This is a genomic window from Streptomyces sp. NPDC039424, assembly GCF_055639495.1.
Map to the genome: position 1 here is coordinate 599158 of NZ_JBVKAI010000003.1, position 55740 is coordinate 654897.

Genomic DNA, 55740 nt, shown 5'->3' on the forward strand with positions numbered 1-55740 from the left:
GGGTCGATGTAGTCGGGCCCGACCTTGTGCGGGGAGACGGCGAGCCCCCGCCCGGTCAGCGCGGCCATCAGCCCCGTGGCGACGGTGGTCTTGCCGCTGCCGGACGACGGCGCGGCGATGACCAGCCGGGGCACGGACGAGGACATCACCACTCGATGCCCCTCTGCCCCTTCTGCCCGGCGTCCATGGGGTGCTTGACCTTGGACATGTCGGTGACGAGGTCGGCGAGGTCGACGAGCTTCCCGGGCGCGTTACGCCCGGTGATCACGACATGCTGGGTCCCGGGCCGGTCCCGCAGCACCTCCACGACCTCGTCCGTGTCGACCCACCCCCAGTGCATGGGGTAGGCGAACTCGTCGAGCACGTACAGCTTGTACGTCTCCGCGGCCAGGTCCCGCTTGACCTGCTCCCAGCCCTCGCGGGCCTTCTCCTCGTTGTCCATCTGGTCGTCGCGCTGGACCCAGGACCAGCCCTCGCCCATCTTGTGCCAGTCGACGCTCCCGCCCTCCCCGGAGGCACCGAGCACGCGCAGCGCGTTCTCCTCGCCGACCTTCCACTTCGCCGACTTGACGAACTGGAACACCCCGATCGGCCACCCCTGGTTCCAGGCGCGCAGCGCGAGCCCGAAGGCGGCGGTCGACTTGCCCTTGCCGATCCCGGTGTGCACGACGACCAGCGGCCGGTTGCGCCGCTGACGGGTCGTCAGTCCGTCGTCCGGTACGACACTCGGCTGTCCCTGCGGCATTACGCGGCCCTCCTCGAAGTCCCCTGCACATCCCTGACCAGCCCGGCGATCGAGTCCGCCCGCAACTCGTCGAGCGTCACCGCCGTACCGCCGAGCTCACCCGCGAGCTGTCCGGCGAGCCCCAGCCGCACGGGCCCCGACTCGCAGTCCACGACCACGCAGGCGGTCCCCTCGGCGGCGAACAGCCGGGCCGCACGCCCGGCCAGCGCGACCGGCTCCGGGCCACCGGTGGCCCGCCCGTCCGTCACCACCACGACCAGCGCCCGCCGCGCCGGATCCCTGAGCCGCTCCACGCGCAGCACCTCGTGCGCCTTCAGCAGCCCCGCGGCCAGCGGCGTCCGGCCGCCGGTCGGCAGCGACTCCAGCCGGGCCGCCGCCGCGTCCACGGAGGAGGTCGGCGGCAGGGCGACCTGCGCGTCCTTCCCCCGGAAGGTCACCAGTCCCACCTTGTCCCGCCGCTGGTAGGCGTCGAGGAGCAGCGACAGCACCGCCCCCTTCACGGCGCTCATCCGCTGCCGGGCCGCCATCGACCCGGAGGCGTCCACCACGAACAGCACGAGGTTCCCCTCGCGGCCCTCCCGGGTGGCCTGCCGCAGATCGTCCCGCCGCACCACCAGCCCCGGCCCCGACCGACCGCGCGCCCGCTGGTGCGGGGCGGCGGCCTGTACGGTCGCCGCCAGATGCAGCTTGGTCAGCGTGCCCCTCGGGCGGCGGGCGCCGGTCGTCCGCCCGTGCTCGGTCCGCGCCCGGGAGCGCCGGCCGGCGGCGCCCTCGCCGAGGCCGGGGACGCTCAGCACCTTGGCGCGGAAGGGCTCGGCGGCCCGCACGGGCGCCTGCTCACCCGCCCCGGCACCGGAAGCCTGCGGCTCCCCGCCCTCACCGGCCTCCGGGCGCGCGCCGGTGTCACCGCCCTGCGGGTCGCCGTCACCCTGCGGGGGCTGCCCGCCGCCACCGCCACCGGGGCCGTCCGGGTCCGGGTCCGGGTCCTCGTCGTCGGGGGAGTCGCCGAACTGCTCCAGCGTCTCGTCGAGTCTGTCCTCGTCGAGACCGGGCGCGTCGAAGGGATTGCGCCGCCTGCGGTGCGGCAGCGCGAGCAGCGCCGCCTGCCGGACGTCCTCGGCGAGCACATCGGTCCGCCCGGCCCAGGCGGCCAGCGCGGTCGCGGTACGGGCCATCACGATGTCGGCGCGCATGCCGTCCACCTCGAAGGCCGCGCAGGTCGCCGCGATCTGCCGCAGCGCCCCGTCGCCCAGCCGCACCGACGGCAGCAGCTCCCGCGCCGCCACGATCCGCGCCCGTACGGCGGCCTCCTCGTCCGCCCACCGGGCGGCGAAGGCGGCCGGATCGTCGTCGTACGCCAGCCGCCGCCGCACGACCTCCACCCGCTGCTCCGGCTCCCGCGAGGCCGCGACCTCCACGGTCAGCCCGAACCGGTCGAGAAGCTGGGGCCTGAGCTCGCCCTCTTCGGGGTTCATGGTGCCGACGAGCAGGAACTTCGCCGCGTGCCGGACGGAGACGCCCTCGCGCTCGACGTAGGAGGCGCCCATCGCGGCAGCGTCCAGCAGCAGGTCGACCAGGTGGTCGTGCAGCAGGTTGACCTCGTCGACGTACAGGATCCCCCGGTGCGCGTCGGCGAGCAGCCCGGGCTCGAAGGCCTTCACGCCCTCCGCCAGAGCCCGCTCGATGTCGAGCGCGCCGACCAGCCGGTCCTCGGAGGCGCCGACGGGCAGCTCGACCATCCGCGCCGGACGCGACCCGGACGCCCCCGGCTCGTGCGGCCCGTCCGGGCAGGCGGGGTCGGGTGAGCCGGGGTCGCAGGAGAACCGGCACCCGGAGACGACGTCCACCTCGGGCATGAGCGCCGACAGCGCGCGCACCGCCGTCGACTTGGCCGTGCCCTTCTCGCCGCGCACCAGCACACCGCCCACCGCCGGGGACACGGCGTTCAGCAGCAGCGCGAGCCGCAGGTCGTCCTGGCCGACGACGGCCGTGAACGGAAACGGGGTAGTCACTTCTCGTCGCCCTCCAAGTCGCCTTCCAGCTCCAGGTAGGTGGCCCGCAGCCGCTCCAGCGTGTCCGCGTCCGGCTCCGCCCACAGCCCCCGGTCGGCGGCCTCCAGGAGCCGTTCCGTGATCCCGCGCAGCGCCCACGGGTTGGACTTCTTCATGAAGTCCCGGTTCTCGGCGTCGAAGACGTACTCCGCGCTGAGCTTCTCGTACATCCAGTCGTCGACCACGCCGGCCGTGGCGTCGTAGCCGAAGAGGTAGTCGACGGTCGCCGCCATCTCGAAGGCGCCCTTGTAGCCGTGCCGGCGCATCGCCGCCATCCAGCGCGGGTTGACCACGCGGGCGCGGAAGACGCGATGGGTCTCCTCGCCGAGCGTGCGGGTCTTCACCTGGTCCGGCACGGCGGAGTCGCCCACGTACGCCTCGGGGGAGGCCCCCGTCAGATGCCGCACCATGGCGACCATGCCGCCGTGGTACTGGAAGTAGTCGTCGGCGTCGACGAGGTCGTGCTCGCGGGTGTCGACGTTCTTCGCGGCGACGGCGATCCGCTTGAACGCCGTCTCCATGTCCCCGCGCGCCGCCCGCCCGTCCAGCCCCCGCCCGTAGGCGTAGCCGCCCCACACCGCGTACACCTCGGCGAGGTCGGCGTCCGAGCGCCAGTTGCGGGCGTCGATCAGCGGCAGCAGACCGGCGCCGTACGCCCCCGGCTTCGAGCCGAAGATACGGGCGGTCGCGCGCCGCCGGTCGCCGTGCTCGGCGGTGTCCTCGTCGGCGTGCGCCCGTACGTAGTTGGACTCGGCCGGTTCGTCCAGTTCGGCCACCGCCCGTACCGCGTCGTCGATCAGCCCGACGACGTGCGGGAACGCGTCCCGGAAGAAGCCGGAGATGCGGACCGTGACGTCGACGCGGGGACGGCCCAGCTCGGCGAGCGGCACGATCTCGAAGCCGGTCACCCGGCGCGAGGCGTCGTCCCAGACGGGACGGCAGCCCAGCAGGGCGAGGATCTCCGCGATGTCGTCGCCCTGGGTGCGCATGGCGGAGGTGCCCCAGACCGTCAGGCCGACGGACTTGGGGTACTCGCCGGTGTCCTGGAGGTACCGCTGGACGAGGGAGTCCGCCAGCGACTGACCGACCTCCCAGCTCAGCCTCGACGGAATGGCCTTGGGATCCACCGAGTAGAAGTTCCGGCCGGTCGGCAGCACGTTGACCAGCCCGCGCGTCGGCGAGCCGGACGGGCCCGCCGGGACGTAACCGCCGTCGAGGGCCCGCAGGATGTGGCCGATCTCGTCGGTGGTCTTCGCGAGCCGCGGCACGACCTCGGTGCAGGCGAACTCCAGCACGGCCACCGCGTCCGGGAGTTCGGTGCCCAGGACGTCACGGACGAGAGGCGCGGCGGCCGTCACGTCCCACGCCCGGGACTCCATGCCCTCCGCGACCTGGCGGCACAGCTGCTCCAGCAGGTCGATCGCGTCGGCCGCGGTCCGCGCCGGGCCCTCCACCAGCTCCGTCAGCTCCACCGGCAGCTTCACCGGCGCACCCGGTTCGGCCAGCAGCTCCTTCTCCACCAGCCCGAAGTGCGCGGCGAGCGAGGCCCGCAGGCCCGGCAGCGCGTTCGCCTTGCCGCCCCACACCTGCGAGGCGCGCAACACGGCGAGCACCAGGTTCACCCGCGGCTCGCCGACCGGGCCGCCGCCCAGGATGTGCAGACCGTCGCGGATCTGCACGTCCTTGATCTCGCACAGATAGCCGTCGATGTGCATGACGAACTCGTCGAAGTCGTCGTCGCCGGGCTGTTCGTCGACGTGCAGGTCGTGGTGGAGCTCGGCCGCCTTCACCAGCGTCCAGATCTGCGCGCGTACGGCCGGCGCCTTGGTCGGGTCCAGGTCGGAGACGAGCGCGTACTCGTCGAGCAGCTGCTCCAGCTTGGCCAGGTCGCCGTAGGTGTCGGCACGGGCCATCGGCGGCACGAGGTGGTCGACGACCGTGGCGTGCCCGCGCCGCTTGGCCTGGGTGCCCTCGCCGGGGTCGTTGACGATGAAGGGGTAGATCAGGGGGAGGTCGCCCAGGACGGCGTCCGGGGCGCAGCCCCCGCTCAGTCCGAGGCCCTTGCCCGGCAGCCACTCCATGGTGCCGTGCTTGCCCATGTGCACGATCGCGTCGGCGCCGAAACTGTTCTCCAGCCAGCGGTAGGCGGCCATGTAGTGGTGCGACGGGGGCATGTCGGGGTCGTGGTAGATCGCGATCGGGTTCTCCCCGAAGCCGCGCGGCGGCTGGATCATCACCACGACGTTCCCGAACCGGAGGGAGGCGAGCACGATGTCGTCGCCGTCCACGTACAGGCTGCCCGGCGGCTCGCCCCACGCCTCCAGCATGCCGTCCCGCAGCTCGGGGTCGAGCTTGTCGAACCACGCCCGGTAGTCGGCGAGAGGGACGCGCGCGGGCGCGGCGGCCAGCTGCTCCTCGGTGAGCCACTCCACGTCGTGGCCGCCGGCCGCGATGAGCCGGTGGATCAGCTCGTCGCCGTTGTCCGGGTACCCCTCGACCACGTACCCGGCGGCACGCAGCGCGTCCAGCACCCGCACCGCCGACGCGGGCGTGTCCAGGCCGACCGCGTTGCCGACCCGCGAGTGCTTGGTGGGATAGGCGGTGAAGACCAGCGCGAGCTTCTTCTCGGCGTTCGGCCGGTGCTTCAGACGCGCGTGCCGTACGGCGATCCCGGCGACCCGCGCGGCCCGCTCGGGGTCGGCGACGTACACGGGTACGTCGTCCGGCCCCTGCTCCTTGAACGAGAACGGCACGGTGATGAGGCGGCCGTCGAACTCCGGGATGGCGACCTGCATCGCCGCGTCCATGGGGGAGAGCGCGGCGTCGGACTCGTCCCACGCGCTCTTCGACGAGGTCAGGCACAGGCCCTGCAGCACGGGGACGTCGAGGTCGGCCAGCGCCCCGATGTCCCAGGCCTCCTCGTCACCGCCGGCCGAGGCCTGCGAGGCGTGCGTGCCGCCCGCGGCCAGCACGGTGGCGACGAGTGTGTCGGCCTGCCCGAGGATCTCGTACAGCCCGGCGTCGGCGCCGCGCAGCGAACCGCAGTACACGGGCAGGGCGTTGGCGCCGTGCGCCTCGATGGCGTCGCACAGGGTGTCCACGAAGGCGGTGTTGCCGCTGAGTTCGTGCGCCCGGTAGAAGAGCACGCCGACCGTCGGACGGCCCTCGGCACGGGCACGCTCCCCGTGCACACCGAACTCGGGCATCTTCTGCGGTTCGACGAACCCCTCACCGGTCAGCAGCACGGTGTCGGACAGGAACCGGGCCAGCTCGGTCAGGTTGGCCGGGCCGCCCTCGACGAGATACCGAAGGGCCTCCGCCACGACACCGGCGGGCACGGACGACTCGGCCATCAACTCCGCGTCGGGCACGGCCTCCCCGCCGAGCAGGACGGTGGGGATCCCGGACGCCTTCAGCGCGGCCAGCCCGTCCTCCCAGGCACGCTTGCCGCCGAGCAGTCGTACGACGGCGACGTCGGAGCCGTCGAGAAGTCCGGGAAGCTCCTCCGCGACGTCCACCCGGGTCGGGTTGCCGATCCGGTAGGAGGCGCCGGAGGCCCGCGCCGCCAGCAGATCGGTGTCGGCGGTGGACAACAACAACACTGTGCTCATGCGGGCGCTCCCGGTGGAATGAAGGGCAGTCCTTGCGGCGCGCCCGACTCGATGAGCCGCCGGAGCGCGTCCGTGTCCGCGTGCTGTTCGATCAGGTCGCCGAGCCGGTCGAGCTGCTCCTCGCGCAGCGCGGCGAACGACGTGTCGGGGGCGGGTACGAAGCGGCGGCCCGCGGCGGCCGCCACCTCGCGCAGGAAGGCACGCCGGAAGCCGTCCGACTCCAGCGAGCCGTGCCAGTGCGTGCCCCAGGTCTGGCCGACCCGGCAGCCGTCGAGGCTGTTTCCCTCGTCATCGCAGATGAACGTGTCACCCCCGTCGATCCGGGCGACCCCGTGATGGATCTCGTACCCCTCGACGCGTTCGCCGAGGGCTTCGCCGACGGGCCGGGTGAGGGTCTTCTCGTGGGCGAACCGCACGCGGACGGGAAGGAGTCCGAGTCCTGGCACCTGACCGGCGCGCGACTCGACCTCGTCCTCGATGTGCTCGCCGAGGATCTGGAAGCCGCCGCAGACGCCGAGGGTCGGCCGCCCCTCGGCGGCCCTTCTGACGAGCGCGTCCGCCAGCCCGCGCTTCCGCAGCCACTCCAGCGCCCGGACCGTGCCCCGGGTTCCCGGGATCACCACGAGGTCGGCGTCGGCCAGTTCCTCGGGCCGGTCCACGAACCGCACCACGACGCCCGGTTCGGCGGCCAGCGCGTCCACGTCGGTGAAGTTGGACATCAGCGGAATCGCGCAGACGGCGACCCGCAGGACGTCCTCGCCGACCGGCGGGGCGACGTTCGACTCGCGGACCGTCCCCCGCAGGGACACCCGCAGTCCGTCCTCCTCGTCGATGCCGAGCCCGTGCCGGAACGGCAGGACGCCGTACGTCCGCCGCCCGGTGAGCCCGTGCAGCATGTCGAGCCCCGGCTCCAGCAGCGAGACGTCCCCCCGGAACTTGTTGACGAGGAACCCGGCGACCAGTTCCTGGTCCTCCCGCGACAGCAGGGCGACGGTCCCGAAGAAGGAGGCGAAGACGCCCCCGCGGTCGATGTCGCCCACGACGAGCACGGGAAGCCGGGCGTTGCGCGCGATCCCCATGTTCACGATGTCGGTCCGCCGCAGATTGATCTCGGCGGGCGAACCGGCCCCCTCACAGATCACCGCGTCATACGTGCCCCGCAACTCGGCGAGACAGTCGAGCACGGTTCCCAGCAGCCGCTGCTGCCGCCCGCCGTGGTAGCCGCGCGCGCTCAGCTCGCCCACCGGCTTGCCCAGGAGCACCACCTGGCTGCTCTGCTCACCGCCGGGCTTGAGGAGGACGGGGTTCATCAGCGCGGTCGGCTCCACGCGGCACGCCTGCGCCTGCATGGCCTGCGCCCGCCCGATCTCCGCGCCCTCGCGCGTCACGAACGAGTTGAGCGACATGTTCTGCGCCTTGAAGGGCGCGACCTTGACTCCCTGCCGCACCAGCCAGCGGCAGATCCCGGCCGTCACGACGCTCTTGCCGGCGTCGGAGGTGGTGCCGGCGACGAGCAGCCCGCCGTTCATGACCTACGTCCCTTCGTGACGGTGCGCGCGGCGACGCAGACACCGAGCGCGAGCAGGCCGACACGCCGGGAGAGCCGTACGGCCCGCTCGATGTCGGGAGTGGCGACGGCGCGCCCCGCGCCGCCGTTGAGCACGGGCCGGTGCTCGACCCGCCCCGCGTACGACAGCGTCCCGCCCAGCCGCACTCCCAGTGCGCCCGCGAACGCGGCCTCCACGGGCCCGGCGTTGGGGCTCGGATGCTTGGCCGCGTCGGCCCGCCAGGCCCGTACGGCACCCCGGGGGTCGCCGCCGGCCACGGCGGCCAGCGCCGCGGTCAGCCGGGCTCCCGGCCAGCCCGCGAGGTCGTCGAGCCGGGCCGAGGCCCACCCGTAGCGCCGGTACCTGGGCGACTTGTGGCCGACCATGGCGTCGAGGGTGTTGGCGGCCCGGAACCCGAGCAGTCCGGGCACCCCGGCCACGGCCCCCCACACCAGGGCTCCCACCACCGCGTCGGAGGTGTTCTCGGCGACGGACTCGACGACGGCCCGGGCGATCCCGTCGGCGTCGAGCGCCTGCGGATCCCGTCCGCACAGGTGCGGCAGCCGCGCCCGGGCGGCCTCGACGTCCCCCGCCTCCAGCGCCCGCCCGATGCGCCGGGCCTCCCGCGCGAGGGAGGTCCCGCCCACGACGGCCCAGGTGGCGGCGGCGGTCAGGGCGACGGAGGCGGTACGGGAGGGACGTACGGCGGATGCGGCGAGCGCCCCCAGCGACACGGCGCCGCCCACGCAGACCGCGGTGTGCAGCGCGCCCCATCCCCGGTGGTCCCGCCACAGCACCCGCTCCACGGCGCCCGCGGCCCGCCCGAACACGGCGACCGGATGCCCGTGGCGGGGATCGCCGAGCAGGTGGTCGCCGAGGAGGCCGGTGGCGGCGCCGTACGCGAAGACGCGATCGGCACGCATCGGCTCAGCCGGCCGTGGGGTCGGGCAGCGATCCGGTGCGGTACCTCGAACGGCAGGCGAGCATGGCGATATGTCCTCACTCAGGGTGTCCGCGCCCTGGTTCGACGAGACCGGCGGTGAGAGTTCCTGGCTCCCGGGGCTTCCTACCCCGGTGACAGTGGCGGGACCGCGCCGGATTCGCACCGGCTTCCTCTCCTGCCGCCGTAGATGGCCCCGGCAGTCCACCACGGCCCCGGAAGGGCCGTCAACTCGCTGTTGACCTGCGACGGGACAGTGTGCTGAGGCCCACACCGAACGCCAAAAGGCTCCTCCCCGCAGAGCGGGGAGGAGCCTTGCGGGCCTCGGTCAGGCCTTGGCCATGATCAGGTAGATGCCGTACACCACCGCCGCGGCGCAGGCCGCGAAGCACAGGTACGCGCCGGTGACGGCGAGCGCGGCCGAGTCGCCTTGCGCGGCGGCGCGTTCGCGGCGGGACAGACCCGTGATGCCGAGGGTGAAGAGGGCCACCATGCCGACGGTGACCGCGAGGCTGACACCGAAGACGGAGCCGAGGGCCGCCCAGTCGATCTTCATATCGGAGCTGCTTTCTTGTTGACCGGGTCTCGGTGTCAGACGGCCGCGGCCGGCGGGGTCGCCGGGTCGGCGGTGGCGACGGGCGCCGCGGGGGACGGGATGGTGGCCGTCAGGTCCTCGGTCACGGTGCCCGTGGGGGGAGGGGTGACCACGGCGATCGCGGTGGTCACCACGCCGGGGGGTTCCTCGATCTCGTTGACGTTGCCCGCGTCGACGACCTCGCGGCGGGAGATCTTCCAGATCGCGGCGCTGGAGGCCACCAGGAAGACCGCCACCAGCGCGGTGCCCCAGTCACCGAGGTCCGTCACGCTCTCGGCGAGCGCGCCGACCAGGGCGGCGGCCGGAAGCGTGAGCCCCCAGGCGACGAACATGCGGGTCGCCGTGGACCAGCGGACCACGCCGCCCTTGCGGCCCAGACCGGCGCCCATCACGGAGCCGGAGACCGAGTGCGTGGTGGAGAGGGAGAAGCCCAGGTGGGAGGAGGCCAGGATGACCGTCGCGGCGCTGGTCTGGGCGGCGAAGCCCTGCTGCGGCTGGAGGTCGGTCAGGCCCTTGCCCATGGTGCGGATGATGCGCCAGCCGCCGAGGAAGGTGCCGGCCGCGATGGCCACGCCCGCGGAGAGGATGACCCAGGTGGGAGGGTTGGAGCCCGGGGCTATGGAGCCGCCGGCGATCAGGGCCAGGGTGATGATGCCCATGGTCTTCTGCGCGTCGTTCGTGCCGTGCGCGAGGGAGACCAGGCCGGCCGAGGCGATCTGGCCGGCGCGGTAGCCCTTGCGGGCGGCCTCGCCGTCGGCGTTCTTGCCGATCGCGTAGGAGAACCGGGTGGCGACCATCGCCGCCAGGCCCGCGACCACCGGGGCCGCGACGGCCGGGAGCAGCACCTTGGTGACGAGCGCGTCGCCGTGGACGGCGCCCGTGCCGGCCGAGGCGATGGTGGCGCCGATCAGGCCGCCCATGAGGGCGTGGGAGGAGCTGGAGGGCAGTCCCACCAGCCAGGTCAGCAGGTTCCAGAGGATCGCGCCGACCAGGGCGGCGAAGATGACCTCGGGACGGATGCCGGTCTCGTCGACGAGACCCTTGGAGATCGTGTTGGCGACCTCCACGGAGAGGAAGGCGCCTACAAGGTTCAGCGCGGCGGACATGGCCACCGCGACCTTGGGCTTGAGCGCACCGGTCGAGATGGTGGTGGCCATCGCGTTGGCGGTGTCGTGGAAACCGTTCGTGAAATCGAACGCGAGTGCGGTTACCACCACAATCGCGAGGATCAGCGAGAAGCTTTCCATTTACCCAGGCAATCGTTCGAGCGTCATTGGCTGGTTGAACGTAGGCAACCTGGGTGAACGGAAGGTGAACTGGGATGGGCATCATGGTGTCAGAAGGGGGGAATGGCCGTTCCGTTTCGGCTCGTCGCCGCGGAACGGCCCGGACGCCCCTTGGTCAGCTGCCCCGGGCGAACGACTTCAGCCTGGCGGGGGAGCCGTTGAAGAGATTTTGGTCACCCGGCAGGCCGCCGCTGTTGTCGTACTGCCAGAAGGTCCAGGACGACCATCCGGCGGGCAGCGTCCCCGGATCCCCCGAGTGGCGGGCGATCCACAGCGCGTGGTCGGCGGCGAAGGCGTGGCTGCCGCCGGTGCAGGTGTTCCACCAGTGGGTGGTGGTGTAGATCACCGGACGGCGGCCGGTCTCCCGCCTCACCTCGTCGCTGAAGGCCTGGATCCAGCCCACCATGCTCGGCCGGCTCAGTCCGTAGCACTCGCGCTTCTTGTCGTACGGGTTGTATTCGATGTCCAGCGCGGGCGGCAGGGTCCAGCCGTCCGCGCTCCAGGCGCCGCCGTGGCGCACGAAGTACGCGGCCTGCACGGCGCCCGGCGACTCGTTGGGCAGGGCGAAGTGGTACGCGCCGCGGACCAGGCCGGCGTCGCGCGAGCCTTCGTACTGCTGGGTGAAGTAGGGATTGCGGTAGTCGGTCGACTCGGTCGCCTTGATGTAGACGAACCTGGCGCCCTTCGCCTTCGCGACCTGCCAGTCGACGGTCTTCTGGTGGGACGAGACGTCATGTCCCCTCGGCAGGCTCGCCGCCGAGGCCTGGACCCCGGCGAGGGCCGTCGCTCCGACGGCGAGGACGGCCGCGGCCGCGACGAGCGGGCGGACACGGTGACGGGACGGTGATGTGTGATCACGGGCCATGGATCCCCCGGAATGGCAACGTGCACGACAAAACGTGCAGACGATAACGGAAGATCATTAGATGACAGATGATCTCCGGCCAATCACTGAAAGAGGGGGATTTATGGCGTTATGCGCTCTTTCGGAGGAATGGATTCCGGCCTAACCTGCCCCCACGTGACGCCGTGTCAGGGAACCCGCTGGCAGGATCACCGCCATGGCTGAAGAGAGCAGAGGCGTGCGCGAGCGGGAGTCGCGAGCCTGGGAGGCGCTGGTCGCGACGGCCCGCAGGACGGTGGCCGACCAACTCGTCGTCGGCACCTCGGGCAACGTGTCGGTGCGTGTCGGCGACACCGTGCTGGTCACACCGTCGGGCGTGCCCTACGACCGGCTGACGCCGCACGACGTCACCGGCGTCGACCTCACCGGACGGCAGGTGCTCGGCACGCTGGTCCCCACCAGCGAGCTGCCCATGCACCTCGCCGTGTACCGCACCACCGACGCCCACGCCGTCGTCCACACCCACGCCGTGCACGCCACGGCCGTGTCCACCCTCGTGGCCGAACTGCCGGCGGTCCACTACATGTCCGGCGCGCTCGGCGGTCCCGTCCGGGTCGCCCCCTACGCGACGTACGGCACCGAGGAGTTGGCCGAGAACATGCTCCGCGCCCTCGCCGACCGCTCCGGGTGCCTCCTCCAGAACCACGGCACGATCACCCACGGCGCCACCCTCGACCAGGCCTACGACCGCGCCGCCCAGCTGGAATGGATGTGCCGTCTGTGGCTGACGGCGTCCTCGGTGCCCGGCCTGACGCCGTCCCTGCTGACCCCGGAGCAACTGGCGGCGGCGGGGGAGAAGCTGAGCGGGTACGGACAGCGGAGGTGACGGCCGGCGGCGCGCACACCGTCCCGGCGCCGCCCCGGGGATTGAAAGGCGCCTCCCGCTGGAACCCGGGAGGACATGTCACCTCGATCTCTCCTCCCGCTGGCCGGTGAACGGCTCCGCCGGGACACTGGATCCGTGCGCACCGTCACAGCGGCGGCCTCGGCCGTCACCGCGGTCCTGGCGGCCGGCGTGGCCGGTGTGGCCGCCGGCCGGATCGCCAGCGACGCCACGCTCAAGGCGGCCCCCGGCCGGCCCCTGCCCACCGAGCCCCGGCTCACCGTGCACGCCGCGACCGCGGACCGGATCACCCTCACCCGCGACCTGGCATCGCTGCGCCCCGGCACCTACGGCCTGGCCGGTGAGAACGCGCACGCCGTGGTCGGCCCCGTCCTGGAGGCCGCCGCACCCACCCCCGACGCCGTCGTACGCCGCCTGGAACGCGTCACCCACGGCACGCTCGAACCCGGCGACCGGGTCTGGCTCACCCCCGGCCTGCATGTCGGCGAGCCGGGCACCGCCCTCGGCCTCGACCACACCGACGTCGAAGTCCCCGGCGAACTCGGCCACCTGCCCGCCTGGTTCGTGCCCGGCGCACGGGACACCTGGGTGATCACCGTGCACGGACTGGGCACCACGCGCGAGCACCCGATGAACGTCATGGCGTTCCTGCACGGCAGGCGCCTGCCCGTGCTCGACCTCGCCTACCGCGGCGACCCCGGCGCCCCCCGCCCGCCGGACGGCCTGCACCACCTAGGCGAGACCGAGTGGCGCGACCTGGACGCGGCCATCCGCCACGCCCTCCGCCACGGAGCCCGGCGCGTCGTCCTCCACGGCTGGTCCACCGGCGCCGCCATGGCCCTGCGCGCCGCCGCGCGCTCCGCCGTGCGCGACCGGATCGCCGGTCTCGTACTGGACTCACCGGTGCTCAACTGGGAGGCCACCGTGCGCGCCCTGGCCGCCGCCCGGCGCACGCCGGACTTCCTGCTGCCGCTCGCCGTGCGCGCCGCCCAGGGCCGCGCCGGCCTGCACCCCGACCACCTCGCCGACACCGCCGATCCGGCGGGGCTCACCGTGCCCACCCTCCTGATCCACGGACCCGACGACGCGGTGGCCCCCTGGGAGTTCTCCCGCCGCCTCGCCGCCAGGCGCGCCGACCGGGTCGCCCTGCACACCGTGCCGCAGGCCCCGCACGGGGCGATGTGGAACGCCGACCCGGCAGGATACGAGGAGGTGCTGCGCCGCTTCCTGACGCCGCTGATGTGACCCGACGGCGAGTCGGACGCCCCGGTTCCAGCCGTTCCGTTTAAGGCCGTACCACTGGCCTGAACATCGCTCCCCAGCCCCCGCGGGACCACGTCCGCCCGCCGCCCCCGCGGCCCCCGGTGACATTCCGTTTGGGTTTTCGGACCGTCAACCGGAAGACTGCACCCGTGACGTCCCGTATCCCGCGCGACTCCAGGCTCCGACTCGTCCGACCGCGACCCCTGGCCGCCGCCCCCCGAGCGATGAACCAGCGGCGCTCGCGCCGCCCAGCACCGCGCCCGCCGGAGGGCACGCCCGCCCCCGCCGAGCTGGCGCGAATGGCGCGAATCCGCCTGGCCGACGCGGCCCGCGTCGCCCACTGGGCCGACGCCGCCCTCGGCCCCGGCCGCGACGGCGCCACCACCGACGGCAAGGCCACCCTCTCCGCGTCGACCGCCGAACGGGCCGCCGCCGACCTGGGCCTGACCGCGGCTCAGATCCGTGCCGACTGGGACACCGCCCGCCTCGCCGGGCTCGTCGAGGTGCACGGCGACAGCGCGCGCCCCGGCTGGCGGCTGCGCGCCTGGGACCGCGACGACAGCGCCGTCCTGCGCGGCTGGGTGGCCCTCTTCGACGCCTGGTCGCTCGCCTACCCCGAGCCCGCGGACCCCGAGCCCGCCGCCGTCGCCGAGGTCGTCTCGGCCATGCCCCAGGTGCTCTCCTTCCTCCAGCTGTCCGCCGGCCCCGTCCCGGTCGAGCAGCTCCTCGACCTGCTCCAGCAGCGGGTCACCGAACTGCGCACCGAGCGCTGCGAGGTCACCTACGAGCCCGATCCCGCGGCCCCCACCAGCGCCGCGCCCGCTGCCGGCACCGACCCGGCGGAACCCGCGCCCGACCTCGCCCCCCTGCTCGACTGGGCGCTGCACGCCCTCGCCTCTGTCGGCGCCCTCACCTACGGCGACGGCCAGGCCACGCTCACCCCGCTGGGCAGCTGGGCGGTCTGGGTCAAGCTGGAGCAGATCTGCGTGGCCGCGCAGAGCCCCGCCGGGAACATCGAGCAGGGCGCCGAGGACATGCTGCGCGGCTGCGCCCAACTCCGTCCCAACGCGGCCCGCGCCGAGTACCGCGCCTGGCTCGCCGCCCGCCCCGTCGGCAGCGCCGTCACCCAGCTCATCGACGCCGCCCGAGGCGAGGACGCCCTGCTGCGCGGCCTCGCCTTCGAGGCGCTGCGCGTCGTCGGCGCCCCCGCCGAGCCCGATGTGCACGCCGTCGTCGACGAGCCGACGCTCCGGCCCTACGCCCTGCTGTGGCTCGCCGAGCACGACGGCGCCGACCCGGAGGACGCCCACGAGGTCCTCACCCGGCAGGAGGCCACCTGGCTGTGGGTGGACACCGCCGCCGCCGTCGCCGACCACGGCGAGGCGCCGATGCTGGTACGGCACCTGGAGTCCGCGGTGCAGCCCACCGTCCCCCAGCTGCTGGACGAGGTCCGCGCGGTCGGCCACCCGCGCACCGTGCAGGTCCTGGTCGCGCTCGCCGCCGCGCACCCCGACCCGGCGCTGGCCAAGGCGGTCCGCCGGGCCGCCTTCCAGGTGCACACCGGGGGATAGGGCCCGCCCGGCCCGGTGGGTCAGTTCCCTATCTCGGGGGCGTACGTGCCGAAGCTCCAGATGTTGCCCTCGGTGTCCCGGGCCATGTAGTCCCGCGAGCCGTAGGGCTGGTCGGTCGGGGGCAGCAGGATCTCCGCGCCGTGCTCCACGGCCCGCTGGTGGTGTGCGTCGACGTCGTCCACCACGACGTACACACCCGTCGGGCCCGCTTCGCCCATCGCCTCCGCGAAGACGCCGTCCCGGCCCTTGGAGCCGAGCATCACCGCGCCGTGCCCCTGCACCAGCTCGGCGTGCAGCACCGTGCCGTCCTCGGACTCGTAGACCGACAGCTCGGTGAAGCCGAAGGCCTCCGTGAGCTGTTTGATCGCCGCCTTCGCGTCCGCGTACAGCAGCGTCGGATAGACGCTCGGCCGTGCGCCCGTGCCAGCCATGCCCACCACTCCCTCGTGTGTTCATGCCGATGTGCGTTCGTGCCGGTGTGCGTTCGTGCCGCGGGGTCGGAAAGCCGTGTAATCGGCTTGTCGTTCAGTCTGGCACCCGCCACGCGGCTACGCTCTGCGTCTGATCCATGGGACGCCGGTGCCGAAGGGGTCGTGGTGGCCGTTCTGCCGGACCGGGCGACACCCCGCGCCCGTCTCCTCGCCCCGACCGCCGCCGCCCTCCTCGCGGTCCTCCTCCTCGCCGCGGTCCACCGGATCCGCCCGGCCCCCTACGGGGACCACCTCACCGTCCGCGCGCACGCGGAGCGGGACGCGGCGCCGCGCGCCCGTGGCACGGCCGTGGAGGCCTACGACCCGGTGACCGGCGAGCTCCGCTGGCGCTACGCGCGCGAGGGGCGACGGCCGGTGTCCGTGCTGGCCGCGCGCGGGCACGCGCTGGCGGTCTGGGACGACGGGCTCGTCACGGACACCGACGGCCGCTCCGTGCGCTGGCACCGCGCCCTGCCGGAGGCCGCCGACTGGCTCCCGGCCCAGGGCGGCACCGGCGTCCTGCGCCCCCTCGCCCGGGGCATCCTCGCCGTCGTCACCCCGCGCCGCATCGCCGCGTACCGCACCGCCGACGGCGACCTGCGCTGGGTGCTGCCCGCGCGCGCGGGATGCGCGTTCCGGCCCGAGCGTGCCGTACGTCACGGCCGGGCCCTGCTCGTCGCCCAGCCCTGCGCCGGGGACGACTGGACCGGGCAGCTCGTCGCCGTCGACGACCTGGGCCGGATCGTCCCGCACCGCGTGCCCTTCGGCGACGCGGCCCCCGCCCGACGGCGTCTCGAACGCCCGTACGCAGAAAAAGTGCTTGCATCGCACCGTTAGACTTGGCCCATGGCCATTCTCCTCGCGCATTAGACGGCGGGAACGTCCTCAGCCGCCCACCCGCCTCCCACCTCCGCTCTGGAGTCTGTCCGTGATCTCCGCCTCCGGTATCGAGCTGCGCGCCGGTGCCCGCATCCTCCTCGAGAACGCCAACTTCCGTGTCGCCAAGGGCGACCGCATCGGCCTGGTCGGCCGCAACGGCGCCGGCAAGACCACCCTCACCAAGTGCCTCGCCGGCGAGGGCATCCCCGCCGCCGGCACCATCACCCGCTCCGGGGAGGTCGGCTACCTCCCGCAGGACCCCCGCACCGGCGACCTCGACGTCCTCGCCCGCGACCGCATCCTCTCCGCGCGCGGTCTGGACGTCCTGCTCCGCAAGATGCGCGAGAACGAGCAGCGGATCGCGGGCGGCCAGGGCGCGACCCGCGAGAAGGCCCTGAAGCAGTACGAGCGCCAGGAGACCGAGTTCCTCACCAAGGGCGGGTACGCCGCCGAGGCCGAGGCCGCCACCATCGCCGCCGCGCTCAACCTGCCCGACCGGGTGCTCGGGCAGCCGCTGCACACGCTCTCCGGCGGTCAGCGCCGACGTGTCGAGCTGGCCCGGATCCTGTTCTCCGACGCGGACACCCTGCTGCTCGACGAGCCGACCAACCACCTCGACGCCGACTCGATCACCTGGCTGCGCGACTACCTCAGGACCTACCGCGGCGGCTTCATCGTGATCTCCCACGACGTCGACCTGGTCGAGACGGTCGTCAACAAGGTGTTCTACCTGGACGCCAACCGCTCCCAGATCGACGTCTACAACATGGGCTGGAAGCTCTACCAGCAGCAGCGCGAGGCCGACGAGAAGCGCCGCAAGCGGGAGCGGGCCAACGCCGAGAAGAAGGCCGCCGCACTGCATTCGCAGGCCGACAAGATGCGCGCCAAGGCCACCAAGACGGTCGCCGCGCAGAACATGGCCCGCCGCGCGGACAAGCTGCTGTCCGGCCTGGAGGCGGTCCGGCAGTCCGACAAGGTCGCCAAGCTCCGCTTCCCGGAGCCCGCGCCCTGCGGCAAGACCCCGCTGATGGCGGAGGGCCTGTCGAAGTCGTACGGCTCGCTGGAGATCTTCACCGACGTCGACCTCGCCATCGACAAGGGCTCCCGGGTCGTCATCCTCGGCCTCAACGGCGCGGGCAAGACCACCCTGCTGCGGCTCCTCGGAGGCGTCGAGCAGCCGGACACCGGCGCGGTCGTCCCCGGCCACGGCCTCAAGCTCGGGTACTACGCCCAGGAGCACGAGACCCTGGACGCCGACCGGACGGTCCTGGAGAACATGCGCTCGGCCGCCCCCGACATGGACCTCGTCGAGGTCCGCAAGGTGCTGGGCTCCTTCCTCTTCTCCGGCGACGACGTCGACAAGCCGGCCGGTGTGCTCTCCGGCGGCGAGAAGACCCGGCTGGCCCTCGCGACCCTGGTGGTGTCCTCGGCGAACGTGCTGCTGCTGGACGAGCCGACCAACAACCTCGACCCGGCCAGCCGTGAGGAGATCCTCGGCGCGCTGCGCACCTACAAGGGGGCCGTGGTGCTGGTCACCCACGACGAGGGCGCCGTCGAGGCGCTCCAGCCGGAGCGGATCATCCTGCTGCCGGACGGCGTCGAGGACCTGTGGGGCTCGGACTACGCGGATCTCGTCGCCCTGGCTTGATCGAATGAGTGATCCACTGAGTATGGATCATTCGGCCGATCCGTGATCCATCATCTGTGTGAGATCTCCTCGTATCGGAGTGTGTCCTACATCGATTTCGCGGCCGATCCCTTCGTCATCGAGGGATCGGCCGCTTCGCGTCTCTGACCTGGCACTTCGCGAAACAACCCGTTCGGCCGTACGACCGCGATCGTCTGGAATCGTCGATTCCGCTTGTGGGGATGCACTCCTGTCGTCAAAACCGTGTCTCACGGACCTTGCCGAATGGGTGGCCATCGGGCCCCGGAGGGGTGATCATGAGGAGACCAGAGCGCACTTCCCATGAGGAGGCACGGGTGGCCGAGACTCTGAAGAAGGGCAGCCGGGTGACCGGCGCCGCGCGCGACAAGCTCGCGGCAGACCTGAAGAAGAAGTACGACTCCGGTGCGAGCATCCGGGCGCTGGCCGAGGAGACCGGCCGCTCGTATGGCTTCGTGCACCGGATGCTCAGTGAGTCGGGCGTCACGCTCCGTGGGCGTGGCGGAGCGACCAGGGGCAAAAAAGCCGCATCGTCCTGATCCGGGCGGCCATCGGCTTCGATGGTGGCCACCCGGTCGGTCGGGTGATCGGCCGGGTGGTTACTGTGCAGTCACTTAGCTGACCGCACGCATCGGAGGCTCCCCATGGCTTCGCCCGAGAAGGACCCCGCTCCCCTGCTCGACCAGGACGGCGTACGGCTCACCGTCGACGACGCGCTCGCCACGGTGACGCTGACCAACCCGGCCAAGCGCAACGTGCAGAGCCCCGCTCTGTGGCGGGCGCTGGCCCAGGCCGGGCGGCTGCTGCCGGGCTCCGTCCGGGTGGTCGTGCTGCGCGGTGAGGGCAAGTCCTTCTCCGCGGGGCTGGACCGGCAGATGTTCACGCCCGAGGGGATCGAGGGCGAACCGACCTTCGTCGACCTCGCGCGCCGTGACGACGCCGAGCTCGACGCGACCATCGCCGGCTACCAGGAAGCGTTCACCTGGTGGCGGCGGAACGACATCGTGTCCGTCGCCGCCGTACAGGGGCACGCCATCGGTGCCGGCTTCCAACTGGCCCTCGCCTGTGACCTGCGCGTCGTCGCGCACGACGTGCAGTTCGCCATGCGCGAGGCCGCTCTCGGGATCGTGCCCGACCTGACGGGGACGCACCCACTGGTGGAACTGGTCGGATACGCCCGCGCGTTGGAGATCTGCGTGACCGGGCGGTTCGTGCAGGCCGAGGAGGCGGTGAACTCCGGGCTGGCCAGTATCGCGGTACCGGTCGGGGAACTCGACGGCACGGTCCGCGACTTCACGGCGGCCCTCCTCGCCGCGCCCCGCGACGCCGTCGTCGAGACGAAGGCCCTGCTGCGCGGAGCGGCCGGACGCACCTACGACGAACAGCGTGCCGCGGAGCGCCAGGCCCAGGCTCGGCGCCTCAGGGACCTGGCCGGCGCGGGCGAATGAGCCGTACGGGATCAGCCGACCGCCGTCACCGGGACGGCCACGGCCGGCTGGTCCCGTAGCGCCGGCCTGAAGCCCACCCGCGGATCACCGGGCACCATCAGAACCCGTGCCGCATCCCGCCATCCACCGGCACCATGATCCCCGTCAGATAGGACGCGGCCGGCGACAGCAGAAACGCGGCCACCCGCCCGAACTCCTCGGGCGCCCCGTACCGCCGCAGCGGAATCCGGGACTCGTTGGCGGCCCGAGTGGCCTCCGGATCGGCGGACAAGCCGTCCAGCTCGCGCACGCGATCCGTGTCGATGCGTGACGGAAGCAGCCCCACGACCCGAATCCCGCGCGGCCCCAGCTCGTCCGCGATCGACTTGGCGAACCCGGCGAGCCCGGGCCGCAGCCCGTTCGAAACGGTCAGCCCCGGAATCGGCTCGTGCACCGACGCGGACAGCACGAACCCGATGACCCCGCCCGACTCCAGCTCCGCCGCCGCAGCGCGAGCGACCCGGACCGCACCGAGGAACACCGACTCGAACGCGTCCCGCCACTGCTCGTCGCTGTTGTCGGCGACGAACCCCGGCGCCGGCCCGCCGACGCTGATCAGGACGCCGTCGAAGCCGCCGAAGCGCTCACGGGCGGCCGTGATCAGCCGAGCCGCGGCCTCCGGGTCGGCGTTGTCGACGGCCACCCCGGCGGCGTTCGGGCCCAGCTCGGCCGCCGCGTCGGCGACCCGCCGCTCGTCCCGTCCCGTGACGACCACCTTCGCCCCGTCGGCGACGAGCTCGCGCGCGGCGGCGTTGCCCAGCCCGCGCGTGGCCCCGGTGACGACGTACACCCGGTCCTTCAGTCCAAGATCCATGGCTCCTATCCTGCCCCGTCGGCCCCGAACAGGGCGAGGGCGGTGTTCACCAGGCCGATGTGGCTGAACGCCTGCGGGAAGTTCCCCAGCTGGCGGCCGGCCACCGGGTCGTACTCCTCGGACAGCAGCCCCACGTCGTTGGTGAGGGCCACCAGCCGTTCGAACAGCTCCCGGGCCTCCGTCGTCCGGCCCGTCATGTGCAGGGCGTCCGCGAGCCAGAAGGAGCACGCCAGGAAGGCGCCCTCCCCGCCGGGCATCCCGTCGACGGCCGTGTCATCGGTGTCGTAGCGGCGCACGAAGCCGTCGTGGCCGAGCTCGGCGCGGACGGCGTCGACGGTGCCGACCACCCGTGGATCGTCCGGTGGCAGGAAGCCGACGCGTGGGATGAGCAGCACGGCCGCGTCGAGTTCGCGGGAGCCGTAGGACTGCGTGAAGGTCTTCCGCACGGGGTCGTAGCCGTTCTCGCACACCTCCCGGTGCACCTCGTCGCGCAACGTGCGCCAGCCTTCCAGGTCGCCGTGCAGCTCCGGGTGCTCCTCCAGCGTGCGCACGGCACGGTCGGCGGCCACCCACACCATCACCTTGGAGTGCACGAACTGCCGCCGCCCGCCGCGCACCTCCCACAGGCCCTCGTCCGGCTGCCGCCACGCCGAGCGCAGGAACTCCAGCAGCACGACCTGCAGTGACCACATGTGCGGCAGCGGGGACATGCCCGCACGCCGGGCCAGCGTCAGCGAGTCGATGACCTCGCCGTACACGTCCAGCTGCAGCTGCCTGACCGCCTCGTTGCCGATCCGTACCGGCGCCGAGCCCGCGAAGCCGGACAGCCACGGCAGCTCGAACTCGGGCAGCCGGCGCTCGCCCGCCAGGCCGTACATGATCTGCAGATCCGCCGGGTCGCCCGCGACCGCGCGCACCAGCCAGTCGCGCCAGGCCTCCGCCTCCTTGAGGTAGCCCGCGGCCAGCAGGGCGCCGAGGGTGAGGGTGGAGTCGCGCAGCCAGCAGTAGCGGTAGTCCCAGTTGCGGACGCCGCCCAGTTCCTCGGGGAGCGAGGTGGTGGCCGCGGCGACGATGCCGCCGGTCGGCGCGTAGGTGAGGGCCTTGAGGGTGATCAGGGAGCGCACGACCGCGTCCCGGTACGGCCCGTTGTAGCGGCAGCGGGACGTCCAGCGCCGCCAGTCGGTGACGCTGGCGCGCAGGGAGTCGTAGGGGTCGACGAGCGGGGGGCGCCGGTGGTGCGAGGGGTGCCAGGTGAGCACGAAGGCGACCCGCTCGCCCTCCGCGAGGGTGAACTCCGAGTGCGTGCCGAAGTCCTCGCCCCAGGTGCGCACCGGCGGTTCGCTGCGCAGCCACACCGCGTCCGGACCCGCGACGGCCACCCGGTGACCGCCGGCCCTGCGCATCCACGGCACGACCGAGCCGTAGTCGAAGCGGATACGGAGGGTGCTGCGCACGGTGACCCGGCCGCTGACGCCCTCGACGATGCGGACGACGTCGGGGGCGCGGTCGCGCTGCGGCATCAGGTCGGTGACGCGGATGGACCCCTCCGGGGTGTCCCACTCGGTGTCCAGGACGAGGGTGTCCGGGCGGTAGGCGCGGCGGGTGCAGACGTCGGCGCCCTTGGGCGCGATCCTCCAGTGGCCGTTGTCCTCGTCTCCCAGGAGCTTGGCGAAGCAGGCGGCGGAGTCGAAGCGGGGCAGGCACAGCCAGTCGACGGAGCCGTCCCGGCCGATCAGCGCGGCGGTCTGCTCGTCGCCGATCAGGGCGTAGTCCTCGATGCGCGGGTGCACGGGTTTCCGGATTCCCGGTGGGCCGGTGCCGCAATCAGCCGGCTGGGCCGGGCAGGTGACCGCTCGCGGTCGCCGACCCGGTGCCCGAGAAGATCACGCCCGGGTCCGAGGGGGCCTGGTTCAGCACCCACAGGCCGATCAGCGTGGCCAGGGCGAAGACCACCGCGATCAGCACGGCGAGCACGAGCCGCCGCCGGCGCTCGCGGCGCAGCCACTCGCCGCGGGCCGTGCGATAGGCGTCGGGGGCGGCCCGGACCCCGTCCGCCAGCGCGGCGAGGGCCTCCCGCAGCTCCCGTTCGGTCCGGTTCCCAGTGGTGTCGTTCATCGCCGGGCCTCCATCGCCTGGGTCAGGGCGGCGAGGCCGCGCGCCGTGTGCGTCTTGACGGATCCGCAGGAGATCCCCATCGCCGCGGCGATCTCGCCCTCCTTCAGCCCGAGCCAGTGCCGCAGCACCAGCGCCTCGCGCTGCCGGGCCGGCAGCCGCTGGAGCGCGGTGATCAGCACGCGCTGGTCGTCCTGGAGGAGTGCGGCGCTCTCGGCGGAGGCGACCGCCTCGTCCCGCGGGCTCTCCTCGTGCCGGCGGGCCACCTGGAGGTGGCGTATCCGCATCCGGGTCAGATTGCAGACGGTGGAGCGCAGATAGGCCTCCGCCGCCTCGGTGTCCCTGAGCCGCCGCCACTTCCGGTAGATCTGGTAGTAGGCCTCGGCCACCACGTTCTCCGGGTCGTCGGCGCCGAGCAGCACGGCGAGGCGCAGCATCGAGGCGTAGTGCAGCTCGAACAGCCGGGCCAGGCCGGCCTCGCGGGCCAGGTCCTCCGGGTCGCTCGCCACCGGGGTGAGGGGTTCGGCCGGGGCGGCGGGCCGTGGCACGGGGGCCGGTGTGACGGGGGCCGGTGTGACGGGGGCGTTCTGTCTGCGTCTCACGGGTTGTTCGCTTCCGTCTCGGGGCGCCGCCCGGTGGTCAGGCGCGACGGCAGGTCGGTGAGGTCGGCGCCGCGCGGGACGCCGAGGCGTTCGAGGGCCGCGGTCCCGGCCACGGCGACGATCAGGTTGAGCAGCAGGGCCGCGAGCCCGGCGTAGACCTCCAGCGGTCCGAATCCCAGGGTCACGATGGACGAGAACCCCTCCCGCACCACCAGGAAGGTCCCGGCCGCCATCCCCACGCCCCAGCCGGCGAGCAGCGCCCGTGGATGCAGCCGCCCGGTGTACAGGCCCACGGCCACCGCCGGGAAGACCTGCAAAATCCAGACGCCGCCGAGCAGCTGGAGATTGACGGCGTCCTGGTCGCGCAGCCCGAACACGAAGGCCACCGCGCCGACCTTGGCGGTGAGCGACACCGCCTTGGCGATGCGCACCTGCCGCTTGGGCGTGGCGGTCGGGTGGACGTACTCGACGTAGACGTTCCGTACGAAGCTGGTGGCGGCGGCGATCGACATCACGGCGGCCGGGACCAGCGCCCCGACGGTGATGGCGCCGAACACCAGCCCGGCCAGCGGCCCCGGCATCAGCCGGTCCACCAGCATCGGTACGGCGGCCTCCGCACCGCCCCTGGGCGCCCGCACCCCCGTCGCGAGCGCCGCGATCCCGAGAAAGCCGAAGAGCGCGAGCAGCCCGGTCCAGGCGGGCAGGGCCACGGCCGCCTTGCGCAGGGTGCGCGGGCCGTCGGCGGCGAAACCGGCGGTGAGCACGTGCGGGTACATCAGCAGGGCCAGCGCGGAGCCCAGGGCGAGGGTGGCGTAGGCGGGCTGCTGCGCGGGGGTCAGGAGCAGGGGGGAGTGGGCCGGGTCGGGGCCGCCGAGCCGCCGGGCCGCGCCGTCGAAGACCGGGCCGGGGCCGCCGAGCCGGGCGAGCACCAGCCAGGTGACGGCGGTCAGCGAGACGAACACGGCGACCGCCTTGAGCGCGGAGATCACGGTGGGCGCCCGCAGCCCGTGCCGGTACGTCGCCACCGCGAGCCCCGCGAACAGCGCCACCATCGCCAGGTCGCCGGCCGCGCCCCGCGGGTACACGCCCCCCGCGGTCAGCACCGCGCGGATGCCCAGCAGCTGCAGCGCCAGGTACGGCATCGTGGCCAGGATCCCGGTCAGCGCGACCACCAGCGCCAGGAGCGGCGAACCGTACCGGCCGCGCACGAAGTCCGCGGCGGTGACGTAGCCGTGCCGGCGGGCCACCGTCCACAGGCGGCTGAGCAGTACGAAGGCCAGCGGGCAGACGATCACGGTGTACGGCACCGCGAAGAAGGCGGGTGCGCCGTTGCCGTAGGCGAGGCCCGGGACGGCGGTGAAGGTGTACGCGGTGAAGATCGTGCCGCCCAGCAGGAACCAGGTCCACACGGGGCCGAGGCTCCGGTCGGCCAGCGCCCAGCCCTCCAGGGAGGGCAGCCGGTCGTTCGGGCGCAGCCGGCGCGCGGTCACGGTGAGCAGCGACGCCCCGCCGATCACGGCGAGGAACGTCGCGGTCATGGCTGTCCCGGCCATGGGTCACCGTCCTTGGTGTGCCTGTGCCCTCGCGGGAGAGTTGCGCGAGCGCCCGGAACGGAGGACAGGGAATCGGCGGGAAATCTCCTGGAAATTCGCTGTCAACCCATTCCGGCGGGTGGGCAACTCTTGCACAGACCGATGGCGAGCGGGAGGGCCGCCGTCGCCGGTCGCCGCACTCCTCGTGTCACGGGGTGTGCCACACCATCGCCCAGGTGAGGAGCCGCCATGTCTGTGTCAGCCATGCCCGAAACCGCCTCAGAGGTGCCGGAAAGATCCCGTATGCCCCTGCGTTCGGTCCTGCTGTGGAGCGTCGTCTCCCTGCTGGGCGCCGTCGCCTGGGGCGTCCTCGCGCTGGCCCGCGGGGAGCAGGTCTCCGCGGTCTGGCTGGTGGTGGCCGCGCTCGGCTCGTACGCCATCGCCTACCGCTTCTACTCCCGCTTCATCGCCCGCCGCGTGCTGAAGCCGGACGACCGGCGTGCCACCCCCGCCGAGCGCCTGGAGGACGGCGTCGACTTCCAGCCCACCGACCGCCGGGTGCTCCTCGGCCACCACTTCGCCGCGATCGCCGGTGCCGGCCCGCTGGTGGGACCGGTGCTCGCGGCCCAGATGGGATATCTGCCCGGCACGCTCTGGATCGTCGCCGGAGTGATCTTCGCCGGGGCGGTGCAGGACATGGTGGTGCTGTTCCTGTCCATGCGGCGGGACGGCAAGTCGCTGGGGCAGCTGGCCCGTGACGAGATCGGCCGGGCGGGCGGCGCCGCGGCGCTGGTCGCGGTCTTCGCCATCATGATCATCCTGCTCGGGGTGCTGGCCCTGGTGGTGGTCAATGCCCTCGCCCACTCCCCGTGGGGCACCTTCTCCGTCGCCATGACCATCCCGATCGCCCTCTTCATGGGCTTCTGGCTGCACCGTTTCCGGCCCGGCCGAGTGGTCGAGGCCAGCTTCATCGGGGTCGCGCTGCTGGTGCTCGCCATCGTCGGCGGCAGCTGGGTGCAGGACTCCTCGCTGGCCGGCGCGTTCACGCTGAGCCCGACGACGCTGGTCTTCTGCCTGATCGGCTACGGCTTCGTCGCCTCCGTCCTGCCGGTGTGGATGCTGCTGGCGCCCCGCGACTACCTCTCCACCTTCATGAAGATCGGCACCATCGCGCTGCTCGCGGTCGGTGTCGTGGCCGCCGCGCCCGTGCTGCGCGCGGACGCGGTCAGCGAGTTCGCGGGGTCGGGTGCGGGCCCGGTCTTCGCGGGCTCGCTGTTCCCGTTCCTGTTCATCACCATCGCCTGCGGCGCGCTGTCCGGCTTCCACGCCCTGGTCGCCTCCGGGACGACTCCGAAGCTCATCCAGAAGGAGTCCCAGGTCCGGATGATCGGCTACGGCGCCATGCTGATGGAGTCGTTCGTCGCGATCATGGCGCTGATCGCCGCCGCGACCCTGGAGCCGGGCCTGTACTACGCGATGAACGCGCCCGCCGGCCTGCTCGGGACGACCGCCGAGTCGGCCTCGCACGCGGTGGCGGGCCTCGGCTTCACCATCACCCCCGACCAGCTGACCCATGCCGCCGAAGCCGTCGAGGAGCAGACGCTGATCGCCCGCTCCGGCGGTGCGCCCACCCTCGCGGTCGGCATGTCGGAGATCTTCTCCGGGGTCTTCGGCGGGACCGCGATGAAGGCCTTCTGGTACCACTTCGCGATCATGTTCGAGGCGCTGTTCATCCTGACGACCGTCGACGCGGGCACCCGGGTCGGCCGCTTCATGCTCCAGGACATGCTAGGCAATGTGTGGAAGCCGGTCGGCCGGGTCAACTGGAAGCCCGGCATCTGGCTGTGCAGCGGACTCGTCGTGGCCGCCTGGGGCTACTTCCTCCACTCCGGCGCCACCGACCCGCTCGGCGGGATCAACCAGCTCTTCCCGCTCTTCGGCATCGCCAACCAGCTCCTCGCCGCCATCGCCCTCACCGTCTGCACGACCGTCCTCGTCAAGTCCGGGCGGCTGCGCTGGGCCTGGGTCACCGGCATCCCGCTGGCCTGGGTGGTAGCGGTCACCTTCACCGCCGGCTGGCAGAAGATCTTCTCCGCCGACCCCCGCGTGGGCTTCTTCGCCCAGCGCGCGCGGTACGCCGACGCCATCGACGCCGGGCAGGTCCTGCCGCCCGCCAAGAACCTCGACGAGATGCACACCGTGGTCACCAACTCCACCGTCGACGGCGTCCTGATCGCACTGTTCCTGCTGCTGGTCGCGGTCGTCATCGTCAACGCCGCGGTGGTGTGCGTCCGGGCGGTCCGCGCGCCGGGGGCGCTGCCGACCACCGAGGCGCCGTACGTCGAGTCCCGCATCGACGTGCCCGAGCAGGCCGGTGAGCCCCTGGTCGGAGCCCGCTCGTGAACGTCCGGCGGTGGGCGCGGGCCGTGCGCTGGTACCTGCGCGAGCTGACCGGGGAGGCCGAGTACGACCGCTACCGCGAACGCCACCTGCGCCGGGAGCCGCTCGCGCCGGTACCGACCCGCCGGGAGTACGAGGTGCTGCGCACGCGGCACCGGGAGACACATCCGCAGGGCCGCTGCTGCTGACGCGCGCACCGACGCCGTGGGGCGGGCGCGCCGCCCGTCCCACGCCCTACCCCACCGGGACCGAGATGCTCAGACGCCGCCCCGCCCTGGTGATCCGCCCCGAACTCGACGACCACGCCCTCCACCGGACGCTGGCCGACTCCGTACGGCGCAGCCGTTCCACGGGCTCGGCGTCGGCCGTACCCGGCCCCTCTGGGAGCCGGTCGCCCGGCTGCTGCGGGACACGGGGGAGGACTGGGACCGCCGGGCGCACCGGCTGTCCGTACTGGCGCGGCACCTGCCGCCCGCGGTGTCCGAACGCTGGTCCGCCGACCGGCCCGGGGACGGCGACGCCCTGGTGCTGCGGGCCTGCGCGCTGTCGGCGCGGGCCCCGTCCGCGGGGCGGGACGCCGCCCGGGAGGCCGAGCGGGCGTGTCTGCGCGCCGCCGGGGCGTGCCCCGGGGACCCGGCGCCGTGGCTGGCGCTGCTGGAGCTGATGCAGGGGTTCGCCGTCCCGGTCCGGGACGCGGCGCCCGTGTGGACGGAGGCCGTCGACCGGGCCCCGTGGCAGCGGGCCGCCTACCACCGGATGCTGCGCTATCTGTCCCCGCGCGGGCACGGCACCGTCGCCGGCATGCTGGACTTCGCCCGGCAGGTCGCGGCCCGCGCGCCGTACGGCTCACCGCTCGCCCTGCTCCCCGTCGCGGCCCGTGTGGAACTCGTCGCCCACCGGCAGCGGCGGATGCCGCTGGGGGCCGACGGACACTGGCACGAACCCATGGCCGCCGAGGAGGTGGAGGCGGCCCTGACCGGCTGGTTCCGGGCCGGCACCGCGTCGCACGCCGAGGCCGTCGCCGACCTGAACATCCTCGCCTTCGCCCTGACCCGGACCCACGGCCCGGCCGAGGCCGCACCCGTCTTCAGACGTCTCGGCCGCTACATGACACCCGAGCCCTGGGACCTGCTGCCCGAGCCGGAGCGCACCTTCCGCTACTGGCGTGAGCGGCCGGGCACATGAGGGTTCACACCGCGGCGGTCGCCGGCTCCTCGCTCGGCTGCTCGGCCGCCTTCGCCCGGTCGCGGGCCTCGCGGCGGGCCAGGACGAACCAGCCGTACGGGACGCCCGCGGCGAACAGCCACCACTGGATCATGTACGCGTAGTTCAGCGGGGCGTCTTCCTTGCCGGGGTCGGAGATCTGCTCGGGGGTGTCGCCCTTCGGCTCCGGAGCCGTCTGCTGGATGTAGCCGCCGAGCACCCGGGCGCCGAGCCGCTGGGCCTCCCGCTCGCTGTTGATCAGCATGATCTGCCGGTCCGGCAGCCCCTTGACGTCCTTGATGCCGCTGGCCGCCGTCGTCTCGTCGGCCATCAGCCGGCCGGTGACGGTGATCCGGCCGCCGGGCGGCGCGGGGATCTTGGGGAAGGCGGTCTGCGCTCCGTCGGCGGGGATCCAGCCGCGGTTGACCAGCACCACCTTGCCGTCCGTCAGGACGAACGGGGTGAGGACATGGAAGCCGACCTCGTCGTCGGCGTTGACGCGGCGCCGGACGACGACCTCGTGCGCCGTGTCGAAGGTGCCGGTCGCGGTGACGGTGCGGTACTTGTCGGCGCGGGTGACGGCATGCCCCGGGGAGGTCAGCTTCTCCACCGGCACGGCCTTGGCCGCCAGCGCGTCGGCGACCTGCTGGTTGCGGGCGCTGCGCATCTCGTACCGGTGCTGCTGCCAGAAGCCCAGCCAGATCATCGTGGGGATCAGAAGCAGGGCGATCAGGGTGAGGATCACCCACTGGCGGGTGAGCAGGAAGCGGTAGCTGTGCACCCCACGACCGTACAACTCGGTCGTGGGGCGCATTCGGGCGGGTACCGGTCACACCTTGTCGACGATGCCCACCTTCCCCTCGGCGCGCGCGCAGTGGGCGCCGCAGTACCACTGGCCCTCGACCTCGACGCCCTGGCCGATGATCTGGACCCGGCAGTGTTCGCAGAGGGGCGCCATGCGGTGGATCGCGCAGGAGAAGCAGTCGAAGACGTGCACCGCGCCCTGGGCGTGCACCTCGAAGGTCATGCCGTAGTCATTTCCGCAAACTTCACATCTCGCCATGCGCCACAGGGTGAGCCGTCGCCGTCGCCCGGGCGAGCGGGCGCCGGGCGAGTCGCCCGGCAATCACCCATCCGTACGGTCACTGCTCCGACGCGGGCTCCACGTCCGCGAGGAGCTGCCCGAAGGCGGCCTCGTCGACGACCGGCGTCCCGTACTGCCGCGCCTTGGCCGTTTTCGACGTGCCCGAGTCGGGATCATTGGTGACCAGCAGGCTGGTCAGCCGGGACAGGCTGGTCGCGACGTGCAGCCCCGCCTCGGTCGCCCGGTCCTCCAGCAGCTCGCGGTCGACCGAGGTGTCCCCCGAGAACGCGACCCGCATGCCCTGCTTGAGACGTTTGCCCTCTTCGTACCGCCCCGGGTTGGGATAGGGGCACGCGGGCCGCTTGCGGGACTGGCGCCAGCTGCCGGACGGGTAGCCGCCGTAGCCCCCGCCGCCGCCCGCCTGGCGGCCGATCCGGGGCGCGGGCCGGTCCTGCCACTCCGTCAGCGGCCGGCACTCCAGCAGCGGCAGCCGTACCCCGCCCTCCGCCGCGGCCCGCAGACTCGGCCGGAACGCCTCCGCCAGCACGCGCGCGTCGTCCAGCGCGTGGTGCGCGCGCCGCTGCACGACACCGAAGTGGGCCGCCAGCGACTCCAGCTTGTGGTTGGGCAGCGGCAGGGCCAGCTCCTTGGCGAGCGCGATCGTGCACAGCCGCTGCCGCACCGGGGCCTCGCGCTCCGCGCGCGCGTACTCCCGGGCGATCATCTGCCAGTCGAAGACGGCGTTGTGCGCGACCAGCACCCGCCCCTCCAGCCGGGCCGCGAACTCCTCGGCGATGTCCGCGAAGAGCGGCGCGCCCTCGAGCACCTCGCTCGTCAGACCGTGGATCCACACCGGACCCGGATCGCGCTCCGGATTGACCAGCGTGTACCAGTGGTCCTCGACCTCGCCGCGCGCGTCCAGCCGGTAGACGGCGGCGGAGACTATCCGGTCGTCCCGGGCCAGGCCCGTGGTCTCCACGTCAACGACCGCGTATCCCTGGGGATACGCGGCCGGCCACAGGGTGGGGGAGGACGCCGCCGTCGTGAGGTCTTCGAGCATGGTCACTGAGGATACGGGCCACGACTGACAGTCCCCTCCCGGAGGTTCGGGCCTTGCCGCAAATGTCCACGTGCGCGCCTATGGACCTTTTCACCGGCCGGTGCGACCGTGCCGCCCGTCGGTTGACGGCCCCGAGAAGGGCGGTACGGCGTATGGCACGCGTACGGTACGGCGCGCGGACCGAGGCGGAGGTCACGGCCGCGCGCACCGCGAGCGCGAAACTCCCCGACATCTGGTCCACCGGTGTGGTGGCCCTCTGGGAGACCGATCCGGACGCGGTGGCGGCGGTGCTGCCGCCCCCGCTCAAACCGAGCGGACGCCCCCTGGTCCGGGTCGGCATCAGCAAGGTCGACCTGCCCGGATATCCCCTCGGCGCGGGCTCGTTCGCGGTCGCCGCCGCCCACGACGGTGTCGAGGGCTGGTACCCGCTCGTCATGCCGATGACCCACGAGCGGGCCCTCACCGGCGGCCGCGAGGTCTTCGGCGAGCCCAAGAAACTCGGCGAGGTGACGGTGGAACGGGACGGTCTCGTCGTCCGCGCGTCGATGGCCCGGCACGGCATCGCCTTCGTCGAGGTGCGCGGCGCGGTGAGCGGGCCGCTGCCGCCGCCCGAGCCGTCGCGGAAGACCGACTTCTACTTCAAGTTCCTCCCGGCCGTGGACGGTTCGGGCTTCGACGCCGACCCGGTGCTGGTGCACTGCGTACGCCACGAGAAGGCACGCAGACTGGAGGCGGTCACCGGGGACGTCGTGCTGCGCGAGTCCCTGTACGACCCCGTCGCCGACCTCCCCGTCCACCGCCTGCTGGAGATCACCTTCGGTGAGAAGACCAGCGACCAGCGCGGGCGGGTCGCCGAACGGGTCGACGCGCGGGCGCTGTTGCCGTACATCCACCAGCGTTACGACGACCCCCGGCAGATCCTCGACGCCCCACCCGAAGGGAACACCTGATGGAGCTTCGGGAAGGACAGGTCGCCGTCGTCACCGGCGCCGCGAGCGGGATCGGCCTCGCCATGGCCCGGCGGTTCGCGGCCGAGGGCCTGAAGGTCGTTCTCGCCGACGTCGAGGAGGCCGCCCTGGACAAGGCCGCCGACGACCTGCGCGCGGACGGCGCGGACGTGCACGCGCGCGTGGTGGACGTCGGCGTCCGCGAACAGGTCCTGGACCTCGCCGAGTCGGCGTACGCGACGTACGGCGCCGTGCACGTCCTGTGCAACAACGCCGGGGTCGGCTCGGGCGCCGAGGGACGGATGTGGGAGCACGACCCGAACGACTGGCAGTGGGCCTTCGCGGTCAACGTGTGGGGCGTCTTCCACGGCGTCCAGGCCTTCGTGCCGCGCATGCTCGCCTCGGGCGAGCCCGGACACGTCGTCAACACCTCCTCCGGCGACGGCGGCATCGCCCCGCTGCCCACCGCCTCCGTGTACGCGGTCACCAAGGCGGCCGTGGTCACCATGACCGAGTCCCTGTACGCCCACCTGAAGGCGGAGCACGCGCGCGTGGGCGCCTCGGTGCTCTTCCCCGGACCGCACATGCTGCGCACCGGCCTGTGGGAGTCGCACCGCAACCGGCCCGCCCGGTACGCCAAACAGCGGCCCCGCAGAACCCCGTACCGCAGCCTCGACCAGTGGGAGGCGGCGATGCGCGCGGCGGGCCGCGACGTCCGTTTCACCCCCGTCGAGGAGGTCGCGGACCTCGTCGTGACCGGCATCCGCGCGGACCGCTTCTGGCTGCTGCCGGAGAGCGAGCACAGCGACGCACAGATCCGGGCCCGGGCGCGTTCCATGCTCGACCGGGCGCACCCGTCGTACCTCGAACACTTCATCCTGGACTGACAGGAGGCCGATGTGACCGACCAGGACACGACGACCGACCGGGACCCGTACCTGATCGTCTCCTCCGACTGCCACGCCGGGCTGCCCACCGAGGAGTACCGGCCCTACCTGGAGGCCCGTCACCACCGGGACTTCGACGAGTTCCTCGCGGGACGCGACCGGCGCCGCGAGGAGATGACCCGGCTCGGCATCCGCAACGAGGCGTTCGCGGACAAGTGGTTCCAGGACAACGAGGAGGGCCTGCGCGGCGGCTGGGACACCGCGCAGCGCCTGAAGGAGCTCGACGGGGACGGGGTGGCCGCCGAGGTGGTCTTCCCGGACGCCGACGCCGTCGACAGCCGTACGGCGGCCCCCTTCGGCGTGGGCCTAGGCCTCTCCGGCGACCACGACCCGGAGCTGGGCATGGCGGGCGCGCGGGCGCACAACCGCTGGCTGGCCGACTTCGTCTCCGAGCACCCCGAACGGCACTGCGGGGTCGCCCTGCTGCCGGTCACGGCCCCCACGGAGAAGGTCGTCGCCGAGATCCACCGCGCCAGGGAGTCCGGACTCGGCGCCCTGATGATCCCCTCCATGTGGGTCGACAAGGAGCCCTACCACGACCGCCGCTACGACCCGGTGTGGGCGGCCGCCGCCGAGTGCGGGATGCCGGTCCTCACCCACTCCGGCGCCGCGCCCCGCCACGAGTACGGCGACCACCTGGGGATCTTCGTGAGCGAGGTGACCTGGTGGCCGGCCCGCCCGCTGTGGTTCCTGCTCTGGTCCGGCGTCTTCGAACGCCACCCGGGCCTGCGCTTCGGCGTCGCCGAGTCGGGCTGCTGGTGGCTGCCGAACCTGCTGTGGTTCATGGACCGCCTCTACCTCGGCGCCCACGGCGGCAAGAAGCTCTCCCCCTTCCAGGAACTCAAGCGCCCGCCGCACGAGTACCTCGACCGGCAGGTGTTCGTCTGCGCCACCAACACCAAGCGCCGCGAACTGGCCCAGCGCTACGAGATCGGCGTCGACAACATCCTCTGGGGCAGCGACTTCCCGCACCCCGAGGGCACCTGGCCCGACACGCGCGGGTGGCTCAAGCGCACCTTCCACGACATCCCCGTGACCGAGACGCGCCGCATGCTGGGCCTCGCGGCGGCCGAGGCCTTCGGCTTCGACGTGGCGAGGCTGACCCCGCTGGCCCGCCGTATCGGCCCCACACCCGCCGAACTGGACCAGCCGGACGACCAGGCGGCCGTCGAGGCGAGCTGGGCACGCGCGCGCGAGGTGGGCCGGCACTGGCTGACCGGCCACGACTTCCCGGCCCTGGGGGTGACCCCGTGAACCCTTCGGGTGCGGACCGCTACACCGTCATCTCCGCCGACTGCCACGCGGGCGCCGACCTCCTCGACTACAAGCCGTACCTGGAGCGGCGGTACCACGAGGACTTCGACGCCTGGGCGGCCACGTACGTCAACCCGTACGAGGACCTGCTCGCCGACGCCGCCGACCGGAACTGGGACTCCGAGCGCCGCCTGGCCGAGCTGGAGGCGGACGGGATCGTCGCGGAGGTGGTCTTCCCGAACACCATCCCGCCCTTCTTCCCCTCCGGCTCGCTGAGCGCGCCCACGCCGACCCCGGAGGAGTTCGGCCGCCGCTGGGCCGGACTGCGCGCCCACAACCGCTGGCTGGCGGACTTCTGCGCCGCCGCGCCGGGCCGCCGGGCGGGCGTCTTCCAGATCCTCCTGGGCGATGTCGAGGAGGCCGTGCGGGAGATCCGGTGGGCGGTCGGGGCCGGACTGAAAGGAGGGGTGCTGCTCCCGGGTACGCCCCCGGGCTCCGGTCTGCCCGAGCTGTACTCGGCGTCGTACGACCCGGTCTGGGCCGTCTGCGCCGACCTCGGCGTCCCCGTCAACCACCACGCCGGCTCGGCCTCCCCGCCGCTCGGCGACGAACCGGCCGCCCGCGCGGTCTTCATGGTCGAGACGACCTGGTTCTCCCACCGCGCGCTGTGGCACCTCGTCTTCGGCGGCGCCTTCCGCCGCCACCCGGACCTCAGGCTGGTCCTGACCGAGCAGGGCTCGGGCTGGATCCCCGGGGTCCTCGACATGCTGGACTACTACCACGGCCGCCTGGTCGCCGCCGCGACGCGGGCGTCCACGGCGGAGGCCAAGTTCGGGGCGGGCCTGGCGGCCGGCATGGGCGCGCCCCCTTCCGAGGTCTGGCGCGACAACTGCCACGTCGGCGCCAGCTTCATGCGCCCCCACGAGGTGCCGCTGCGCGACCGCATCGGCGTCGACAAGATCATGTGGGGCAGCGACTACCCCCACGACGAGGGCACCCACCCCTACACCCGCGAGGCCCTGCGCTTCGCCTTCGCGGGCGTGCCCCGGGACGAGCTCACCGCCATGCTCGGCGGCAACGCCGCCCGCCTCTACGGCTTCGACCTGGACCTGCTGGACCCGATCGCGGCGAAGACCGGGCCCACGGTGGCGGAGATCGCCGAGCCCCTCCCCGAACCGCCCGCCGACGCGACCAGCCCGGTGTTCGCGCGAGGAGCGTCGGTACGGGTGTGGTGACGGCCGGGGTGCGATCCTCCGTCCTGTGACGGAACCAACCCATGACGAGGCGCACGGCGGCGCGTTGGGCTCCCGCCTGAACTGGCTGCGGGCGGCCGTCCTCGGCGCGAACGACGGCATCGTCTCCACCGCCGGCCTCGTCGTCGGCGTGGCCGGCGCCACGGGCGACCGCTCGGCCCTGCTGACCGCGGGCCTGGCCGGTCTGCTCGCCGGGTCGATGTCGATGGCGGCGGGCGAGTACGTGTCGGTGTCGACCCAGCGGGACTCGGAACTGGCCGCGCTGGCCCTGGAGCGGCGGGAGCTGCGCGAACAGCCCGAGGCCGAACTGGCGGAGCTGACCGAACTGCTCGCGGAGCGCGGACTGTCCCACGAGGTCGCCCGGGAGGCGGCGGAGCAGCTCACCGCGCGGGACGCGCTCAAGGCCCACGCGCGCGTGGAGCTGGGTATCGACCCGGACGAGCTGACCAACCCCTGGCACGCGGCCTGGGCGAGCTTCCTGGCGTTCACCGTGGGCGCCCTGCTGCCGCTGCTGGCGATCGTCCTGCCGCCCGCGCCGTGGCGGCTCCCGGTGACCGTGGTGTCCGTCCTGGCCGCCCTCGTCCTGACCGGCTTCACCAGCGCCCGCCTGGGCGCCGCGGCCCCCGGCCGGGCGGTGCTGCGCAACGCGGCGGGCGGGGCGCTGGCGATGGGGGTGACGTACGTGGCGGGAACGCTGCTGGGCGCGGCGGGGGTGTAGGCAGCGCGGTGGGCAGGGAGTACACGAGCGGTCCGGGCCTGCGACCGCGTACCGTGAGATGCCCTCGATCGGCCCCCGAGTGCACCGGCACGGTGCACACCGACACATGACAAGGACCCCCGCCATGCGCGCCACCACGATCCACGCCCCGTACGACATGCGCGTGGAGGACGTCCCCGAGCCCGTGGTGCGGCTGACCACCGACGCCGTGGTGCGGGTGCTGCGCGCCTGCATCTGCGGCAGCGACCTGTGGGCCTACCGGGGTGAGGCGGCCCGGCAGCCGGGGCAGCGGATCGGGCACGAGTTCCTCGGCTTCGTCGAGGAGACCGGCTCCGAGGTGAGCACCGTCCGGCGCGGCGACCTGGTGGTGGCGCCCTTCATGTGGTCCGACGGCGTCTGCGACTACTGCCGCGAGGGCCTGACCACCTCCTGCGAGCACGGCGGCTTCTGGGGTTCGGTCGGCTACGACGGCGGCCAGGGCGAGGCCGTGCGGGTGCCCTTCGCCGACGGCACCCTCGTCCGGCTGCCGAAGGAGGCGGCCTCCGACGACCACCTGCTGTCCGCCCTGCTGACCCTGTCCGACGTCATGGGCACCGGCCACCACGCCGCCCTCGGGGCGGGCGCCCGGCCGGGCGCCACGGTCGCCGTCGTGGGGGACGGCGCGGTCGGCCTGTGCGCCGTGCTGGCCGCCAAGCGGCTCGGCGCCGAGCGGATCATCGCGCTCGGCCGGCACCAGGTCCGCACCGACATCGCACGCCGCTTCGGCGCGACCGACGTCGTCGCCGAGCGCGGGGACGCGGCCGTGGAGGCCGTCCGCGAGCTCACCCGTGGCCAGGGCGCGCACGCCGTCGTCGAGGCGGTCGGCACCGAGCAGTCCATGCGGACGGCGGTCGGCATCACCCGCGCCGGCGGCGCCGTCGGCTTCGTGGGCGTGCCCCACGGCAGCGGCACCGGCCTCGACCTCGGTGTCATGTTCGACCGGAACATCGCCCTGCGCGGCGGCGTCGCACCGGTCCGCGCCTACATCCCCGACCTGCTGCCCGACGTCCTGGACGGCACGATCGACCCGTCGCCCGTCTTCGACCTGACCGTCGGCATCGAGGACGTACCCGACGGCTACAAGGCGATGGACGAGCGCACCGCCCTCAAGGTGATGGTGACCAACGGCTGAGCGGCCCGGAACCGGCCCGCTCAGACCCAGCGGGCCGGGTCCGTCCCCCAGGGCACCGGAGGCCGCGCCCAGTCGGCCGGGCCGCCGGTGAAGGACACGGCCGGCCGCGCGTACCGCAGCCGCCCGAGCGGGCTGTCCGTCTCGGCGAGCCAGTTGTCCGGCCCGTCGTACGGGAGGCCGCCGCCGGGGCCCGGCTCCAGTTCGTCCGTCAGCCAGTGCGCGGTCCGGGCGAGTGCCGACCGCACGAAGCGGCTCCCGCCGTCGTACGACTGCTCGGCGAGCGCCCGCAGCACGGCCGCCGCCAGCAGATAGCCGGTGCCGTGGTCCAGCGCCTGCGCGGGCAGGGCGCCGGGCCGGCCGGCCGAGCCCTCGACGGCCGCGATGCCGGTGGCGACCTGCACCAGGCTGTCGAAGCCGCGCCGCCCGCCCCACGGCCCGTACGCGCCCCACGCCGACACCTGTGCCACGACCAGACCGGGCCGCCGCCCGGCCAGCGCCTCGGGGGAGAGGCCGAACCGGTCCAGGGCGCCCGGCCGGTACCCGGTGACCACCACGTCCGCCGCGGCCAGCAGTTCCTCGAAGGCCTTGTGATCCGTGGCGAGGTCCAGTGTCGCCGACCGTTTCCCGAAGCCCGTGTCGGCGTGCTGGTCGGGCAGTTCGGGCAGCCGCGGCGGGTCCACGCGCAGCACGTCCGCCCCCAGCAGGGCGAGTGTGCGGGTGGCGACCGGGCCCGCGAGGACCCGGGTGAGGTCCAGGACGCGCAGCCCGGCGGCGGGCAGCAGGGGAGAGGCGCCGTCCAGAGGGGGCAGTACGCGCGCGCGTGCCGAGTCCAGCCGGCCGTGCTCGATCAGCGGCCGGGCGGCGACCGCGGCGGCCTGCTCGTGCGCGGCCCACTCCGCGGGCGTCCGGAGCGCGACCGCGAGGCCCCCGGCGTCGTACACCGCGTCCTCGGCCTCGCGCGCGGTCCGCTCGGCGAGCCGGGCCGCGACCTTCTCGACCGGGTCCGGGGTGTCCTCCGGCAGCCCCAGCGCGGCGAGCAGCCGGGCCCGGTGGTGGGGGTAGTTGGCGTGGGTGCGCACCCACCCGTCGGCCGTGCGCCAGAACCGCGACAGCGGCGCGAAGAGGACCGGCGGCCGCCCGTCGATCAGGAGGTGCCGCTCGCTGTGGAAGGCGGTCGCGACCGCCGCGTCGTCGACCCGGACCTCCGGCACCCGGGCGAGCCCGGCACGTCGCGCGCCCAGTTCGGCGGCGGCCAGGGCGCACGCGCCCACACAGGAGCGGGCCAGCTCGCGTACGGGAAGACGCGCCTGGAGCGTGCCTTCCCGCACGACTGTGGTGAATCCAGTCATGACTGCACTATGCAGTATTGACTGAATCAACATACGGCGGCATACGGCCCTGGGCGGACCTGGCTGCCCCACTGCCCCACTGCGTCACTGCGTCACTGCGTCACGGCGGCCAGTGCGTCCGCCGTTCCCCAGCCGTAGAAGCCGTTGCGGTTCTTCGGCCCCTCGCACACCGCGTCGACCTTCCCGTCCCCGTTGATGTCGTACGGGTCCGTGCACGGCGTGGCGTCGGCCTCGGCGTACAGCAGCGCCTTCACCAGGGCCGCGGACGCGTGCGGGTGGGTTGACTTGATCAATGCGGCGACACCGGCGACGTGCGGGGTCGCCATCGACGTACCCGCCATGTAGCCCCACTTGCCGCCCGGCAGCGGGCCCAGGATGAGGCCGCTGGTCGCCGGGGGCTCCGGCTTCTGGTACGTCGTCGAGTCGCCGCCCGGGGCGGCTATGTCGATCACGCCCAGACCGTAGTTGGAGAAGGACGACTTGAGGCCCTTCGCGCCGGTCGACGCGACCGTCACGACACCCGGCAGCTGGGTCGGGATGTCGTAGCACCGGTGCGGGTCGATCACCCGGTCCGACGGGGTGGAGTCGTTCGGGGAGACCGGGTCGGTGATCGAGTCGGAGGCCAGGTCGTAGCTCTCGTTGCCCGCCGCCGCGACGTTGACCGCACCCTTGCGCTCCGCGTACCGGGAGGCCCGGGTGATGGCGTCCACCAGGGCCTTCTGGTCCGGGTCGGTGGTGCAGTTGAAGTACCAGGGGTCGGTGTAATAGCTGTTGTTGGTCACGTCGACGCCGTGCTCGGCCGCCCACACGAAACCGCAGACCACGGCCTCCGTGTAGAAGAAGCCGTTCGGGTTTCCGACCTTGATGCCCGCGACCCTGACGCCCGGCGCCACACCCGTGACGCCGACGCCGTTCTTCGCCGCCGCGATCTCACCGGCCACATGCGTGCCGTGCGGGCTCTCGCTCGCGCTGGGCCGCCAGGCGCCGTCGGTGGTGTCCGGCTTGCCCGACACGCAGTTGGCGGAGGCCTGCCGGTCGAAGTTGGGCGCGATGTCGGGGTGGGTGTCGTCGACGCCGGTGTCCAGGACGGCGACGGTGACGTTCCGGCTGCCGAGCGTCTTCTCGTGCGCCTTGTCCGCCTTGATGGCGGGCAGATCCCACTGCAGGGGCTCCAACGGGTCCTGCCCGTCGGCCGCCGGGGCGTCCGCGACCTGGTCGGCGCTCAGCACCTTCGGCGTGCCGACGTCGGTGGTCGACTGGGCGGGCAGCGGCGCGGTGCGCGTGGCACCGGCCGAGTCGACGCCGCGCACCTCGCGGACGGTCTCGGCGAAGCCGGGGTTCGACGAGTGGACGACGAGCACGCCGATCCGGTCGTACGCGACGACGACCGAGCCGCCGGCCTCGGCCACGGCCTTCAGCACACGCGCGGAAGCCGTGTGCCCGGGGCGGACGTTGACGACGTAGCTGAGCGAGGTCGCGTCCGCCCGCGTGGCGGTGGGCGGTGCGGCCGGGGCCGCCGTCGCCGTGACGTTCGGCAGGAACGCCAGAGCCGTGGCCATGGCCATCCCGAGCGGAACGGCGAGGGCGCGGCGGTAGCGCTGGTGAGGCGCTGTCATAGGTCTGTGTCTCCCGTTCGTTGAGGCGTGGGGCTACTTGACGGCGCGCAGCGCGTTGACGATCCCGGACCCGTAGAAGCCGTTGACGCGCTTGCCGCCCACGCAGGTCGCGTCCACGACGCCGTCGCCGTCCCCGTCGTACGGGCCGCTCGGGCAACCGGGGTTGTCCGCCTCGGCCTTGAGCAGCGCCTGCAGCTGGGCCGGGGTGGCGCGGGGGTGGGTGGACTTCAGCAGCGCGGCCACGGCGGCCACGTGCGGGGAGGCCATGGAGGTGCCCTGGAGGAAGCCGTACTGGTTGTTCGGCAGCGTGGACAGGATGCGGCCGTTCTTGGACGGCGTGTCCGGGATCTGGTACTTGTCGCCGCCCGGGCCCGCCACGTCGACGACGCCCTTGCCGTAGCTGGAGTAGTACGACTTGGTGCCCTTGACGCCGGTCGCGCTCACCGTGACCACGCCGGGCAGCTGGGTCGGCACGTCGAAGCACTCGTGCGGGTCGACCGTCCGGGGCGCGGGCGTGGAGTCGTCGGGGCTGGAGTCGTCGACGAGGGCGTCCGAGTCGAGGTCGTCGTTGGAGTTGCCGGCCGAGGCGACGTTGAGCGTGCCCTTGTGCCGGGCGTACAGCTGGGCCCTGTTGACGGCGTCGACGATGGCGCGCTGATCGGGGTCGTCCATGCAGTTGTACATCCACGGATCGACGTAGTAGCTGTTGTTGGTGATCTCGATGCCGTGGTCGGCGGCGAACACGAAGGCGCAGACCACGCTCTCGGGGAAGAACAGCGAGTTCGCGTCCGGCTGGGCCACGGTGATGCTCGCGACCTTCACTCCGGGCGCCACGCCCGCCACGCCGACGCCGTTGCGGGCCGCGGCGATCTCGCCCGCCACATGCGTGCCGTGGTAGTGGTCGGCGTCCACCGGCCGCCAGGAGCCGTACGTCGTGTCCGCCTTGCCGCTCACACAGTTCGCGGACTGGGAGGCGGAGAAGTTGGGCGCGATGTCCGGGTGGGTGTCGTCGACGCCGGTGTCGATGACGCCGACGGTCACCTGCCCGCTGCCCGGATCGATCCGCGCGGCCTTGTCGGCGCCGATCGCCCGCAGGTCCCACTGGTCGGCCTCCAGGGGCTCCTCGCCCGCCGCGGCACCCTGGGCGAGCTTCGCGGCCTCGGCCTTCGACAGGACCTGCGCCGCGCCCTCGTCCGTGGTCCCCGCCGCACTCAGCGGCGCGGTCCGGGTGGCACCCGCCGACTGCACCCCGCGCACCGCGCGGATCTGCCGGCCGAAGTCCGGGTTCGCCGAGTGGACGACGATCACACCGATCCGGTCGTACGTCGCCACGATGCTGCCGCCGGCCGCGGTGATCGCCTTCCGCACCGACGCGATCGTGTGGTGGTCGGTCTTCGTGTTGACGACGTAGGCGAGGTTCGGGCCGTCCACCGCCGGTGCGGCCCGAGCGGTCAGCGGGGCCGCGGAGGCCGCCGAGGGGAGGAAGCCGAGCGACGCGGTCAGCGACAGCACGACCGGTACGGCGAGGGCGAGCCGCCGTCTGGAGCGCAGATGAGGCATGGGATCTCCACTTCATCCGAGGTCATCCGGAAACGAAACCGGCCCGAGAGACGGTGCTACTCGGGCAGGTACATGACGGGTGTGCAGGGCGAAGCTATCTTCCCCGCTCGCTGGCCAGCAATGACTTGGGGAGACGACTTCCGAAAGAAGTCACAGGACTTGAACCGGTCCTCGCGTGGCGCCGTGGACCTTCGACGGGGAGCCCGAGCAGGATCGAGCCCCTCGCCGCAAACCGCCCGCAACACGAGGAGACTTCGTGGCCACCGAGACACCGCCCCCCTCGAAGACCCACCCCCAACTCCCCTCCACCGAGGAGTTCGTCGCGGTGCAGGAGAGCGCGGAGTTCGGGGAACTGCGCCGCTCCCACCGCTCCTTCGCGTTCCCGCTGACCATCGCCTTCATCGCCTGGTACCTGCTGTACGTCCTGCTCTCCAACTACGCGGGCGACTTCATGGGCACCAAGGTCGCGGGCAACGTCAACGTCGCCCTCGTGCTCGGCCTCGCCCAGTTCCTCACCACGTTCCTCATCGCCTGGTGGTACGCCCGGCACGCCGCCGCCAAGCTCGACCCCAAGGCGGAGGCCATCAAGTCCCGGATGGAGGGCGGCGCATGAGCCCCGCGATCACCCTGGCCGCCGGTGAGGCCGGCGAGCACCGGCCGCTGATCATCACCCTGTTCGCGATCTTCGTCGCCGCGACCCTCGTCATCACCGTCTGGGCGGGCCGCCAGACCAAGGACGCCGCCGACTTCTACGCCGGCGGCCGGCAGTTCACCGGCTTCCAGAACGGACTCGCCGTCTCCGGCGACTACATGTCCGCCGCGTCCTTCCTCGGCATCGCCGGCGCCATCGCCCTCTTCGGCTACGACGGATTCCTGTACTCCATCGGCTTCCTGGTCGCCTGGCTGGTCGCCCTGCTCCTGGTCGCCGAGCCGCTGCGCAACTCCGGCCGCTACACCATGGGCGACGTACTGGCGTACCGGATGCGCCAGCGGCCCGTCCGTACCGCGGCCGGCACCTCCACGATCGTGGTGTCGATCTTCTACCTGCTGGCCCAGATGGCGGGCGCGGGCGTCCTGGTCTCGCTGCTCCTCGGCATCACCAGCGACGGCGGCAAGATCGGCATCGTGGCCCTGGTCGGCGTCCTGATGATCGTCTACGTCACCATCGGCGGTATGAAGGGCACCACCTGGGTCCAGATGGTCAAGGCCGTCCTGCTGATCGCGGGCGCGCTGCTGCTGACCTTCCTGGTGCTGCTGAAGTTCCACTTCAACATCTCCGACCTGCTGGGCAAGGCCGCCGACAACAGCGCCAAGGGCTCGGCCTTCCTGGAGCCCGGCCTGAAGTACGGGGCCACGGGGACCACCAAGCTGGACTTCATCTCCCTGGGCATCGCCCTGGTCCTGGGCACCGCCGGCCTGCCCCACATCCTGATCCGCTTCTACACCGTCCCCACGGCCAAGGCCGCCCGCAAGTCGGTGATCTGGGCGATCGGCCTGATCGGCGCCTTCTACCTGATGACCCTCGCCCTCGGCTTCGGCGCCGCCGCGCTGATCAAACCGGACGAGATCATCGCCTCCAACAAGGCGGGCAACACGGCCGCGCCCCTGCTCGCCCTCCACCTCGGTGGAGTGGACTCCAACTGGGGCGCCATCCTGCTCGCCACCATCTCCGCGGTCGCCTTCGCCACGATCCTCGCGGTCGTCGCGGGCCTGACCCTGGCCTCGTCCTCCTCCTTCGCCCACGACATCTACGCCAACGTCATCAAGAAGGGCCAGGCCACCGAGAAGCAGGAGATCAACGCGGCCCGGTACGCCACGGTCGGCATCGGCGCCGTCTCGATCCTGCTGGGCGCGATGGCCCGTGACCTGAACGTGGCGGGCCTGGTCGCGCTGGCCTTCGCCGTCGCCGCCTCCGCCAACCTGCCGACGATCCTCTACAGCCTGTTCTGGAAGCGGTTCACCACCTCCGGCGCCCTGTGGTCGATCTACGGCGGCCTGGTCACCGCGGTCGGCCTGGTGCTGTTCTCGCCGGTGGTCTCCGGCAAGGCGACGTCGATGTTCCCCGACGCCGACTTCCACTGGTTCCCGCTGGAGAACCCGGGCATCATCTCGATCCCGGTCGGCTTCCTGCTCGGGGTCGTCGGCACCCTCCTGTCGAAGGAGGCGCCGGACTCCGGCAAGTTCGCGGAGCTGGAGGTGCGGTCCCTGACCGGGACCGGGGCGCACTGAGCCCTCAAAGAGGCCGCGCCGTGGGGATCGCGGGTCCCCGCGACGCGGCCCCGTCCCACGTCGTGGAATCGGACGGTGTCGCTGTCAGTGGCGTCACGTAGGCTCGCTTGTGACGGCACGCGAGTGACCGCAGTGCTCCACGACGAGGGAGGGGGCCCACGTGCTCATCGACACCTACGGCCGCGTCGCCACCGACCTGAGGGTCTCGCTGACCGACCGGTGCAACTTGCGCTGCACCTACTGCATGCCCGAGGAGGGCCTGCAGTGGCTGGCCAAGACCGACCTGCTCACGGACGACGAGATCGTCCGGCTGGTCGGCATCGCGGTCACCTCCCTCGGTATCACCGAGGTCCGCTTCACCGGCGGCGAGCCCCTGCTGCGCCCCGGTCTGGTCGGCATCGTGGAGCGCGTCGCGGCCCTGGACCCGCGCCCCCAGACCTCCCTGACCACCAACGGCATCGGCCTCAGCCGCACCGCGACCGCGCTGAAGGCGGCGGGCCTGGACCGGGTCAACGTCTCCCTCGACACCCTCCGCCCGGACGTCTTCAAGGCCCTCAGCCGCCGGGACCGCCACAAGGACGTCATCGAGGGCCTCCAGGCAGCTCGCGAGGCCGGCCTGACCCCGGTGAAGGTCAACACGGTCCTGATGCCGGGCCTGAACGAGGACGAGGCCCCCGACCTCCTGGCCTGGGCGATCGAGCACGACTACGAGCTCCGCTTCATCGAGCAGATGCCCCTGGACGCCCAGCACGGCTGGAAGCGCGAGGGCATGGTCACGGCCGGCGACATCCTCGCCTCCCTGCGCACCCGCTTCGACCTCACGCCCGAGGGCGACCAGGAGCGCGGCTCGGCCCCGGCCGAACGCTGGCTGGTCGACGGCGGCCCGCACCGCGTCGGCGTCATCGCCTCCGTCACCCGCCCGTTCTGCGCCGCCTGCGACCGCACCCGCCTGACCGCCGACGGCCAGATACGCACCTGCCTCTTCGCCACCGAGGAGACCGACCTCCGCGCCGCCCTGCGCTCCGGCGCCCCCGACGAGGAGATCGCCCGCATCTGGCGCCAGGCGATGTGGGGCAAGAAGGCGGGCGCGGGCCTGGACGACCCGTCATTCGTCCAGCCGGACCGGCCGATGTCGGCGATCGGGGGTTAAGGGTCAGGCCTGCTCGGTCGACTCCCAGTCGGCGAGCAGGACGACGTCCTTCAGAAAGCCCCGTACACCCAGGAACTGGGACAGGTGCTCGCGGTGTTCCTCGCACGCCAGCCATGTCTTGCGCCGGTCCGGGGTGTGGATCTTCGGGTTGTTCCACGCCAGTACCCACACGGCGTCGGCGCGGCAGCCCTTGGCGGAGCAGATGGGAGTGTCGTCAGTCACGGCTTCGTCTCACACGCACGGTAAACAAGGCGACGCCGAGCAGCCACGGGGGGAGCTGCCCGGCGTCGGTCCGTCGCTCCGACGGGGGATGCGGAGCGCGTACGAAGTATGTCACGGGGAAGCCGTCGCCCGGCACTGGAACTGCATGATTGATCTGAGCTTTTCTTGAGCTTGGTGCGGAGCCTACGTTCGCCCGTCGGGCATCCACGAAGGTCACACGGGGTGGGGTCGCTCACCGCGGACCCCCGTCGAGGGGTCCGCCGACACGTCCTCCGGCTCGGATTCCGTCTGCGTGTCCCGCACCGGCGGCGCGATCATCGGCGGTGTCGGCACGGACACGAAGGTCGACGGCAGACCGGGTGCCCGCTCGCGGCCCGCGTTGGCCACCACCACGGCGATGTAGGGCAGCACCACCCCGAGTACCAACGCCACGATCGCGACGTGCCGTTCGACGTTCCAGAGCGTGGCCGCGAGGATCACCGAGACGGTACGGATCGACATGGAGATGACGTACCGGCGCTGCCGCCCGCGCACGTCCTCCGCCAGGCCCGTCCGGGCTCCGGTGATCCGGAACACCTGGGCGTTGCCGCCACCATGCTGCTTCCGCATCACATTCCACCATCCGCCCGCGTCGGCCTCTCCCCGGCCTTCCACGGTACGCCGCGGCCGGGCCGCCTTCGAGACCGGGTCACCCCCCTGCCTGGGCGAACGTCCTGCGCCGAGCCACGTAGGGCCCTACCTCCCCCGGCCGTACCCGGCGTGCGCCATACAGCGGACACGCCGAGACTGGGCGTAACGCTCACGTCGATCCGGACGAGGAGGCAGCCATGGGCTGGTTGTGGGCGATCATCGTGGGATTCGTGCTGGGCCTGATCGCCAAGGCGGTCATTCCCGGCAAGCAGCACTCCCCGCTCTGGCTGACCACCATCTTCGGCATGCTCGGCGCCATCGTGGGCAACGCTCTCGCCCGCGCGCTCGGCGTCGGCGCCACCCCGGGCATCGACTGGAGCCGGCACCTCTTCCAGCTGATCGCCGCCATCATCATCGTCGCCGTGGGCGACATGGCGTACATGGCGATGTGGGGGAACAAGAAGCGGGAGCAGCGGGTCTGACGCGGGTACGCCGAAGGGCGGCCCCCGCGGGAGCCGCCCTCCGGTGGATCTCAGCCGCCGCTGACCTCGACGGCGGCAAGGTTCTTCTTGCCCCGGCGCAGCACCAGCCAGCGCCCGTGCAGCAGGTCCTCCTTGGCCGGGACGGAGTCCTCCGCGGTGACCTTGGCGTTGTTCACGTAGGCACCGCCCTCCTTGACCGTGCGGCGCGCGGCCGACTTGCTGGCCACCAGGCCGACCTCGGCGAACAGGTCGACCACCGGACCGAGCTCGGCGACCTGGATGTGCGGCACCTCGGACAGGGCCGCGGCCAGCGTCCGATCGTCGAGGTCCGCCAGCTCGCCCTGCCCGAACAGCGCCTTGGACGCGGCGATCACGGCGGCCGTCTGGTCGGCGCCGTGCACCAGCGTCGTCAGCTCCTCGGCCAGCGCGCGCTGCGCCGCCCGCGCCTGCGGACGCTCCTCGGTCTGCCTCTCCAGCTCCTCCAGCTCCTCGCGGGACTTGAAGGACAGGATCCGCAGGTACGTCGAGATGTCCCGGTCGTCCACGTTCAGCCAGAACTGGTAGAACGCGTACGGCGTGGTCATCTCCGGGTCGAGCCAGACGGCGCCGCCCTCGGTCTTGCCGAACTTGGTGCCGTCCGCCTTGGTCATCAGCGGCGTCGCCAGCGCGTGCACGTTGGCGTGCGGCTCCAGCCGGTGGATCAGGTCCAGGCCGGCCGTGAGGTTGCCCCACTGGTCGCTGCCGCCCTGCTGGAGCGTGCAGCCGTACCTCCGGTACAGCTGCAGGAAGTCCATGCCCTGAAGGATCTGGTAGCTGAACTCCGTGTAGCTGATGCCCTGGTCGGACTCCAGGCGCCGGGCCACGGAGTCTTTCGTGAGCATCTTGTTGACGCGGAAGTGCTTGCCGATGTCGCGCAGGAACTCGATCGCGGACAGACCCGCGGTCCAGTCGAGGTTGTTGACCATGACGGCCGCGTTCTCCCCCTCGAAGGAGAGGAACGGCTCGATCTGGGAGCGCAGCTTGCCGACCCAGCCGGCGACCGTCTCCGGGTCGTTCAGCGTGCGCTCCGCGGTCGGGCGCGGGTCGCCGATCAGGCCCGTGGCCCCGCCGACCAGCGCCAGCGGCCGGTGTCCGGCCTGCTGGAGCCGGCGCACGGTCAGCACCTGGACCAGGTGCCCCACGTGCAGGGACGGCGCGGTCGGGTCGAAACCGCAATAGAACGTGACGGGACCGTCCGCGAGCGCCTTGCGCAAAGCGTCCTCGTCGGTGGACAGGGCGAACAGCCCCCGCCACTTCAGCTCGTCGACGATGTCCGTCACGGTTCTCGCGTCTCCTTGATGATCTTCGAGCAGTCGAGTGACTACCGGCTACGAGGTTATACGCCCTGACTGACAGAGCTCATATTGAAGTCGGGCACCCGCAGCGCCGGCATCGCAGCCCTAGTGAACCAGTCGCTCCACTCCCTGGGCAGCGTCTTTTCCGTGCGCCCGGCCTCCGTGGCCCGCCCCAGCAGGTCCACCGGCGACTCGTTGAACCGGAAGTTGTTCACCTCACCGGTCACCTCGCCGTTCTCCACGAGGTAGACGCCGTCCCGGGTCAGGCCGGTCAGCAGCAGCGTCGCCGGGTCGACCTCGCGGATGTACCACAGGCAGGTCAGCAGCAGTCCCCGCTCGGTGGCGGCGACCATCTCCTCCAGGGAGCGGTCCTCGCCGCCGTCCAGGATCAGGTTGCCGATCGCCGGGGCCACCGGCAGCCCGGTCAGGCCCGCGCTGTGCCGGGTGGTGGTCAGGTGGTTCAGCTGACCGTTCCCGATCCAGTCGGTGGCCGGGGCCGGCAGGCCGTTGTCGAACACCGACTGGTCGCCCCCGGAGGAGTGCGCGATCACGAACGGGGGGCACTCCAGGCCCGGCGCGTTCGGGTCGCTGCGCAGGGTCAGCGGCAGCTCGGTCAGCTTCTCGCCGACCCGGGTGCCGCCGCCCGGCTTGGAGAACACCGTCCGCCCCTCGGCCGCGTCCCGGCCGGACGCCGACCACAGCTGGTAGATCAGCAGGTCTGCCACCGCGGTCGGCGGCAGCAGCGTCTCGTAGCGGCCCGCGGGCAGCTCGATGCGCCGCTCGGCCCAGCCCAGGCGCACGGCCAGCTCGGCGTCGAGCGCCCCCGGGTCGACGTCCTTGAAGTCCCGGGTGGAGCGCCCCGCCCACGCCGAGCGCGTACGGTCCGGGGACTTGGCGTTGACCTCGAGCGTGCCGTTGGGCTGGTCGTGCCTGAGGCGCAGCCCCGTGGACGTCCCCAGATACGTCGACACCAGCTCGTGGTTGGCGAAGCCGTACAGCTCCCGGCCCCCCGCACGCGCGCGGGCGAACGCCTCGCCGAGCGCCGGGGCGAAGTCCGCGAACACCGCCGAGGAGGTCTCGGCGGGCGCGTCCGTGAAGTCCGGGGACTCCGGCACGCCCGTGACCAGCGGCTGCGCGTCCTCGGCCGGCCCGGCGCCGCGCGCGGCGGCCTCGGCGGCCCGCACCAGGGGCTCCAGCTCCTCGGCGGTCACCGCGGACCGCGACACCACACCGGAGGCGGTGCCCTCCTGGCCGTCCACGGTGGCGATCACGGTGAGCGTACGGCCGCGCGTGACGCCGTTGGTGGTCAGCGCGTTGCCCGCCCAGCGCAGGTTGGCCGTGGAGTGCTCGTCGGCGATCACCACGCAGCCGTCGGCCCGGGACAGCTCGAGGGCGCGCTCGACGACCTCGTGCGGCTTGTTGGTACGGGCGCTCATCGGCCGGCCTCCTGCGTGGTGTTGAGGATGTTGACGCCCTTGAAGAGGGCGGAGGGGCAGCCGTGCGACACGGCGGCCACCTGACCCGGCTGGGCCTTGCCGCAGTTGAAGGCGCCGCCCAGGACGTACGTCTGCGGGCCGCCGACGGCCGCCATGGAGCCCCAGAAGTCGGTGGTCGTCGCCTGGTAGGCGACGTCCCGCAGCTGACCGGTGATCCGCCCGTTCTCGATCCTGAAGAAGCGCTGGCCGGTGAACTGGAAGTTGTAGCGCTGCATGTCGATGGACCAGGAACGGTCGCCGACGACGTAGATGCCCCGGTCGACGCCCCCGATCAGGTCCTCCGTCGACATCCCGGCCGGATCCGGCTGGAGCGACACGTTGGCCATGCGCTGCACGGGCACATGGCCGGGGGAGTCGGCGTAGGCGCAGCCGTTGGACCGCTCGAACCCGGTGAGCTTCGCGATCCGGCGGTCCAGCTGGTAGCCGACCAGCGTGCCGTCCTTCACAAGTGACCAGCTCTGCCCCTCGACGCCCTCGTCGTCGTACCCGATGGTCGCCAGGCCGTGCTCGGCGGTGCGGTCGCCGGTGACGTTCATCAGCTCCGAGCCGTACTTCAGCTTGCCGAGCTGGTCGAAGGTGGCGAAGGAGGTGCCGGCGTAGGCGGCCTCGTAGCCCAGCGCCCGGTCCAGCTCCGTGGCGTGCCCGATCGACTCGTGGATGGTCAGCCACAGGTTGGACGGGTCGACGACCAGGTCGTACGGTCCCGGCTCGACGCTCGGCGCCCGCATCTTCTCGGCCAGCAGCTCCGGGATCCGCTCCAGCTCGCCGTCCCAGTCCCAGCCGGTCCCGGTCAGGTACTCCCAGCCGCGCCCGACCGGCGGCGCGATGGTCCGCATCGAGTCGAACTCACCGCTGGACTCGTCCACCGACACGGCGGTCAGCTGCGGATGCAGCCGCACCCGCTGCTGTGTGGTCACCGTCCCCGCGGTGTCCGCGTAGAACTTGTTCTCGTGCACGGTCAGCAGCGAGGCGTCGACGTGGTTGACCCCGTTCGCCGCCAGCAGCCGCGCGCTCCAGTCTGCCAGCAGCGCCGACTTCTCCTCGTCGGGCACGGTGAACGGATCGATCTCGTACGACGAGACCCACGTCTTGTCGGCGTGCACCGGCTCGCCGGCGAGCTCCACCCGCTCGTCCGACCCGGCCGCCCTGATCACCTGCGCGGACAGCTTCGCCATCGCCACGGCCTGCGAGGCCACCTTCGCGGCGGCGTCCAGGGTCAGGTCCACCCCCGACGCGAAGCCCCACGTCCCGCCGTGCACGACCCGCACCGCGTACCCGAGGTCGGTGGTGTCCGACGACCCGGCGGGCTTGGCGTCCCTGAGCCGCCAGGACGCGCTGCGCACCCGCTCGAACCGGAAGTCCGCGTGCTCGGCCCCCAGCGCACGCGCGCGTGCGAGCGCGGCGTCGGCCAGCGCGCGTAGGGGAAGCGCCGTGAAGGCTTCGTCGATGGAATGAGGCACGGAGGTCTCCCTGCTGTCGTGGCCTGTCGGCTCCGATCATGTCGCGCGACCCGCCCTGCGGACCACATGTTTCGGCTCCGCCCCGGCACTTTCTGTAGGGTCCCGACAGTCACTTCCGCAAGCCACTGTCGGTGCCCGCTTCTCTCCGAGCGCTGCCGGACCGATAGGTTTTCGAAGAAGCCGCCTGTCATCCAGGTGTTCGGGCGGGTGTTCAGACCGCTATCGAAAGGGTGATCCGTTGAGCCGCTCGGTTCTCGTCACCGGAGGCAACCGGGGCATCGGCCTCGCCATCGCCCGCGCGTTCGCCGAAGCCGGCGACAAGGTCGCGATCACGTACCGCTCGGGTGAGCCGCCGGCCGCCCTGGCGGAATTGGGCTGCCTCGCCGTCAAGTGCGACATCACCGACGCCGAGCAGGTGGAGCAGGCCTACAAGGAGGTCGAGGACCAGCACGGCCCGGTCGAGGTCCTGATCGCCAACGCGGGCATCACCAAGGACCAGCTCCTGATGCGCATGTCCGAAGAGGACTTCACCTCGGTCGTCGACACCAACCTCACCGGCACCTTCCGAGTGGTCAAGCGCGCCAACCGCGGCATGCTGCGGGCCAAGAAGGGCCGGGTCGTCCTGATCTCGTCGGTCGTCGGTCTGTACGGCGCTCCCGGCCAGGCGAATTACGCCGCGTCCAAGGCCGGCCTCGTCGGCTTCGCGCGCTCCCTCGCCCGTGAGCTGGGCTCGCGCAACATCACCTTCAACGTCGTCGCGCCCGGTTTCGTCGACACCGACATGACCAAGGTGCTCACCGACGAGCAGCGCGCCGGCATCGTGTCGCAGGTGCCGCTCGGCCGGTACGCCGAGCCCGAGGAGATCGCCGCGGCGGTGCGGTTCCTGGCCTCGGACGACGCCTCGTACATCACTGGAGCCGTCATCCCTGTTGACGGCGGACTGGGAATGGGTCACTGATCACCATGAGCGGAATTCTCGAGGGCAAGCGCGTCCTGATCACCGGTGTGCTGATGGAGTCCTCCATCGCCTTCCACACCGCGAAGCTGGCCCAGGAGCAGGGTGCCGAGATCATCCTGACCGCGTTCCCGCGGCCCACGCTGACCGAGCGCATCGCCAGGAAGCTGCCCAAGCCCACCAAGGTCATCGAGCTCGACGTGACGAACGACGAGCACCTCGGGCGCCTCGCCGACGTGGTCGGCGAGGAGCTCGGCGGCCTCGACGGCGTCGTGCACTCCATCGGCTTCGCGCCGCAGGACGCCCTAGGCGGCAACTTCCTCAACACGCCGTTCGAGTCCGTGGCCACCGCCATGCACGTCTCGGCGTTCTCCCTGAAGTCGCTGACCATGGCCTGTCTGCCGCTGATGCAGAACGGCGGCTCGGTCGTCGGCCTCACCTTCGACGCCTCCTTCGCCTGGCCGCAGTACGACTGGATGGGCCCGGCCAAGGCCGCCCTGGAGGCCACCAGCCGCTACATGGCGCGCGACCTGGGCAAGCAGAACATCCGCTGCAACCTCGTCTCCGCCGGCCCCATCGGCTCCATGGCCGCCAAGTCCATCCCGGGCTTCGCGGAGCTGGCGTCCGTCTGGGACACCCGCGCGCCCCTGGAGTGGGACCTCAAGGACCCGGAGCCGGCCGGCCGCGGTGTGGTCGCCCTGCTGAGCGACTGGTTCCCGAAGACCACCGGCGAGATCATCCACGTGGACGGCGGTCTGCACGCCGTCGGCGCCTGATCGCCGCCGGGCCGTTCGTGGCCGGGGCCCCGCACCTTCCGGGTGCGGGGCCCCGGCGCGTTCGGGCTTCACCCGTTCGGCTCACCGGCCGGGCGTGGACGTGCGATGACGGCGCACCCTGGAGAGGCGTCCCTCTCGCGAGTCCCTCCCCAGCACGGCCGAGGAGGTCCCGTTGTGCGCCTGTCCCGCAGCCTGGCCTCAGTGACCGTGGCCGTCGCCCTCGTGCTGTCCCTGCCGTACGAGGCGGCGCCGCACCCGCGCGTGAAGGACGGCAAGCCGCCGCTGCCGCGGCTGTTCGGGGCGGCGTGCCGTACGACCGTGCACGGCTCCCATGTGGTGGCCTACTGCCACAACCCCTATGTCGACACCGACCGCGTGCGTCTGCACATCGAGTGCGCCCGCTGGTGGGACCTGGACACCGACGGCGACTCCGTCGACGCCGGGCCCGCGATGACCGTCCGGCTGGCGGGACGGTGCTGGAAGGAGGTCCGCTCGGTGTGGATCAGCCACCAGATGGCGAGCTGAACCGTCCCGGGCGGCACAGGAAGGGATAGCTCGCGGCCTCCGTGGCCGCCGCCTCCGCGTCACCCGCGCGGATCGCGTCCACCAGCCGGCCGTGGTCCATGTGCGTCCCGGGTGTCAGCTCCGCGCCCACGTCCGCCCGCAGCCAGTCCCGCAGCACCTCGCCCAGGTCGGCGTACATCGCCGTCATGACGTCGTTGTGGGAGGCGGCCACCACGGCCAGGTGGAAGGTCGCGTCCGCGGTGACGAAGGCCTCCGTGTCGCCCGACTCCCAGGCCTCCTCGCGCCGCACCAGGAGCGCGTCCAGCTGCTTGAGGTCCTTCTCGGTACGCCGCCCGGCGGCCAGCTTCGCCGCCGCCGACTCCAGGGTGGAGCGCAGTTCGGCGATGTGCCGCGGGTCGGCGTCGGCGAACCGGCGGTGCATCACGCCCGCCAGCTCGCTGGTGGCCACGACGTACGTGCCCGAGCCCTGCCGGATGTCCAGCAGGCCGTTGTGGGCGAGCGCGCGCACGGCCTCGCGGACGGTGTTGCGGGCCACCCCGAGCTGCTCGACCAGCTCGGGCTCCGTGGGGATGCGCGAGCCGACCGGCCACTCGCCCGAGGTGATCTGGTTGCGCAACTCGGCGATGACCTGCTCGGACAGCGCGGAACGGCGGGGGTGGCTCAGGGGCATGGCACACCTTCGCACGGGAGGGCCGACCGCAGAGGGCCCGGAGATGGACAGCCAATCATCCCATGATTCTATGATGGTCCGCATGGCACGCGAGGAAACACGGACGACGGACACACGCAGAAAGGCCCGTACGGCACCCGCCACCGCGAGCGAACCCCGCACACCCCTTCCCGCCACGCGCGCGTGGGCGACCCGTCTCGTCCTCGTCGGCATCATGCTGTCCGCGCTGAACCTCCGCCCCGCCATCACCAGCCTCGGCGCCCTCCTGGAGGAGGTCCGCGACGGCCTGGGCATGAGCGGCGGCGCTGCCGGACTGCTGACCTCCGTGCCCCCGCTGTGCTTCGCCGTCTTCGGTGTCACGGCTCCCCGTCTCGCCCGCCGCTTCGGCCCGGCCGCGGTGGTGTGCGCCGGCATGGTCGCCATCGCCGCGGGCCTGCTGATACGTCCGTACGGCGGGAGCACCGGCGGCTTCCTGGCCGCCAGCGCGCTCGCCCTCATGGGCATCGCGGTCAGCAACGTCCTGATGCCGGTCATCGTCAAGCGCTGGTTCCCCGACCGGGTGGGCTCCATCACCGGCCTGTACTCGATGGCCCTCGCCGCCGGCACCTCGGTCGCCGCCGCGGTGACCGTGCCCCTGACCGACACGCTCGGCGGCGACTGGCGTTCCGGGCTCGCCGTGTGGGCGGCCCTCGCCGCGGCCGCGGTGCTGCCCTGGATCCCCCTGGTACGGGACCGGGGCCCGGCGCCCGCCGACCGGGAACCCGCACGGCGGGAACCGGCGCCGCGCATCACCCGCAGCCGTACGGCCTGGGCGCTGGCGGTCTTCTTCGGGCTCCAGGCGACGGCCGCCTACATCACGATGGGCTGGATGGCACAGATCTTCCGTGACGCGGGCGTCCCCGCGGGCACGGCGGGCCTCCTCCTCGCCGTCACCATGGTGATGGGCGTGCCACTGGCCTTCGTCATCCCGCGCCTGGCCACCCGGCTGCCCCACCAGGGCCCGATCGCACTCGCGCTCGGCGTCTGCGGCCTCGCCGGGTACGCCGGCCTGTACGTCGCGCCGGCCGGCGGCGCCTGGGCCTGGGCCCTGCTGCTCGGCGTCTCCAACTGCGCCTTCCCGCTGGCCCTGACGATGGTCGGTATGCGGGCCAGGACCGGCGCGGGCGTCGCCCAGCTGTCCGCCTTCGCGCAGAGCACCGGCTACCTGATCTCCATCCCCGGGCCGCTCCTGGTCGGCGTGCTCTATCAGCACAGCGGGGGCTGGGGCCTGCCGATCGCGCTCATGGCCGGACTCATGGTGCCGCAGATGGCCGTGGGTGTCCTCGCGGGCCGGGACAGGACGGTGGAGGACGAGGCGGGCCGCTGATCCCCCGCCGGAGGGCGGGTGCGAGACTGGCCCCATGCCAGTGCTCGACCCGAACCCCCAGAACGGCCAGAAGAAGATGCTGATCGTCTTCGGCTCGTTCTTCGCCATCTTCGTGATCATCGCCATCATCGCCACCCTCGCGGCTCCGTGACCCCGCCCCCCTAGGGGATGGTGGGGTTAACCCCCGCATCCCTTAGGGGGTGAGGCAGGGGCAAGTGGGTGGATAACCTGATGGGTTGGCGGGCGCGGATTCCGTACCTTCGAGATGTGGCCGCGAGAGGCGACCACGGACCACTCGAAGACCCGCGGAGGCGATCATGGCGGCCCGTACGCACACCCGGCCCCACCCGGCTACCACGGGCGGCATCGACATCCGGCTGCCCTGGTGGGCCCTCGCCCTGCCCGCCCTCGCCTTCGTCTCCCTGCTCCTGCTGATACTCAACCCGGCCGACGCCCACGCGGCCACCGGCGACCCGGCGCTCACCCACTTCTTCGCACGGGTGCGGGAGCTGGTCGCCCGCTAGCGGTGGGACGCCTTCCGGGGCGAATCCGCATGTCAACTCCCTGCGCCCCATGGCCTGTTTCATGCGAAGCTGGGTGCCATGAGCGTCGCAGAACCCCGCAGGATTGTCCTCTTCCGGCATGCGAAAGCCGACTGGCCACAGGTGAACGACCACGAGCGGCCGCTCGCCGAGCGGGGCCGCATGGACGCCGCAGTCGCCGGCCGCAAGCTGGCCGACACCGGTATCCACCTCGACCTGGCCCTGTGCTCCACCGCGGTCCGGACCCGCGAGACCTGGAAGCTCGCCGTCCACGAACTTCCGCAGCGACCGAAAACCGTCTATGAGGAGCGGGTCTACGAGGCCTCGCCGGGCGAGTTGATCGCTGTGTTCAACGAAATCACCGACGACGCGGGAACCGTGATCCTCATCGGCCACAACCCGGGCGTGCACGGCCTGGCGGA

The 55740-nt window shown here is 72.5% G+C and carries 54 protein-coding genes and 1 riboswitch (2 of these 55 cut by a window edge); of the genes, 27 read left to right on the forward strand and 27 right to left on the reverse strand.

Annotation, left to right across the window (positions count from 1 at the left end; genetic code table 11):
- The 9 genes from ACZ7L0_RS10990 to ACZ7L0_RS11030 form a co-directional block, all read right to left on the reverse strand.
- Nucleotides 1-146, reverse strand: partial view of a cobyrinate a,c-diamide synthase gene (locus ACZ7L0_RS10990; protein WP_471242125.1) — the start only. The gene continues 1252 nt to the left of window position 1, outside the view; 146 of the gene's 1398 nt are visible here — the first part of the coding sequence; the start codon lies at nt 144-146; its stop codon lies off the left edge, out of view.
- Complete coding sequence (gene cobO, locus ACZ7L0_RS10995) at nt 146-745, reverse strand: cob(I)yrinic acid a,c-diamide adenosyltransferase (RefSeq protein WP_471242126.1); 600 nt, start codon at nt 743-745, stop codon at nt 146-148. Before cobO ends, ACZ7L0_RS10990 begins: the two co-directional genes overlap by 1 nt.
- On the reverse strand, nt 745-2757 hold the full coding sequence (locus ACZ7L0_RS11000; protein ID WP_471242127.1) for a putative cobaltochelatase: 2013 nt from the start codon (nt 2755-2757) through the stop codon (nt 745-747). Before ACZ7L0_RS11000 ends, cobO begins: the two co-directional genes overlap by 1 nt.
- A complete protein-coding gene (gene cobN / locus ACZ7L0_RS11005; protein ID WP_471242128.1) occupies nt 2754-6407 on the reverse strand; it encodes a cobaltochelatase subunit CobN in 3654 nt (1217 codons plus the stop codon). Before cobN ends, ACZ7L0_RS11000 begins: the two co-directional genes overlap by 4 nt.
- Nucleotides 6404-7936 carry a cobyric acid synthase gene (locus ACZ7L0_RS11010; protein WP_471242129.1) on the reverse strand — a complete coding sequence of 511 codons (1533 nt, stop codon included), beginning with the start codon at nt 7934-7936 and terminating at the stop codon, nt 6404-6406. Before ACZ7L0_RS11010 ends, cobN begins: the two co-directional genes overlap by 4 nt.
- Nucleotides 7933-8877 (reverse strand): cobalamin biosynthesis protein, encoded by a 945-nt coding sequence (locus ACZ7L0_RS11015; protein ID WP_471242130.1) that lies wholly within the window; start codon nt 8875-8877, stop codon nt 7933-7935. Before ACZ7L0_RS11015 ends, ACZ7L0_RS11010 begins: the two co-directional genes overlap by 4 nt.
- A gap of 101 nt (nt 8878-8978) precedes the next feature.
- Nucleotides 8979-9118, reverse strand: a riboswitch (cobalamin riboswitch).
- Nucleotides 9119-9222: 104 nt separating this feature from the next.
- Nucleotides 9223-9450 (reverse strand): hypothetical protein, encoded by a 228-nt coding sequence (locus tag ACZ7L0_RS11020; protein WP_471242131.1) that lies wholly within the window; start codon nt 9448-9450, stop codon nt 9223-9225.
- Between the two features lie 35 nt (nt 9451-9485).
- The gene (locus tag ACZ7L0_RS11025; RefSeq protein WP_471242132.1) at nt 9486-10736 is read right to left on the reverse strand and encodes an inorganic phosphate transporter; all 1251 of its coding nucleotides are present in this window, start codon (nt 10734-10736) and stop codon (nt 9486-9488) included.
- A gap of 154 nt (nt 10737-10890) precedes the next feature.
- The gene (locus tag ACZ7L0_RS11030) at nt 10891-11640 is read right to left on the reverse strand and encodes a lysozyme (RefSeq protein WP_471242133.1); all 750 of its coding nucleotides are present in this window, start codon (nt 11638-11640) and stop codon (nt 10891-10893) included.
- Between the two features lie 196 nt (nt 11641-11836).
- On the opposite strand from ACZ7L0_RS11030, the gene ACZ7L0_RS11035 reads away from it, so the two are divergent.
- The 3 genes from ACZ7L0_RS11035 (at nt 11837) to ACZ7L0_RS11045 (ending at nt 15357) form a co-directional block, all read left to right on the forward strand.
- Nucleotides 11837-12505, forward strand: coding sequence for a class II aldolase/adducin family protein (locus tag ACZ7L0_RS11035; RefSeq protein ID WP_471242134.1), 669 nt, complete (start codon nt 11837-11839; stop codon nt 12503-12505).
- Nucleotides 12506-12640: 135 nt separating this feature from the next.
- Nucleotides 12641-13768: an alpha/beta hydrolase family protein gene (locus ACZ7L0_RS11040; protein WP_471242135.1), complete on the forward strand. Its 1128-nt coding sequence runs from the start codon at nt 12641-12643 to the stop codon at nt 13766-13768.
- Between the two features lie 167 nt (nt 13769-13935).
- A complete protein-coding gene (locus ACZ7L0_RS11045) occupies nt 13936-15357 on the forward strand; it encodes a hypothetical protein (RefSeq protein WP_471242136.1) in 1422 nt (473 codons plus the stop codon).
- A 20-nt stretch (nt 15358-15377) separates the two neighbouring features.
- Here the strand turns inward: ACZ7L0_RS11045 and ACZ7L0_RS11050 are convergent, their stop codons facing one another.
- A complete protein-coding gene (locus ACZ7L0_RS11050; protein ID WP_471242137.1) occupies nt 15378-15788 on the reverse strand; it encodes a VOC family protein in 411 nt (136 codons plus the stop codon).
- 165 nt (nt 15789-15953) lie between these two features.
- Between ACZ7L0_RS11050 and ACZ7L0_RS11055 the strand changes: the two genes are divergently transcribed.
- The 4 genes from ACZ7L0_RS11055 (at nt 15954) to ACZ7L0_RS11070 (ending at nt 19820) form a co-directional block, all read left to right on the forward strand.
- Nucleotides 15954-16664 carry a PQQ-binding-like beta-propeller repeat protein gene (locus ACZ7L0_RS11055; protein WP_471242138.1) on the forward strand — a complete coding sequence of 237 codons (711 nt, stop codon included), beginning with the start codon at nt 15954-15956 and terminating at the stop codon, nt 16662-16664.
- A gap of 91 nt (nt 16665-16755) precedes the next feature.
- On the forward strand, nt 16756-18354 hold the full coding sequence (locus ACZ7L0_RS11060; protein WP_471242139.1) for an ABC-F family ATP-binding cassette domain-containing protein: 1599 nt from the start codon (nt 16756-16758) through the stop codon (nt 18352-18354).
- A 335-nt stretch (nt 18355-18689) separates the two neighbouring features.
- The gene (locus ACZ7L0_RS11065; RefSeq protein ID WP_004002281.1) at nt 18690-18911 is read left to right on the forward strand and encodes a helix-turn-helix domain-containing protein; all 222 of its coding nucleotides are present in this window, start codon (nt 18690-18692) and stop codon (nt 18909-18911) included.
- A gap of 105 nt (nt 18912-19016) precedes the next feature.
- Nucleotides 19017-19820 carry an enoyl-CoA hydratase/isomerase family protein gene (locus ACZ7L0_RS11070; RefSeq protein ID WP_471242140.1) on the forward strand — a complete coding sequence of 268 codons (804 nt, stop codon included), beginning with the start codon at nt 19017-19019 and terminating at the stop codon, nt 19818-19820.
- Between the two features lie 97 nt (nt 19821-19917).
- Here ACZ7L0_RS11070 and ACZ7L0_RS11075 read toward each other — a convergent pair whose 3' ends face one another.
- From ACZ7L0_RS11075 to ACZ7L0_RS11095, 5 genes are read right to left on the reverse strand one after another with little or no spacing between them, the layout of a single operon-like run.
- Nucleotides 19918-20673: an SDR family oxidoreductase gene (locus ACZ7L0_RS11075; RefSeq protein WP_471242141.1), complete on the reverse strand. Its 756-nt coding sequence runs from the start codon at nt 20671-20673 to the stop codon at nt 19918-19920.
- A gap of 5 nt (nt 20674-20678) precedes the next feature.
- Nucleotides 20679-22463 (reverse strand): glycoside hydrolase family 15 protein, encoded by a 1785-nt coding sequence (locus tag ACZ7L0_RS11080; protein WP_471242142.1) that lies wholly within the window; start codon nt 22461-22463, stop codon nt 20679-20681.
- Between the two features lie 34 nt (nt 22464-22497).
- Nucleotides 22498-22788 (reverse strand): hypothetical protein, encoded by a 291-nt coding sequence (locus ACZ7L0_RS11085; RefSeq protein WP_471242143.1) that lies wholly within the window; start codon nt 22786-22788, stop codon nt 22498-22500.
- Nucleotides 22785-23387: a sigma-70 family RNA polymerase sigma factor gene (locus tag ACZ7L0_RS11090; RefSeq protein ID WP_471242144.1), complete on the reverse strand. Its 603-nt coding sequence runs from the start codon at nt 23385-23387 to the stop codon at nt 22785-22787. The genes ACZ7L0_RS11085 and ACZ7L0_RS11090 overlap by 4 nt, the downstream gene beginning before the upstream one ends.
- Nucleotides 23384-24940: a sodium:solute symporter family protein gene (locus ACZ7L0_RS11095; protein WP_471242145.1), complete on the reverse strand. Its 1557-nt coding sequence runs from the start codon at nt 24938-24940 to the stop codon at nt 23384-23386. The genes ACZ7L0_RS11090 and ACZ7L0_RS11095 overlap by 4 nt, the downstream gene beginning before the upstream one ends.
- 228 nt (nt 24941-25168) lie before the next feature.
- Between ACZ7L0_RS11095 and ACZ7L0_RS11100 the strand changes: the two genes are divergently transcribed.
- The 3 genes from ACZ7L0_RS11100 (at nt 25169) to ACZ7L0_RS11110 (ending at nt 28504) form a co-directional block, all read left to right on the forward strand.
- The gene (locus tag ACZ7L0_RS11100; RefSeq protein WP_471242146.1) at nt 25169-27322 is read left to right on the forward strand and encodes a carbon starvation CstA family protein; all 2154 of its coding nucleotides are present in this window, start codon (nt 25169-25171) and stop codon (nt 27320-27322) included.
- The gene (locus ACZ7L0_RS11105; RefSeq protein WP_471242147.1) at nt 27319-27507 is read left to right on the forward strand and encodes a YbdD/YjiX family protein; all 189 of its coding nucleotides are present in this window, start codon (nt 27319-27321) and stop codon (nt 27505-27507) included. Before ACZ7L0_RS11100 ends, ACZ7L0_RS11105 begins: the two co-directional genes overlap by 4 nt.
- A gap of 289 nt (nt 27508-27796) precedes the next feature.
- A complete protein-coding gene (locus ACZ7L0_RS11110) occupies nt 27797-28504 on the forward strand; it encodes a hypothetical protein (protein WP_471242148.1) in 708 nt (235 codons plus the stop codon).
- A 4-nt stretch (nt 28505-28508) separates the two neighbouring features.
- Here ACZ7L0_RS11110 and ACZ7L0_RS11115 read toward each other — a convergent pair whose 3' ends face one another.
- The 3 genes from ACZ7L0_RS11115 to ACZ7L0_RS11125 form a co-directional block, all read right to left on the reverse strand.
- On the reverse strand, nt 28509-29303 hold the full coding sequence (locus ACZ7L0_RS11115) for an SURF1 family cytochrome oxidase biogenesis protein (protein WP_471242149.1): 795 nt from the start codon (nt 29301-29303) through the stop codon (nt 28509-28511).
- Nucleotides 29304-29351: 48 nt separating this feature from the next.
- Nucleotides 29352-29585, reverse strand: a complete 234-nt coding sequence (locus ACZ7L0_RS11120) for a hypothetical protein (protein WP_471242150.1) — start codon at nt 29583-29585, stop codon at nt 29352-29354.
- 79 nt (nt 29586-29664) lie between these two features.
- Nucleotides 29665-30666 (reverse strand): DEDDh family exonuclease, encoded by a 1002-nt coding sequence (locus tag ACZ7L0_RS11125; RefSeq protein WP_471242151.1) that lies wholly within the window; start codon nt 30664-30666, stop codon nt 29665-29667.
- Between the two features lie 152 nt (nt 30667-30818).
- On the opposite strand from ACZ7L0_RS11125, the gene ACZ7L0_RS11130 reads away from it, so the two are divergent.
- From ACZ7L0_RS11130 to ACZ7L0_RS11155, 6 genes are all read left to right on the forward strand, one after another.
- Nucleotides 30819-31616, forward strand: coding sequence for an acetoacetate decarboxylase family protein (locus tag ACZ7L0_RS11130; RefSeq protein ID WP_471242152.1), 798 nt, complete (start codon nt 30819-30821; stop codon nt 31614-31616).
- Nucleotides 31616-32500 (forward strand): SDR family NAD(P)-dependent oxidoreductase, encoded by an 885-nt coding sequence (locus ACZ7L0_RS11135; RefSeq protein ID WP_471242153.1) that lies wholly within the window; start codon nt 31616-31618, stop codon nt 32498-32500. The genes ACZ7L0_RS11130 and ACZ7L0_RS11135 overlap by 1 nt, the downstream gene beginning before the upstream one ends.
- Nucleotides 32501-32512: 12 nt before the next feature.
- Complete coding sequence (locus ACZ7L0_RS11140; RefSeq protein ID WP_471242154.1) at nt 32513-33814, forward strand: amidohydrolase family protein; 1302 nt, start codon at nt 32513-32515, stop codon at nt 33812-33814.
- Nucleotides 33811-35049 carry an amidohydrolase family protein gene (locus ACZ7L0_RS11145; protein ID WP_471242155.1) on the forward strand — a complete coding sequence of 413 codons (1239 nt, stop codon included), beginning with the start codon at nt 33811-33813 and terminating at the stop codon, nt 35047-35049. Before ACZ7L0_RS11140 ends, ACZ7L0_RS11145 begins: the two co-directional genes overlap by 4 nt.
- Before the next feature lie 25 nt (nt 35050-35074).
- The gene (locus ACZ7L0_RS11150) at nt 35075-35785 is read left to right on the forward strand and encodes a VIT1/CCC1 transporter family protein (protein ID WP_471242156.1); all 711 of its coding nucleotides are present in this window, start codon (nt 35075-35077) and stop codon (nt 35783-35785) included.
- Between the two features lie 124 nt (nt 35786-35909).
- Nucleotides 35910-36956, forward strand: coding sequence for a zinc-dependent alcohol dehydrogenase family protein (locus ACZ7L0_RS11155; RefSeq protein ID WP_471242157.1), 1047 nt, complete (start codon nt 35910-35912; stop codon nt 36954-36956).
- Between the two features lie 20 nt (nt 36957-36976).
- Here the strand turns inward: ACZ7L0_RS11155 and ACZ7L0_RS11160 are convergent, their stop codons facing one another.
- The 3 genes from ACZ7L0_RS11160 to ACZ7L0_RS11170 form a co-directional block, all read right to left on the reverse strand.
- Complete coding sequence (locus tag ACZ7L0_RS11160; RefSeq protein WP_471242158.1) at nt 36977-38305, reverse strand: CoA transferase; 1329 nt, start codon at nt 38303-38305, stop codon at nt 36977-36979.
- 92 nt (nt 38306-38397) lie between these two features.
- Nucleotides 38398-39921 carry a S8 family peptidase gene (locus ACZ7L0_RS11165; protein WP_471242159.1) on the reverse strand — a complete coding sequence of 508 codons (1524 nt, stop codon included), beginning with the start codon at nt 39919-39921 and terminating at the stop codon, nt 38398-38400.
- A gap of 33 nt (nt 39922-39954) precedes the next feature.
- The gene (locus tag ACZ7L0_RS11170; protein WP_471242160.1) at nt 39955-41481 is read right to left on the reverse strand and encodes a S8 family serine peptidase; all 1527 of its coding nucleotides are present in this window, start codon (nt 41479-41481) and stop codon (nt 39955-39957) included.
- Nucleotides 41482-41737: 256 nt separating this feature from the next.
- On the opposite strand from ACZ7L0_RS11170, the gene ACZ7L0_RS11175 reads away from it, so the two are divergent.
- The 3 genes from ACZ7L0_RS11175 to moaA all read left to right on the forward strand — a co-directional run bounded on the left by ACZ7L0_RS11175 (nt 41738) and on the right by moaA (nt 44860).
- Nucleotides 41738-42094: a DUF485 domain-containing protein gene (locus ACZ7L0_RS11175; protein ID WP_471242161.1), complete on the forward strand. Its 357-nt coding sequence runs from the start codon at nt 41738-41740 to the stop codon at nt 42092-42094.
- On the forward strand, nt 42091-43710 hold the full coding sequence (locus ACZ7L0_RS11180; protein WP_471242162.1) for a solute symporter family protein: 1620 nt from the start codon (nt 42091-42093) through the stop codon (nt 43708-43710). The genes ACZ7L0_RS11175 and ACZ7L0_RS11180 overlap by 4 nt, the downstream gene beginning before the upstream one ends.
- A 160-nt stretch (nt 43711-43870) precedes the next feature.
- On the forward strand, nt 43871-44860 hold the full coding sequence (gene moaA, locus ACZ7L0_RS11185; RefSeq protein WP_471242163.1) for a GTP 3',8-cyclase MoaA: 990 nt from the start codon (nt 43871-43873) through the stop codon (nt 44858-44860).
- Nucleotides 44861-44863: 3 nt separating this feature from the next.
- On the opposite strand, the gene ACZ7L0_RS11190 is transcribed toward moaA, so the two are convergent.
- Complete coding sequence (locus ACZ7L0_RS11190) at nt 44864-45082, reverse strand: hypothetical protein (protein WP_471242164.1); 219 nt, start codon at nt 45080-45082, stop codon at nt 44864-44866.
- Nucleotides 45083-45295: 213 nt separating this feature from the next.
- Nucleotides 45296-45691, reverse strand: a complete 396-nt coding sequence (locus ACZ7L0_RS11195; RefSeq protein ID WP_471242165.1) for a DUF3099 domain-containing protein — start codon at nt 45689-45691, stop codon at nt 45296-45298.
- Between the two features lie 218 nt (nt 45692-45909).
- On the opposite strand from ACZ7L0_RS11195, the gene ACZ7L0_RS11200 reads away from it, so the two are divergent.
- Complete coding sequence (locus ACZ7L0_RS11200) at nt 45910-46194, forward strand: GlsB/YeaQ/YmgE family stress response membrane protein (protein ID WP_471242166.1); 285 nt, start codon at nt 45910-45912, stop codon at nt 46192-46194.
- Between the two features lie 50 nt (nt 46195-46244).
- Here ACZ7L0_RS11200 and tyrS read toward each other — a convergent pair whose 3' ends face one another.
- The 3 genes from tyrS to ACZ7L0_RS11215 are packed head-to-tail and all read right to left on the reverse strand — an operon-like array spanning nt 46245 to nt 50484.
- Nucleotides 46245-47513, reverse strand: coding sequence for a tyrosine--tRNA ligase (gene tyrS / locus ACZ7L0_RS11205; protein WP_471242167.1), 1269 nt, complete (start codon nt 47511-47513; stop codon nt 46245-46247).
- 56 nt (nt 47514-47569) lie between these two features.
- The gene (locus ACZ7L0_RS11210) at nt 47570-48964 is read right to left on the reverse strand and encodes a metallopeptidase TldD-related protein (protein WP_471242168.1); all 1395 of its coding nucleotides are present in this window, start codon (nt 48962-48964) and stop codon (nt 47570-47572) included.
- Nucleotides 48961-50484: a TldD/PmbA family protein gene (locus tag ACZ7L0_RS11215; protein WP_471242169.1), complete on the reverse strand. Its 1524-nt coding sequence runs from the start codon at nt 50482-50484 to the stop codon at nt 48961-48963. Before ACZ7L0_RS11215 ends, ACZ7L0_RS11210 begins: the two co-directional genes overlap by 4 nt.
- Before the next feature lie 238 nt (nt 50485-50722).
- Here ACZ7L0_RS11215 and fabG point away from each other — a divergent pair, with 238 nt between their 5' ends.
- From fabG to ACZ7L0_RS11230, 3 genes are all read left to right on the forward strand, one after another.
- The gene (fabG, locus tag ACZ7L0_RS11220) at nt 50723-51442 is read left to right on the forward strand and encodes a 3-oxoacyl-[acyl-carrier-protein] reductase (RefSeq protein ID WP_471242170.1); all 720 of its coding nucleotides are present in this window, start codon (nt 50723-50725) and stop codon (nt 51440-51442) included.
- Nucleotides 51443-51447: 5 nt separating this feature from the next.
- On the forward strand, nt 51448-52215 hold the full coding sequence (gene fabI, locus ACZ7L0_RS11225) for an enoyl-ACP reductase FabI (protein ID WP_471242171.1): 768 nt from the start codon (nt 51448-51450) through the stop codon (nt 52213-52215).
- Between the two features lie 174 nt (nt 52216-52389).
- Nucleotides 52390-52740, forward strand: a complete 351-nt coding sequence (locus ACZ7L0_RS11230; protein WP_471242172.1) for a hypothetical protein — start codon at nt 52390-52392, stop codon at nt 52738-52740.
- Here ACZ7L0_RS11230 and ACZ7L0_RS11235 read toward each other — a convergent pair.
- On the reverse strand, nt 52718-53410 hold the full coding sequence (locus ACZ7L0_RS11235; RefSeq protein ID WP_471242173.1) for a FadR/GntR family transcriptional regulator: 693 nt from the start codon (nt 53408-53410) through the stop codon (nt 52718-52720). The genes ACZ7L0_RS11230 and ACZ7L0_RS11235 overlap by 23 nt on opposite strands.
- Before the next feature lie 73 nt (nt 53411-53483).
- Here ACZ7L0_RS11235 and ACZ7L0_RS11240 point away from each other — a divergent pair, with 73 nt between their 5' ends.
- From ACZ7L0_RS11240 to ACZ7L0_RS11255, 4 genes are all read left to right on the forward strand, one after another.
- A complete protein-coding gene (locus ACZ7L0_RS11240; protein WP_471242210.1) occupies nt 53484-54776 on the forward strand; it encodes a CynX/NimT family MFS transporter in 1293 nt (430 codons plus the stop codon).
- A gap of 34 nt (nt 54777-54810) precedes the next feature.
- Entirely contained in the window at nt 54811-54927 is a 117-nt protein-coding gene (locus ACZ7L0_RS11245) for an SGM_5486 family transporter-associated protein (RefSeq protein WP_471242174.1), read from the forward strand.
- A 166-nt stretch (nt 54928-55093) separates the two neighbouring features.
- Nucleotides 55094-55300: a hypothetical protein gene (locus ACZ7L0_RS11250; protein WP_471242175.1), complete on the forward strand. Its 207-nt coding sequence runs from the start codon at nt 55094-55096 to the stop codon at nt 55298-55300.
- A 78-nt stretch (nt 55301-55378) separates the two neighbouring features.
- Nucleotides 55379-55740, forward strand: the 5' portion of a protein-coding gene (locus ACZ7L0_RS11255) for a SixA phosphatase family protein (RefSeq protein ID WP_471242176.1). It continues 157 nt past the right edge of the window; only the first 362 of its 519 coding nucleotides appear in the window; the start codon lies at nt 55379-55381; its stop codon lies off the right edge, out of view.

Bases quoted from the DNA above. Each gene is read 5' to 3' on its own strand.
- cobO (WP_471242126.1), bottom strand. From the start codon at position 745: ATGCCGCAGGGACAGCCGAGTGTCGTACCGGACGACGGACTGACGACC.
- cobN (WP_471242128.1), bottom strand. From the start codon at position 6,407: ATGAGCACAGTGTTGTTGTTGTCCACCGCCGACACCGATCTGCTGGCG.
- ACZ7L0_RS11010 (WP_471242129.1), bottom strand. From the start codon at position 7,936: ATGAACGGCGGGCTGCTCGTCGCCGGCACCACCTCCGACGCCGGCAAG.
- ACZ7L0_RS11015 (WP_471242130.1), bottom strand. From the start codon at position 8,877: ATGCGTGCCGATCGCGTCTTCGCGTACGGCGCCGCCACCGGCCTCCTC.
- ACZ7L0_RS11020 (WP_471242131.1), bottom strand. From the start codon at position 9,450: ATGAAGATCGACTGGGCGGCCCTCGGCTCCGTCTTCGGTGTCAGCCTC.
- ACZ7L0_RS11025 (WP_471242132.1), bottom strand. From the start codon at position 10,736: ATGGAAAGCTTCTCGCTGATCCTCGCGATTGTGGTGGTAACCGCACTC.
- ACZ7L0_RS11030 (WP_471242133.1), bottom strand. From the start codon at position 11,640: ATGGCCCGTGATCACACATCACCGTCCCGTCACCGTGTCCGCCCGCTC.
- ACZ7L0_RS11035 (WP_471242134.1), top strand. From the start codon at position 11,837: ATGGCTGAAGAGAGCAGAGGCGTGCGCGAGCGGGAGTCGCGAGCCTGG.
- ACZ7L0_RS11050 (WP_471242137.1), bottom strand. From the start codon at position 15,788: ATGGCTGGCACGGGCGCACGGCCGAGCGTCTATCCGACGCTGCTGTAC.
- ACZ7L0_RS11070 (WP_471242140.1), top strand. From the start codon at position 19,017: ATGGCTTCGCCCGAGAAGGACCCCGCTCCCCTGCTCGACCAGGACGGC.
- ACZ7L0_RS11075 (WP_471242141.1), bottom strand. From the start codon at position 20,673: ATGGATCTTGGACTGAAGGACCGGGTGTACGTCGTCACCGGGGCCACG.
- ACZ7L0_RS11085 (WP_471242143.1), bottom strand. From the start codon at position 22,788: ATGAACGACACCACTGGGAACCGGACCGAACGGGAGCTGCGGGAGGCC.
- ACZ7L0_RS11095 (WP_471242145.1), bottom strand. From the start codon at position 24,940: ATGGCCGGGACAGCCATGACCGCGACGTTCCTCGCCGTGATCGGCGGG.
- ACZ7L0_RS11100 (WP_471242146.1), top strand. From the start codon at position 25,169: ATGTCTGTGTCAGCCATGCCCGAAACCGCCTCAGAGGTGCCGGAAAGA.
- ACZ7L0_RS11120 (WP_471242150.1), bottom strand. From the start codon at position 29,585: ATGGCGAGATGTGAAGTTTGCGGAAATGACTACGGCATGACCTTCGAG.
- ACZ7L0_RS11125 (WP_471242151.1), bottom strand. From the start codon at position 30,666: ATGCTCGAAGACCTCACGACGGCGGCGTCCTCCCCCACCCTGTGGCCG.
- ACZ7L0_RS11130 (WP_471242152.1), top strand. From the start codon at position 30,819: ATGGCACGCGTACGGTACGGCGCGCGGACCGAGGCGGAGGTCACGGCC.
- ACZ7L0_RS11135 (WP_471242153.1), top strand. From the start codon at position 31,616: ATGGAGCTTCGGGAAGGACAGGTCGCCGTCGTCACCGGCGCCGCGAGC.
- ACZ7L0_RS11155 (WP_471242157.1), top strand. From the start codon at position 35,910: ATGCGCGCCACCACGATCCACGCCCCGTACGACATGCGCGTGGAGGAC.
- ACZ7L0_RS11160 (WP_471242158.1), bottom strand. From the start codon at position 38,305: ATGACTGGATTCACCACAGTCGTGCGGGAAGGCACGCTCCAGGCGCGT.
- ACZ7L0_RS11165 (WP_471242159.1), bottom strand. From the start codon at position 39,921: ATGACAGCGCCTCACCAGCGCTACCGCCGCGCCCTCGCCGTTCCGCTC.
- ACZ7L0_RS11170 (WP_471242160.1), bottom strand. From the start codon at position 41,481: ATGCCTCATCTGCGCTCCAGACGGCGGCTCGCCCTCGCCGTACCGGTC.
- ACZ7L0_RS11180 (WP_471242162.1), top strand. From the start codon at position 42,091: ATGAGCCCCGCGATCACCCTGGCCGCCGGTGAGGCCGGCGAGCACCGG.
- ACZ7L0_RS11195 (WP_471242165.1), bottom strand. From the start codon at position 45,691: ATGCGGAAGCAGCATGGTGGCGGCAACGCCCAGGTGTTCCGGATCACC.
- ACZ7L0_RS11200 (WP_471242166.1), top strand. From the start codon at position 45,910: ATGGGCTGGTTGTGGGCGATCATCGTGGGATTCGTGCTGGGCCTGATC.
- ACZ7L0_RS11210 (WP_471242168.1), bottom strand. From the start codon at position 48,964: ATGAGCGCCCGTACCAACAAGCCGCACGAGGTCGTCGAGCGCGCCCTC.
- fabI (WP_471242171.1), top strand. From the start codon at position 51,448: ATGAGCGGAATTCTCGAGGGCAAGCGCGTCCTGATCACCGGTGTGCTG.
- ACZ7L0_RS11235 (WP_471242173.1), bottom strand. From the start codon at position 53,410: ATGCCCCTGAGCCACCCCCGCCGTTCCGCGCTGTCCGAGCAGGTCATC.
- ACZ7L0_RS11240 (WP_471242210.1), top strand. From the start codon at position 53,484: ATGGTCCGCATGGCACGCGAGGAAACACGGACGACGGACACACGCAGA.
- ACZ7L0_RS11245 (WP_471242174.1), top strand. From the start codon at position 54,811: ATGCCAGTGCTCGACCCGAACCCCCAGAACGGCCAGAAGAAGATGCTG.
- ACZ7L0_RS11250 (WP_471242175.1), top strand. From the start codon at position 55,094: ATGGCGGCCCGTACGCACACCCGGCCCCACCCGGCTACCACGGGCGGC.